Genomic DNA, 44,311 nt, shown 5'->3' on the forward strand with positions numbered 1-44,311 from the left:
ATTGTTCTTTTTGTCGCAACAAATTCTGCATCGCCTTATGCACGCTACCGTTGTACCATCCTGGCTCTTCCTCGCTTTAGGGGGATTAAGCGGGAGTTGGTGGTAGCGTATGGGATATCTATTGATCGCCCTGCTAGGGGCCACGTGTGGGGTGCTATTAAACTGGTATCTGTTGGTTCCGATCGTGACAGCCATAGCGCTAGCCGCTGGAGTGGCTGGCTCCATCAATGGCTACATGTTCGGTGATGTCTTGGCTGACATCGTCCTCCAGGTCTGCGTTCTAGAGGTGAGCTGGTTGGCATCGGTCTGCATCATCACGCGCCTGATTAAGAGAAGGCCGGACCAACCTGGTCGTCAGCCAGAACGAGATCGGGCGCCATCCAAATGGGGCGGCTGATAAAGCGCTCCTGCCAAAATGTGCGACAGAATAACTCAGCCAAGCCGCAACAAAATATAACACTAAACAACAGAATATAACAACGGACATACATCTGGCATTGGCTGGCATGATCGCCGTCGTTGCAGACAGGCCTTCAAGATAGCACTGTAAGAGCCACGCAATTGCAACGCGGTGGCACTTACGATGACTAATCCACTTCGAAGAGATGCATTGCTACGGCTGAAGGTCGAGACAGACCTCGCCCGAGCTGTAGAGGTTACTGCGCGCCAGCGCGGCCAGACCGTTTCGGAATACGTGCGCCAAGGCGTGCGTGCTCACTTGGCCCGTCACGGTGTTCGGCTCAGCACGGACGATTCCCCCCGCACGCCTCCGGCCGCACCTGCGCTTCGCGACGCGGCCTGAACCTCCGATGGCACAGGGCGGATCACAGTATGAAGCGCGACTTGAAGGGTTGGGGCCCGTTCGCCAGTCACCTGCTGCCCGAGGAACGGTCCGCGCGTATCCGCTGCCTGCGCGGGCTGGTCATGGCCTACCGCGGCACGGACGGGAAGCGGGTGAACGCCCTGCTGCGCGCCGCGGAGGACGATCCGGCCTTGCTGGAGTCCGCACGCCTGTCGCTCGCGGCGCTCTCGGAGGCACAGCTCCGGCCGATCTGGAACGCCTACGTCTCGATGGAGATCGAGTGACCGCCGCCACCCATGCGGAATGCCTCAGGCCGGCCGCCGGGCTCGGCGAGGGAGCATTTCTAGGACTTGGGTCCTCCCGGGGCCGTAGAGGCGAATCACGGGCAATAGAGGCGCGGTCTCTCGCTCCCCACAAAATCCCCATGGGGGGTTCAGTTTCAGTTTGGGGGTCTCTGCGATGAGCGAACCCGTCAGCGTTTCGGTAATCGCGGCCGCCTTCGACCTCTCCGAGCGCCGGATCGGGCAGCTCGCCGACAAGGGCATCGTCATCCGGGTCGGCCGGGGCAAGTTCGACCTGCTGGTGTCGACGGCCAACTACTGCCGCCACCTGCGCGAGGTCGCTTCCGGCCGAGGCGAAGACAGCCCCGACCTGACCGCCGAGCGGACCCGGTTGGCCAAAGAGCAGGCCGATCGCATCGCCATTGAGAACGAGCGCACGCGCGGGACGATCCTGCTGGCCGACGAGGCCTTGCACCGCTGGTCGGCCGAGATGGTCAAGCTCCGGGCGCAACTGCTGGCGGTGTCCGGCAAGGTCGCGATGGCCCTCCCGCAGCTGACCCCGCACGAGGTTCGGGAAATCGACCGCGTGGTGCGCAACGCCATGACGGCGATCGCCGGGGGCGAAGCATGACCCCGCATCCCATCACCCATCGCGGCAGCCACCCGTCTTCCGTCGAGGATCTCCGGCCGGCCACCGCGGTCCCGGGCTCCGGCCCGACGCGGGCGGCGGCCAACTCCGCCGCCCGCACCCTCCTGCACACCGGAGACCCCCGCCCGTGAAGACACCCAAGATCGCCCGCGCCCTCGCCGACCTTGTCGGTATCGCCCGCAAGGAAACCTCGCCCGCCCGGATCGAGACGGCGCTCGCCGACGCCCGCGCCCAGGTCGAGGCCGCCACCCGCGACCGCGAGGCCGCCGAGACCGCCTACCGCGACGGACTGCTCGACGCCCCGGAGGCCGAACTGGAGCGGCAGCTCGCCGAGAAGGGCGCGGCGACCGTCCGGCTGGATCGCGCGGAAGCCCTCGTGGCGGCCCTGGTGCAGCGGCTCGCCATGGCGCGCGAGGCCGAAGCCCGCGCTGCCCGACAGGCGATCCACGAGGATGCCACCGCCCAGTGCGATGCGATCCGGGCCCGGCTGGCCACCGAATATCGGCATCATGCTGGTAGCCTCCGCGCCCTTCTGCGCGACCTCGCCGCGGCCGAATGCGCCCGCGAGCGCGCCGGCCGGGAGGCGTCGGACTTCTCAGCCATCCCCTCGCCGGAAGCCGAGCTGCGGGTTCTCCACGGCCTGCCGGAGGATGTCGTATCCGTCGAGACCATCGAGTTGTGGGTGGTCGACGGCCGCACCGACCCGGTGCCGGCCGATCGCCAGGCCGACGTGCGCCGCTACGACGAGCGCCGCGACCGCGGCACGCTCCTGTTGCCGGGCACCGCCCACCACGCCGCGCCGACTTCCGGCGTCAACCTCCACTGCACCCTGCGGAGCTTTACCCGCACCCGGTACCGTGAGGCGGTAGGCGATTTCGGCCGCGACCTGCTGTGCCGGACCGTAGCGCTCCCGGCCTTCGGCCCGGACGACGTGACGATCACCTCGGCCGATCCGCTGCGGGACTACTCTGGTGCCTTGGTCGAGTTGGCCGGTGAGCTGCCGGCCGCCGAGCCGTTCGTCCGTCCGGTGAAGGAACGGCTGGAACTGCTGCCCGCCGTCCCGCGTGCCGAGGCCGAGGTGGTGCAGCTGCGGGGCGCGGCATGACGGTCTCCTCCGCCACCACCCTCATCGACCGACAGACCGCAGCCCGCGAGCGCATGCGCGAGATCGACCAGTCCCCTGAAGCGGCCGGCAAGGAGCGGCTCCCCTTCCTGTTGGCCTGCCGGTTCGACCTGCCGGTGATGCGGGTCCGTCAGCTCCTAGCCGACGCCCCCGATTTCGCCGGCCTTCCCGACCTCGTGGCCTGGGTCGAGGCCATTCCGACCCGTCCGCCGCTGAAGATCGTTCGATGAGCGACGGCGGCGCACAGGCCGAAGCCGCGACTGGGTTTGCGCCCATCATCACGGTCCTACGCCGCGTCGAGGCGCCGCCGTGCGCCGACCGCACCGTGACCCTGGCCCGGTTCTCCTGCCTCGTGGCTGGCCTCCTGCTGATGGAGTTGAAGCTGGTGCGTTGGCCCGACGGTTCGATGCACGTCCCGAACATGACGGGCGGCGGCGGTATCGGTCATCCGATCCGCGGAGTCGTCGTCAAAGACGAAGGCCTGCGCGCCGCGATCCTGGCCGCGGCGATCGTGGTGCTGGACGCGACACCGGAAATTGGCGCCGAGCCGCGCCGGCACAGAGGAAGACGAACATGACCGATCTGGAAAAAGAGGCTCAAGCTCTCAAGGGCTCTGCCGACAAGCTGCATGGCTCTGCTGGCAAGCTGAAGTCTGCATCCCAGGCCTTGGCCGGTGCCGCTCAACCCGATGCACCTACCGAGGCCGCGTCCGAGACCTGGGACAAGCTGTCGGTGGTGGTGCTGGCCGGCGACCACGCCGTCTTCTCGATCGACGAGGCCGGCAACGTCCAGGTCCCCGCCACCTTCGCGATGCGGTCGGAGGTCGGCGTCGCACTGGCGCGTGCGAGCGCCGTGCTGGCCGCGCAGCCCGAACCCAACTCGTCGCAGCAGATCCTGAACATGGTGTTCCGGCAGCTCGGCCAGATCGACACCGACGCCTCGCGCGAGGCCTTCGCCAAGCTCGAAGCCGCGGTGAACGGCCAGACGGAGGCCTTGGCCGCCGCGACCGTCGCCCTGGACATGGTCACCGCTGACATCGGGGCTTCGATCCCGACCGCACCCGGCACCCACTGAGGAGCATCCGCCATGGCGTCCAAGGTCATCGAAGCCAAGCTCCTCATCACCGCCGAGTCGCGGGTCGAGGCCGAGATGGCCAAGGTCGCGAAGGCGGTCCAGCAGGGCCTCGACGTCACCAAATACACGGCCGAGGTCGCGAAGCTGAACAAGGCTTGGGAGAATCAGGCCAAGGCGGCCAAGGCGGCGGCGGACCTGATGGACGCCCGCAAGCCCCTGGAGGCCACGGTGCGCGGCATGCAGCGGGTCGGCACGGAAGCGGCGCGGCTCGCCAAAGAGTACGATGCGGCTAAGAAGGCGGCGGCCGACTACAGCAAGTCCACGGCGTTCGTAAAAGGCAGCGAGCAGGCAACGCGCCTCACGGCCGACGTGCGGCGTCTGGCCGAAGCGCACCGCGCGGCGGTCGGCGAGACCAGGGCCCTCACCGCGGCGTTCAGCGCGGAGACGGCCGCCCTGCGTGCCGCTGAGGGCGCGGCCTCCCGCTTGGGCGTGGATCTGTCCCGGGTCGAGCAGCAGCAGCGCTCGCTGGCCCGCAGCACCGATCAGGCGGCGGCCGCCTTCAAGCGCCAGGTCGCCGTCGAGGATCACGCGGCCAAGCAGAGCGTGGTCCGACAGGAGCGCTATCAGGCCGGCAAGGCCCTCGTGTCCGGCGGCGCGGTCGTGGTCGGCGGCAAGATCGACGCGACGGCGAAGGCGGCCACGCACAGCTACGCCGAGTTCGACATGGAGATCCGCCGGCAGGTGGCCATGGCGGGCCTGACGAAGGAAGAGCGGCAGAGCCGGATCGACCAGGCCGTGCGGCTCGGCGGCTCCTCGACCTTCAACGACATCCAGGTGCTCCACGCGCAGCGCACGCTCGCTGGCCGCGGTGTCCGCAAGGATCTGGTCGAGCCCTTTGTCGAGGAGATCAAAGATTATGCCCAGGCGATGAACGTCGACCTGCCGAGCGCCGCCAAGACCCTGGAAGGCATCGTGTTCTCGACCAACCAGCACATCGAGGATGCGGCCACGGCCAAGAAGGTCATGCGGCGCAACGTCGATCTGGCGGTGAAGACCGCGAAGGTCGGCGGCCTCGAAGACCACGACATCCAGGCCGCGTTCAAGATGGGCGGCGCGACCGGGACCGGGGCCGGGTTCTCGGTCGAAACTATGGATACAATTTTCGCGCTGCTACGGAAGTCCGGCTACTCGGGCGAGGAGGCTGGCACCGCGGCGCGCGGGATCTCCTCGAAGTTCATCGCCCCCTCGAGGCAGGGGCTCACCGCCCTCGACGCCATGGGGGTGAGGTACGGTAACTTCGTGCGCATGCCGGACGCGCTGAACGCTGACCGGCTCGGCAACTCGGTCAAGCGCAGCTTCGGCAAGCAGATGTCGCCGGAGCAGATGCAGCGGTTGCAGACGCTGATGAGCGATCCCGACGCCTTGCTCGACCGGGACAAGTTCACTGCCGATGCCAGCGGAATCATCGGGCAGAGCTTCGACAAGAACAAGAAGGGCGAGCTCAAGGCGGCAGATTCTCACGCCATCGCAAAAGTAGTTGGCGATTTCTACAAAATGGCGGCCGAGTCGGTGGATACCGAAGGCCTGCTACGGGCCGTCATTAACGCCCACCCGACCCAGGCGCAGCTCAACGCCCTGGTCACGCGCGAGCATGGCGGCAAGCTCGGTTCGATCGCCCAAAAGCCGGAGCTGTTCGACGAGTACCGCAAGAAGATCGCGGAGACCCCCGAGGGGTTCGCCAAGTCGATCGGTGATCTGGTCATGGGCGGATTCTACGGCGCGCAGAAGCGCATCGAGAATACCCGGCTCAACGTCGAGACCTCCATGGGTCGGTCGCTCGACAACAACGGCGAAGGCGGTGGTCTACTCACCAAGGCATACACGGCGATCGCCGACTTCCAGCAGCACATCGCCGAGTTGGATCCGAAGATCGTGGCCCTCGGAACGTCGGTGGCCGTGGTCGGGGGCGAGATCGCGCGCGCGGCCGGCACGCTCGGCTTGATGGGCTCGGCTCTGGCGCTCACGAAGTCGGCGGCCTCCCTGGAACTGGCAGCCGCGAAGCTGGCCGTGAACGGCGGCCTGCCGGACGTAGCCAAGAAGGGCGGCAAGCTGGCCGGGCTGGCGAAGGGCGCGCTCGGCATCACGGCGATCGGCGGCCTCGCCGAGTTGGCCCAAAGCTACAACACCCTGCAGATGCCGGAATTTACCAAGGACGGGATCGGCCGCGGTCTCCTTGGTGCCCTCGATCCGAACCTACCTGACATGGTGCTCGGCAAAAAGGCCGAAGATGTTGGCAAGGACGCTGGGACCAAAGTCGGCAAGGGCGTGGCCGACGGCATCAAGGAGAGAGCCCCCGAGGTCGAGGCCGAGGGCAAGACCCTGTTCCAGCGGCTGAACGAGCAGTTCCGGGCTGGCATCTTCGTGCCCATCAACTTCGTCCCGGGCGAGGGCATGGGCGGCGCTGGTGCTGGAGGCGGTTCCGGCGTGCAATCGGCCAGCTTCGGCGGCGGCAGCGGTGGCTTGGGTGGCATGATCCGCAAGGCCAGCCTCGGCGGTGGCGGCGGCCTTGGTGGCGGCGTGTCGTCCGTTGGGGGTGCCGTAGGCCCCGGCGTCCCGGGTTCGGTCAAGATGACCGATACCGAGCGGAACGAGCTTGGGCTCATCACGAAGTACGAGGCCGGCGGCCGGAACGTCCCGAACTACATCAACGACCGGCGGCACACGGCGCAGGGCTACTACCAGATCACCAACTCGAACTGGCGGCACATCGCCCCGCAGCTCGGGATCACGGCCCCCAACGCCATGTCAGCGAGCCTGGAGGATCAGACGCGCGTGGCGCTGCACCTGCGGCGAGCGAGCGGCCTCGGAAACTGGACGCGGTACAACCCGCGGCTCCGCGGTGCCCTGGGGCGTGGCGAGCAAATCCCGGCCGGCCCGGTGGCAACGCGTGTCGCTGACGGTGAGCCTCATCTCGTGCGCGGCCTCGATGGTGTCGAGGGATTGGACCTCGGCAACGGCACGATGAAAATGCCGAATGGCGCCATCCGCTCGATACCTCGGGGCATGCCGGCGATACCGGAGGCGCCGGCCGGGGGGCTTGGCGGTGGCGGGGGACGCGGAATGTCGGAGCTGCGAGAGCACATCGCCGAGCTGGGCCGGCATATTGATCGGTTCGGGGATTCGAGCTTTCACGGCCAGATTGAAGTCACCGGCCTTCACCGGGCGGGGATGCGCGCGACGGCCGTCCGCGTGAAGAACCGGGGCGGTCTCACCGCTGACATGGGGGTCACGCTGCCGGATCTCGAACGTGGTGACGGCTATACCCCGCCGCCCCGGGGCTACACCGACGTTTAGGCGGCATCGCCGACCTGGGCGTGACGGAGCCGGGGGCGAAAGAAGACATGAGCGATTGGAGTTGAGGGACGGCCGCCTGCGACAATTCACACGCCAAGTACAGAAAAGGCTATTGCGACCAGCATTGCGCCAACAACGAAAGCTAGGAGCGCCAGAAAGCCAAATAAATAAATCGCATTCGTTGTAAATTTAGCAACTTTCGAATGTATATCGGGCAAAACATCGCATTCGCCCTTATTAATGAGATCGCTCAGCTGTTTGGGGTTTTGAAAACTTTCCGAGTGTGCCAACCAATTTCGGTAGGTTAAAGCGGAAACTAAACCTGTTGCTACCAAACCGATGGCAAAAGAAGCTATAGCGTACCAGATTTTATGCGCAAACGAGATGGCAACCAATAGAGATTTTTCATCTGATTTTGCGATCAACGCACCAGTAAGACTCAACAGAACAACTATTGACCCCCCGTTGAGGAGCGAGAGGTGCTTGACGGTTTGGAGCCCGTATTCCCTTACGCTATTTAACGCGTTCAAACGTAGGGCATGACTCTGTTCGGCGTAGATTTTTGAAGCCAGAAGGAACTTATCTCCCTCGAAGCCTCGCTTTTGCTCAAGATATTTTAGTTGATCTGCCTCATTGATTGGTTCTTTTATCACAGACAATGTCCTCATGGAGCTCTAAAAACTGCCACGTGCTTCGGACTGACCAGGCAATCGGCGAGGTGGCAAATCCTGAAGCCCGACCCGCGAATCTTCCAGTTCAGCTAAGGCTGCTATGAGGCGACGTCCAAGCCGGTGCGAGACAAAATCGATCACACGATATGGCCCGAGAAACAGCTGCCGCTGTGGAACGACAATGAAGATCTGCATCTCATGATATTGCTCCACTACCCCAGGCGTCCATAAGCCCGGGTCGTCCGAGACCATCATAGACATTGAACGGCCGCTAGACGTGGAAAGCGAATAGCCAAAGGCCGGGTAGAAAGCGCCGACTGCTATCGTCCAGGCACCCTCAATAGCAAGTGGATCTCGAAAATCACTTTGGCCTTCAGACCGCCAGAAGCCCGTGCCCCGCAGTTCAGAGTCGGCATGTTGGCCCGGCGTGGAGTTCCAAAGAAGATTGCGTAGCCGATCAGCATAAGCACTTGAGCTTACACGAGGTCCGAGGATTGTATGCCCTAAACCAATCGCTAATTTTGCCAGAAACCGATCGGCGAAAGCCGTATTGAACGCCATACGGATGCGTCGGGGTTCCAGGCCGTGTTCGAGTAGCCAAGCCACGTCTCGTGCATCGTGCTCGGATATAGAAGGATCGTCGCGCCAGAGGATTGGGACGCTGCGAGCCAGGCCTTCCAGGAGAGTTAAGCAACGCCGATGAGCGAGAGGAAAGTGATCTATGATGGATTTTATTGTCGTTAAAGACCAATATTCCTCAGGCGACGTGAGGAAGAAATAGACTCTTCCTTGGTCCTTTGTGTTTCGCCTTAAGAAATCACCTCCTGGCAATGTCTCCCACCGTGGCTCGTCACGCTTGTGTATGTGAAAGATGATTTCCTGCGACGGACCTCCCCACCTTTCACAAACCTCATCGTCCGCAACAGGCACGGCATCATCGAACCCCTGATACATCAAAGCTGTGCTGCCGGGCATGTCGCGTGGCAGATACCGCAAGCCGGAAATCGCGGCATCGATCTGCATAAACCAATTTTTATAAAATGGTGGTTCTACCCAGGTTCCAGCGAGACTGTTGCAGGTCTGGCAAACCTGATGAGTACGGAATATTTCGGGAGATCTCGTCCCACCCAATCTTCGAGGCCAAATGTGCTCGTGAGACCAGCGAGTGAAGGGGCGACGACCGGCGCAATAGATGCAGGATAAAGCATTGGAATTGGTATTTGCTTTGGCGCTTGTCAATACCACCCCCTGTCAATCTGACTATCTGGAACTGTTGTGCTGTCACTGTGCCATTGAAAGCCGAGTCATCAAAGAAACAATATCATCGGGCCAGAAAGCGCCCTCTAAAAACTTCTGACGCAGTCCGCCCTTATTCAGATTGCCATCAATTGTTCGCAGCGCCGCAATAATGCGCTTGCCGGGACATTTGAGCATAAAACTAGGATACTTTAAAACAATACCGTCATAAATCAATACATCCGCCGCCTCTTCTGGCCAAGACGACATATCGGCGCCTTCTTCTTTCACGACTTTCAGCACTGCGTCCGAGAAATGGCGAACGATTGCCTGGAGTTGGTCGACTGATAGAGCGGTCAGAAGACGATGGCTTCCACCACGTGTTATTGATTCAAAGACAAGATTGGACGGAAGGTGGTCGTATTTTTGATCGAGCAACCACGCGTATACGTTCAAGGGGTCAGCCCAATAATTTTCTATCGAATATCGGCCAATCCGAGATACTCCAGTTGCAATAGGAAGCTGACCGCGGTCATGATCGACTAATCCCAAAAACAGATTGCCAAAGCCATTCCGGTGTAAAACGGACACCACGTCGTTGACAAGAAAATTATTCGACCCACCAGAATTCTCATCAGTTACTGGCGAAACAAATCGCAGCGATCTTTTTGGTTTTATGATCTTATAAACCGTCAGACTACGGAATATCTCATTATAAAACGCGTGATCTTGCCCTTCTACGAAAATTGTTGCAGTGTTTTCTTTGACTACTAACTCTCCATCGGACAAGCGCTCCACTAGCGCAGCTCTTTCGACCGTTTCTGGCCTGGCACCATGCCCGTCCAAAAAGAAACAATGCGAACGATCACAAAGCTGAACTAGCACCGGAGAATGGGTAACCCAAATTGCAACACTATTTTGAGCTTCCAGAGTTCGATCTACAACGCCCAAAAATCTACGCAGCAGAGGAGGATGGAGCAATCCATCAATGTCATCAAACAGATAAACTCTCGCTCCCTCTGCATCGCCCGCGACTAGATCATAGATGCTTAACGCAGCTTGTTCGCCAAAAGAAAGTCTATCGCCCTGAACAAAACTACCGTCCGATATCCGCTTCAATAGATATTGGTTTGGCTCTGGAAGTTCTCTGTTGATGTCCGGAATAGTAAATTCATAAGGTATTCCGAGGTCGTTAATCGACCTTTGTGCTTCAATCCAGGGCGGCGGCCCAAGAAGCTCAAGTAAATCATGTTCAGATTCACCGCGATATTTGCCTTTTGCATATTCCATATGATAGTTTAGAAACGCACCGGACAGTTTTCTGAGCTCTTTCGTGTATAAACGGACAGTCACCGCTCGATATAGATTGTTCACGTTGAGTGGATTGCTACTGGCGTATATTGCCCGATCCTTGTCTGTCAGAACGCTCCGGATCCTAGTTATGCTATATGATGTAGGTCTTCCAACTTCATTTGGCTCAAAGGCAGCGACAAAACTGTCATAGTCGGGAACGGTCGAGATAGTTTCGTTTATAGGATGCTGCTGAGAAGAACGATTGAAAGGTATGTAATTACTCTGGACAGTCTGATGATTGATTAATATGGGCCTAATATAATTACCGTCGATAAAAACTCCTGAATGAGTGTGCTGCATCGGCGGCTGAGTTGCACGATGTGATGGAATTTGTGTAGAAGAAAAACTAAGATTTATTTCATTCATTAACGTTGATTTACCGGCGCCATTTGGACCGGCAAGTATTATAGATCTGTGACTGAGTTCTGTTTCTAAGAACAGATCGTTGTTTGAGGTAATTGCGAGCCGCATTTGTCCGCTCTCGGAATCATCAAGTGGCAGGCGACTGAGGATGTATAAGCCCCTCATAGTGGGCCCGGAACCGGCTTGGGTACTCAGAAATGCGCGCCTCTATACCTGTGGGTGAGAGAAATATGGCGCTATGCAATCCTATCAGGAGGCGGCCGAGCTGGCGGTTCAATCTGCATCGGTTGTCACCTTCCTCAGCCGTACCCCCGGCCCCTCGCCATTCTCCTCGATGAAGATGACGCCGGCGGCTTCTAGGGCGGCCTGTAGGGCTTCGACGGTCCGGCCGTAGAGCGCCTCGCCGCGCTCGAACCTCGACACGGTGTTTGGCGAAACCTCGGCCATCGTCGCCAGTTCGCGGATCCCAATCCCGAGCGCGGCTCGGGCCATCCGGCATTGAACGACGGTTATCGGCACAGGTGGTAGCTCTGCTACTAAGTCGCTTGACGCCTTCTGGCGCAACGTGGTAGCCACACTACCAGCTTGGTGCACGAACACAAGCTGATCGGCCCGACGAGAGGGGTTGGAGCCTCGCGTCGGACCTAACCACCAACGGCATCTGGAGTACCGTCATGGCTATCCACGCCCATAGCACACGCACGCCCTTATTACCCCGGCCCCGCAAACCTCAGCCCTTATTAGGCCAGGGGTCCGGCCGGCAGTCGGGCCCCGTCACCCAGGCCATCCGCGTCATGCGGGCGGCCGAAACTCCAGAGTTTCCGACAACTTGTCGGAAAGTGGCTCAACTTGAGCCAGTTTCTGCGGACCATGCCATCGCCGCCATCCAGGAAGGCTTGGACCGCTTCTTCGCCGAAACGGGAATTCCCGTAACGGCCGCTGAGCTGCGCCGCCGGATCGAGGACAGGATCGAAGCGGACCTCGAGTTATTAGAGGCGCTCGACGGGGATCCCGAGGCCGAGCCAAGCCTCGGCGCTACCGAGGCCCTGGCGCTGTGCGGGCCGGCCGCCGCTGACCTGAAGGCCCGCCAGCGCCACGACTGGGACGACCAGACCTATTGGGGGCGCAGCAGCGCCACGGACGGCGAGCGCGATGCCGGTGAGGAGCCGGAGGAGGAGAACGAGCACGGTGGCGACATCCAGGATGAGCCGCACGACCCGCAGCCGGACGACATCACGCGGTGGATGCACGGCTATGATCCGGCCGTTGCCGCAGGCGCCCGCGCAGCTCGCCGACAGGCCGAGGCAATGCGCGCCCGCAAGAACCGGGAGGCCCGGTTATGAGCGCCGCTCATGTCGACTGGGGCAACATCCTCGAAATGGAGGATGATCTCCGCAACCTGAAGCGGCTTGCCAACGTGCTGACGACGCTCGGCACCCACGATGATACCGTTGATCGCGAGTGCATCTACGTCGTGGGGTGCTTCCTGCATCAGATGGGTGACCGCCTGGAGCAGCGCTTCGACAACATCCATCCCGTGATGTTGGAGGCACGCTGATGGCCTCCACCCGCCGCGCCGCTCTTGGCGCCATCCTCGCGGCCCCGTTGGCATCCGTGCCCGCGGCCACCGCTCCGACCGTCTCCCCAGAGCTGGCCCGGATCATCGCCGAACACGATGCACACCGCGCTGTGATGGAGGACAACCCAGACGACGAACGGCCTACAAAGGAAGATCGGTGCGAGGGCGGCCGCCTGCGTGCGCTCGTCGCCGGCTTTCCCTCGGTGGGCTGGGCCGACACCATGGCCAAGGCGGCCTGCCTCGCGCGCCTGTGGCCTGTGGAGGAAGCCGAAGAGGAGATGCGCTCCCAGGTTGATGCTGGGTACGCCTATCTCGACTGTATGGCGCTCGCCATCGCCTGCGAGGTCATGCGGCTGGGGGAGGCGCAGCGATGCGCCTGATGTTCTCGCTCATGGCCTTCGCCAATCTGCGCTTCGCCCTCGCCGAGTACGGTCGGGCGGAGATGCTGGAGAGGCATGCGGATGAAGCGATCGTCCGGGCCCGCGCTCGCGTCGTCGTGGCTGACAGCTTCGGCCAGCGCGCCGGCTGGCGGGAGCGGCTGATGCCGATGCGGTAGGTCCCGTCTTGGCGGCTGGGTTTTTTCCAAAATTGGGAGAAACCCAGCGAGCGCGTGAGCATCCGGCCTCAAATCGGAGGGCCGGTGCTGTTACCCCAAACGTTACCCCGGTAGGTTAAGCCGGATACCCACAAACCTGCTAAGTGTTGGTGCGGACGGCGGGACTCGAACCCGCACGGCCTTGCGGCCGCAAGATTTTAAGTCTCGTGCGTCTACCGGTTCCGCCACGTCCGCATGGGCCCCTCGGTAGCCGCGCCGGCCCGCGCGATCAAGCGGGGGGCGTCCAGCCGTAGAGCCAAGCGTAGCGCTCGCGCATGCCGTCGGGGCCGAGGCGGGCCATCACGACATTGCGGGCAAAGCTCACGAGACCGCCGGCATGATAGGTCCGGCCGTTGGCGCGGGCGGCCCTCTGCACCCGACGGACCCGGGCCGTCCGTTCCGTCGCGTAGGCCGCGAGCGCGGCGGCCACGTCTGCGTGGTCGGCCAGCGATCGCCGCAACACGGCGGCATCCTCGATCGCCAGGGCGGCCCCCTGCGCGAGGTAGGGCAGGACCGGGTGCGCCGCGTCGCCGAGCAGCGCCACCCGGCCGGCGGCCAGCGGGCGGGCCACGGCCCGGTCGGCCAGCGACCAGACCAGCCAGGAATCGGGCAGGCTCAGCAGGTCGCGCAGCGGCCCGGCGCAGCCGCGCAGATGCGCGCGCAGCACGGCGGGCTCGCCGAGGCGGCCCCAATCCGCGTCGCCCACAGCCTCGGGCACCACCGCCACGACGTTGAGGAAGCGGCCGCCCCGCACCGGGTAATGCACGACGTGCCGGCCCCGGCCGAGCCACAGGCCGGTGGCCGGACCCTGCAGCGCCTCCGGCACCGCCTCGCTCGGGATCAGGGCGCGCCAGGCCGCCGCCCGACCCGGTCGCAGCGGCGCCGCATCGAGATGCCCGCGCAGGCGGGAGCGCAGGCCGTCGGCGCCGATCACGAGGTCGAACGGCAGGGCCTGGGCGCCGCCGCTGCTCTCGGCGGTGAGGACGGCGCCGGAATCGGTCTCGGCCAGGCCGGTGATGTCGCGGCCCATCATCAGGCGGATCGCCGGGCGGCTGCGCAGGGCATCGAGCAGCAGGGTCTGCAGGTCGGCCCGGTGGATCACGTAATAGGGTGCGCCGAAGCGCTGCTGCGCCGGACCGCCCAGCGCCACGCCACCGATCCGGCGGCCGCTGTGGAGGGCGCGCACCTCCACCGAAGGCGGCTCGCTCGCCGCCCGGCGCAGGGCCGCCGAGAGGCCGAGATCTGCCAGCACCCGGCTGGCGTTCGGGGAGATCTGGATCCCGGCCCCGACTTCGCTGAAGCCGGTGCGGCGCTCGATCACCGTGACGGCATGGCCAGCATCCGACAGGGCCAGGGCCGCGGTCAGGCCGCCGATCCCGGCCCCGACGATTCCGATGTCCAGAGAAGGTCGACTGTCCGCGGACAATGTGGGGGGCGCTATTCCGCGGCGACCGCGGCGGCGTCGTGCCAGACGCAAGCCTGCGGATCGGCCTCGTCGGCCTTCAGGCCGGCGCGGTAGCGATAGAGCGTCGAGCAGTACTGGCAGATGATCTCGGTGTCCGCGCCCATGTCGAGGAACACGTGCGGGTGATCGAACGGCGGCAGCGCGCCGATGCACATGAATTCCTTCACCCCGACCGCGATCACCGGCACGCCCGGCTCGTTGTGGAAGTGCGGTACCGCCTTGCCTGCCATACGGCCCTCGCCTGCCCCGCACCGGTTCGCCGGGGCGAATCTGCTTGAACGCTCCCGGGCGTCTCGCGGCCGCTTATGCCGCCAGCCCCGCGGCCCGCGCAAGCCTCCGCCGCCGCGCACCCGTGCCCCGCCCGGCGCAGGCGGCTTGGCCTGCCGCGCCGGGCACCGTACATAGGTTCGAAACCCGATTTACGACGCCGCAAAAAGTCTCGACGATGCAACAGGAACAGGCCACCGCGCAGGCCGCGCGCCGCGCGCCGGAGCCGCCGATCCACGGCCCCGAAGGATTCGAGGGCATGCGCCGGGCCGGGCGCCTGACCGCCGAGGCCCTGGATGTCCTGATGGAGGCGACGCAGCCAGGCGTCACGACGGAGCAGCTGGATAAGCTCGCCTACGAATTCGCCATGGATCACGGCGCCTATCCGGCCTCGCTGCTCTATCGCGGCTACCCGAAATCGATCTGCACCTCGATCAACCACGTGGTCTGCCACGGCATCCCGAACGACAAGCCCCTGCGCGAGGGCGACATCGTCAACCTCGATTGCTGCCTGATCCTCGACGGCTGGCACGGCGATTCGAGCCGGATGGCCTATGTCGGCGAGGTCCCCCGCAAGGCGCAGCGCCTGTGCGAGATCACCTATGAGGCCCTGATGCGCGGCGTCGCGGCGGTGAAGCCCGGCGGATCGACCAACGATATCGGCCGGGCGATCCAGACCTATGCCGAGGGCGAGCGCTGCTCGGTGGTGCGCGACTTCTGCGGCCACGGTCTTGGGCGGATCTATCACGACGCGCCGACCATCCTGCACTACGTCGAGGCGAGCTACGACGTGCCGCTGAAGCCCGGCCAGTTCTTCACCATCGAGCCGATGATCAATCTCGGCCGCCCGGCCGTGAAGGTCCTGGGCGATGGCTGGACCGCGGTCACCCGCGACCGTTCGCTCTCGGCCCAGTTCGAGCACACCGTCGCGGTGACCGAGACCGGCGTCGAGATCTTCACGATCTCGCCCAAGGGGCTGCATCAGCCCGTCAATCCGGCGGCCTGACCGGCCGTGGCGCCGGACGACGGAGCGGCCGGGCTGTTCGCCGACAGCGCCACCCTCATCGTCAAGGAGCCGCCGCATTATCACGGTCATCGCGACCGCCTGCGGGAGAAGTTCGCGACGGCCGGTGGCGAGACCCTGCCGGATTATGAATTGCTGGAACTGATCCTGTTCCGGGCGATCCCCCGGCGGGACGTAAAGCCCCTGGCCAAGGCGCTGGTTGCCCGATTCGGCAGCTTTGCCGAGGTGCTGAGCGCCGAGCCGGCGCGGCTGATGGAGGTCGAGGGCGTGAGCGCCGGGCTCGCCGCCGACCTCAAGGTCATCGAGGCCGCGGGACGGCGGCTCGCCCGCGGCGCGCTGCGCGAGCGCAGCCTGCTCAATTCCTGGAGCGCGCTCCACGATTATCTGCGCACCACCATGGCGTTCGCGCCGCGCGAGGAGTTCCGCATCCTGTTCCTCGACAAGCGCAATCACCTGATCGCCGACGAGGTGCAGGGGCGCGGCACGGTCGACCACACGCCGGTCTATCCCAGGGAGGTCGTCCGCCGGGCGCTCGAACTCTCTGCCACCGCAATCATCCTGGCCCACAATCACCCGTCCGGCGACCCGACTCCGTCGGCTGCCGACGTGACGATGACCCGCGAGATCGTCGCGGTCCTGGCACCCCTGAAAATCGTGGTGCACGACCACGTCATCCTCGGTCGAAACGGACATGCCAGCCTGAAAGGCCTAAAGCTTTTCTGATCTTCCTTCCGTCTTGAGCGTTGTCCACGGCGCGTATAGCGCTCAAGAGGTGGCGCGCCTCTTGCCTGAAGAGCGGGAGCGTGAGGGAGAAGCGGAATGGCGTTGACGGCCTTCGACGAGATGAACGGGATCGGCAACGGCGCCGCCGATCCGGCCGCCGTCCGCGACGCCTACGGCAAGCTGAAGACCTGGCTGGAGACGACCCCGCCCGAGCATTTCAACACCCGCCGCAGCCAGGCCGAACTGCTGTTCCGCCGGATCGGCATCACCTTCGCGGTCTACGGCGACAACGAATCGACCGAGCGGCTGATCCCGTTCGACATCATCCCGCGGGTGATCACCAAGCCGGAATGGGAGTTCCTGGAGCGCGGCCTCAAGCAGCGCGTGACGGCGATCAACCTGTTCCTGAAGGACGTCTACGGCGCCCAGGAATGCATCAAGGCCGGCATTATCCCGGCCGATCTCGTCTACCGGAACGCCCATTACCGGATGGAGATGCGCTCGTTCCGGGTGCCGCACGATCTCTACGTGCACGTGGCCGGCATCGACATCGTCCGCACCGGCGAGAAGGATTTCTTCGTCCTCGAGGACAATGCCCGGATCCCGTCCGGCGTCTCCTACATGCTGGAGAACCGGGAGGTGATGCTGCGGCTGTTCCCGGACCTGTTCTCCAAGCACCGGGTCGCCCCGGTGGAGAACTATCCGGATGCCCTGCTGGCGACCCTGCGCAGCCTCGCCCCGGGCTCGGCCACCCGCGACCCGACGGTGGTCCTGCTGACCCCCGGCCGTTACAACTCGGCCTTCTATGAGCACTCGTTCCTGGCCGACAAGCTCGGCGTCGAGCTGGTGGAGGCGTCCGACCTCTTCACCAAGGACGACGTGGTGTACATGCGCACCACCGAGGGGCCGCGCCGGGTCGACGTGATCTACCGCCGCCTCGACGACGATTTTCTGGATCCCCTCGTTTTCCGTCCCGATTCGGTCCTCGGCGTGCCGGGCCTGATGAATGCCTACGAGCGGGGCTCGGTGACGCTCGCCAACGCGGTCGGCACCGGCATTTCCGACGACAAGGCCGTCTACAGCTACATGCCGGAGATCGTGAAATTCTTCACCGGCGAGGAGCCGATTTTGCACAACGTGCCGACCTATCGCTGCCGCGAGAAGGACTCGTTCGCCTACGTGATGGACAACCTGTCCGAGCTGGTGGTGAAGGAGGTCAACGGTTCGGGCGGCTACGGCATGCTGGTCGGGCCGCACGCGAGCAAGCGCGAGATCGACGATTTCGCCAAGAAGCTCAAGCATGCCCCGGACGGCTTCATCGCCCAGCCGACCCTGTCGCTCTCGACCTGCCCGACCTTCGTGGCCTCCGGGGTCGCCCCGCGCCACGTCGACCTGCGGCCGTTCGTGCTCAATGGCGCCGACCAGATCCGCATCGTCCCCGGGGGGCTGACCCGGGTCGCGCTGAAGGAGGGGTCTTTGGTGGTCAATTCCAGCCAGGGCGGTGGTACGAAGGATACCTGGGTGCTCGACGCGTGACGGTCTAACACCTCGCCCATCCCGACGCGCCGCCGCCGCCGAGCTTATCCGAGTCGCACGAAATGCTCTCTAGGACTGCCGATAACCTCTTCTGGCTCTCGCGCTACGTGGAGCGCGCCGACTTCGTCGCGCGCATCCTCGACGCGGCGCACCGGCTGGCTTCGCTGCCCACGAGCTACGGCGGCGGCGAGACCAACGAGTGGGAATCCGCGCTCGCCTCGGCCGGCGACCCGGAGCTGTTCAAGCCGCATTACAGCGTGGTCAACGCCGACACGGTCTGCGATTTCCTCGCCTTCAGCCCGCACAACCCGTCCTCGATCCGCTCCTGCATCGAGTCGGCCCGCGAGAATGCCCGCTCGGTCCGCACCGCGCTGACCACCGAGATGTGGGACGCGATCAACGGCGCCTGGCTGGAGCTGCGCAACTACGCCGGCAAGGACCTGAGCCGCGACGAGTTCGGCCGGTTCCTCGACTGGGTGAAGACCGTCTCGCTGACCTTCGACGGCTCGGCCTTCCGGACGATGCTGCGCAACGACGCCTTCTGGTTCACCCGGCTCGGCACGGCGATCGAGCGGGCCGACAACACCGCCCGCATCCTCGATGTGAAATACCAGATCCTGCTGCCGCAGAACGAGACGGTCGGCGGCAGCCTCGACTACTTCCAGTGGACCACGATCCTGCGCGAGGTTTCGGCCTTCAACGCCTATCACTGGGTCTATCGCGAGAGCGTCAAGCCGCTGCTGGTGGCCGACCTCCTGATGCTGAACAAGCAGATGCCGCGCTCGTTCGCTAATTGCTACGGCGTGATCGTCGAGTATCTCGACCTAATCGCCGACGCCTATGGCCGCCGCGGTCCGAGCCAGCGCCTGGCCGGGAACATGCTGGCCAAGCTCGACAGCGAGGATATCGACCGCGTGTTCAACTCGGGGCTTCACGAGTTCGTCCAGGCGTTCATCGCCGAGAACAACAGGGTGGGCGAGGCGATCGCGAAGCAGTATCTGGTCGGATAGCGGATCATCCCGGATATCGGATCCGGGACGGTGCGCCGAGAATGTGACGACGCATCATCGTCGCCCGGACGCCGGCAAGAGCCGTTCGGGATGATGCAATCGGAAAAACGGACAGGCCCGGCGCATGCGCATCCGCGTGGTCCACGAGACCATCTACACCTACGAGCAACCGGCCCGCGGGCTCGTGCAGGTCATGCGCCTGACGCCGCGGGACCATGACGGGCAATATGTCCGGACCTGGCGGATCGACACCTCCATCGACGGGCGGCTCACCGCCCGGGAGGACGGGTTCGGCAACATCGTCCACTGGTTCACGCCGGACGCGCCGGCCGACGCGCTGACCATCCGGGTCACCGGCGCGGTCGATACCGAGGACACCCACGGGGTGGTCCGCGGCACGGTCGAGCGCCTGCCGGACGAGTTCTACCTGCGCGACACCGATCTCTGCGCGACCAGTCCGGAGCTGCAGATCTTCGCCGAGCGGGTCGCGACCGACGGCGACGGCACGCCGCTCGCCGTGCTGCACCGCCTGCGCGATGCCGTTCCCGGGGCGGTGACCTACGAGCCGGGGCCCGCCGCCAACGGCGTGCCCGCCGCGAAGGCGTTTGCCGCCGGCAAGGGCATCTGCCAGGACCTGACCCATATCTTCATCGCGGCGGCCCGCCATCTCGGGATCCCGGCTCGCTACGTCGCCGGCTATCGCGCCCGCGACGACGGCGAGGCCGATGTCGAGGCGCCGCATGGCTGGGCCGAGGCCCTGGTGCCGGATCTGGGCTGGGTGGCGTTCGACCCGTGCTACGAGAATGCCCTGTCCGACGGCACCATCCGCGTCGCCACCGGGCTGGACTACCTCGGCGCGGCGCCGATCCGCGGCAGCCGCACCGGCGGCGGCACCGAGACCCTGGACGTCAAGCTGCGCGTCGAGCAAGGCAAGGACGCCGCTCAATCCTGAGTCCCGAATAGATCGACCGCCGGCTGGACGAGAGCCGGGGCCATCCGCGAGAGCCCGAGATCCATGACCTACTGCGTCGGTGTCCTCGTCGAGGAGGGGCTCGTGATGGTCGCCGATACCCGCACCAATGCGGGGCTCGACGACATCTCGACCTATCGCAAGCTGCACCACTTCAACGTGCCGGGCGAGCGGGTGATGATGCTGGCTTCGGCCGGCAACCTGTCGATCACCCAGTCGGTCTTGAGCCTGTTGCAGGAGGGCGTGCCGGGTGACGAGGGCGAACCGGCCCAGAAGCTGATCGAGGCACCGACGATGTTCCAGGCGGCGCAGCTCATCGGGCGCGCCATCCGGCGGGTGCGGGCGATCGAGCGGGACGGGTTCGAGGCGGCCAGCATCCGGTTTTCGATCTCGCTGCTGTTCGGCGGCCAGATCGCCGGCGAGCCCATGCGGCTGTTCCTGATCTACTCGGCCGGCAACTTCATCGAGTGCAGCACCGATGCGCCGTTCCTCCAGATCGGAGAGCACAAATACGGCAAGCCGATCCTCGACCGGGCGGTGAAGTTCGAGAGCGACCTCTACGACGCCCTGAAGGTGAGTCTGGTCTCGATGGATTCGACCATGCGGTCGAATCTCGGCGTCGGCCTGCCGATCGACATCGCGCTGGCCCGCCGGGGCGCCCTCGACCTCGAGGTGAATCACCGGATCGAGGCCGGCGAGGGCTACTTTCACGACCTGCGCGAGCGCTGGTCGGCCGCGCTCCGGGCCGCGCACCGGGCGATCCCGCGTCCGCCCTACGGGCCGGCGGCGAAATAGAATTAGATCGTCACGCGTGGGACCGCCTGTGCCAGCGCAAGCCAAAACACGATCGGTCTGCCCGCAACGCCACCCTTCGGATCGGGCACGGATTGAGGCATGAAGTCTTTGTGCTGACGATCCGGTCTGGGCTGGCCTCACAGACCTGCGCGGTTATCGAGCGCTTGGACCAAGGGAGCGAGCCGGATCCCTGTGCTCCGACCCGGAACCGTGTTGCGTAATCGTTTCTTTGAGCTTGAGCGTCATCCCGAAAGGTGGCTGCCGGCTTTCGGAAAAAATGAAGCGGAATCAGGGACCTACAGCATCGTGCCGGTTCCGATGCCCGGCACGATGCTGTAGGCCGCCGGTCCGGTATGCCCGCCTCACGGATGCTGTGGAAAGCGATCGGCGTCATCGACGTGACGCATGGCTCTGACACCTCAGAGATCCCGTCTCTGGAACGTTCCATGATGCTCCCGATCCGCTATTGCATCTTCTCGGCCGCCCTCTTTCTGGGCCTCGGCACGGCGGCGTCCGCCGAGACGCTCTTCCCAGCGACCCTGGCGGGCCATGTCGTGTTGCCGGCCTTGAGCTTCGTCGCGCCGCCCGCCGATGTGCCGGCGGACCTGAGAGTCACGGGCAAGTTCACCACCGGCCGCCGGGTCGATGAGCCCGGCACCGTCGAGGTTCTGGATGACGGCCGGCCCACCGGGGTGAAGCTGCCCCTGGCGGGCGTCCCGCTCCAGGGCCATTCCGGCATCAAGCGGATGCCGGACGGCACGTTCTGGGTGATCACCGATAACGGCTTCGGCGCGAAGGCGAATTCGCCCGATGCGATGCTGTATCTCAACCATTATCGCATGGACTGGAAGGCCGGCACGGTGGAGCGGCTCGACACCGTGTTCTTGCGTGATCCCGACAAGCGCGTCCCGTTCCGGATCGCCAACGAGGCGACCGCGACCCGCTATCTGACCGGGTCCGATTTCGACACCGAGAGTTTTCAGTTCGTCGGCGAGAAGATCTGGATCGGCGACGAGTTCGGCCCCTACCTGATCCGTGCCGACAAGACCGGTCGGGTCGAGGCGGTGTTCGAGACCCAGCTCGATGGCCGGGTGCTGCGCTCGCCGGACCATTCCGCAGTGACGACACCGGGCGCCCCGGGCGGCACGGTGGCGTTCGACATCCGCCGCTCGAAGGGATTTGAGGGGATGGCCGCTTCGCCGGACGGCAAATACCTCTATCCCCTCCTCGAAGGGCCGGTCTGGGACGCGGACAGGAAGGCGTTCGAGCAGGATGCCGAGGGCCGCGCCTTCCTGCGCATCCTCGAATTCGACGTCGCGGGCGAACGCTGGACCGGGCGCTCGTGGAAATACGTGCTGGAGGCCAACGGCAACGCGATCGGCGACTTCAACCTGATCGACGCGACCCACGGCCTCGTCATCGAGCGTGACGACAACGAGGGCACCGCCGACCGCGCCTGTCCGGCCGGCGAGAAGCGCCCGGATTGCTTCGCCGCGCCGGCCAAGTTCAAGCGGGTGTTCAAGATCGAGATCAGTCCGGCGAATGTCGGCGCCCCCGTGAGCAAGATCGGCTCGGTCGACCTGTTGCGGATCGCGGACCCGCAGCATCTCGCCCGCAAGCCGCTGACCGACGGCGCCCTCGCCTTCCCGTTCTTCACCATCGAGAACGTCGACCGGGTCGATGCCACGCACATCATCGTCGGCAACGACAACAACCTGCCCTACTCGGCGAGCCGCGACCCGGCGAAGGCGGACGACAACGAGTTCGTGCTGCTTGAAGTGGGCGCGCTGCTGGCGGCACAGTAGCCGCCGGTCATTCGGCCCAGGCGGCCAGGAGGGCGCGGGCGGCCGCGGAGGGATCGGCGGCGCGCATCAGCCCGCCCATCACGGCGATGCCGGACGCCCCGGCCTCCCGGCACGCGGGGATACAGTCGGCGGTGATACCGCCGAGCGCCACCACCGGCAGCCCGGCGCATCGGGCCGCCGCGATGCCCGCGGGGCCGAGGGCCGGGCCGTAGCCGGGCTTGCTGGCGGTGGGATAGATCGGGCTCAGCGTGACGTAGTCGGCACCGGCCGTCGCGGCGGCCTCGACCTCGGCGGGCGCGTGGGCCGAAACGCCGATCAGGGCGTCCGGCCCGAGCGTCGCGCGGGCCGCCGCCACCGCCTCCGATCCGGCCCTGCCGCCGAGATGCACCCCGTCGGCACCGAGCGCCTGGGCCAGCGCGACGTCGCCGCCGACCGTGAGGAACGCGCCCCCCGCCCGGGTCCGGGCGGCGATGTCGGTGCCGAGCTCGCGGCGCGCCTCCGGCTCCAGGTCGCGGTCGCGGAACCAGATCCAGCGCGCGCCGCCATCGAGGATCGCCTGCACGGTGTCGCCCAGCGGACGGGACAGCCCGTGCCGATCCGTCACCGCCATGAGCGGCGACGGCAGCCTCCTCACGAGCCGACGAGGCCGAGCTGCGGGCTCGACGGGTCGGCCCGGCCGCGGCGCGGGATCCGGCCGGCGAGATAGGCGTCCCGCCCCGCCTCGACGGCCCGTCCCATGGCGCGGGCCATCCGCACCGGGTCGTCGGCCTTGGCGATGGCGGTGTTGATCAGGCAGGCGGCCGCGCCCAGCTCCATGGCGATGACCGCGTCGGAGGCCGTGCCGATGCCGGCATCGACGATCACCGGCACGCCGGCCCGCCGGCAGATCAGCTCGATATTGGCCGGGTTGGCCACGCCCATGCCGGAGCCGATCAGCGACCCCATCGGCATGATCGCGGCGCAGCCGAGATCCTCCAGGCGCTGGCAGACCACCGGGTCGTCGTTGCAATAGGGCAGGACCACGAAGCCCTCGTCCACCAGGTGTCGGCAGGCCTCGATCAGCTCGGCCACGTCCGGGTAGAGGGTCTCCCGGTCGCCGATCACCTCGACCTTGATCCAGTTGGTGTCGAGCGCCTCGCGGGCGAGCTCGGCCGTCATGATCGCGTCGCGGGCGGTCTCGCAGCCGGCGGTGTTGGGCAGGAACCGCTTGCCCTTGAGGATGCGGACGGTGTCCGAGCCGTGGCCCTGGAGCGAGACCCGGCGGATTGAGGCAGTGACCACCTCGGCCCCGGAGACCGCGACCGCGTCGCGCATGATCGCCTGGGTCGGGTAGCCGGCGGTGCCGATGAACAGCCGTGAGGACAGCTCCACCCCCGCGATGGTGAAGCGATCCGCCTCGGCCTCGGGGCGCAGCGGCGTGACATTCTGGTCCATGGTCAACCTCCCTGCATGGCGCGGACGATCTCAACGCGGTCGCCCTCGGCGACCGGGGTCGTCTCCCAGTCCCGGCGGCGCAGCACGCGGCCGTTCAGCGCGATGGCGACGCCCTGAGGGCTCTCGATGCCGGTCTCCTCGGCTTCCAAGCGGAACAGGGCCTCGACGGTCTCGACCGCGTGCTCCCGCGGCTCGCCGTTCACCAGGAGCTTCATGCCGAGGCCCTCCGGGGCTCGGGGTGATCGAAGCGCGCCCGGGTGAACGGCTTCGCGATCTCAGGCAGCGCGCCGTTTGTCACCAGCGCGGCGACCGCGTCGGCGGTGACGGGGGCGAGCAGGTAGCCGTTGCGGTGATGGCCGGTGGCGGCGACGAGGCCCGGCGCGAGGGTATCGATGATCGGCGCGTCGTCGTCCGAGGTCGGGCGGTAGCCGCTCCAGACGGCCTCGACCTCCATCTCCTCGATGCCGGGCAGCACCCGGCGCGCACCCTCCAGCAGGGCGTAGAGGCCGCCGGCGGTGACGCCCGGACGGAAGCCGCAATCCTCCACGGTGGCGCCGACGATCAGCTGGCCGTCGCTCTTGGGCGCCATGTGGACCTGCTCGGTCCAGATCATCCGGCCGAGGGTGCCGGTGCGGGCATTGGTGCGCAGGGCCAGCGACTGGCCCTTGAGCGGGCGTACCGGCAGGGCCAGGGTTTCGGGCAGCAATCCGCCCTCCCCGCTCCAGGCGCCCGAGGCCAGCACGACGGTGCCGGCCGTCACGCCCTGCTCGCCGACGCGGATGCCGGTGACGGCCCCACCGGCCCAGTCGAGGCCGGTCACCGTACTGTGCTCCACCAGGGTGACGCCGGCGCGCCGGCAGGCTTCGGCCAGCGCCGCCATGACGAGGCGCGGATCGACCTGATGGTCGAGCGGGCAGTGGATCCCGGCGGTGACCGAAGGGCGTAAGCCCGGCTCCAGTCGCCGAACCTCGGTTCCCGGCAGCCATGCGGCATCGAGGCCGGAGCGGCGCTGCAGGTCGTAGCGGAAGCGCAGGCGTTCGACCTCGTCGCGGCCGATGGCGACCACCACGGTGCCATCCGGCCGGTAATCGATCGGCAGGCCGGCCTCGGCTTCGAGCGCGTCGCGGAAGCCCGGCCAGAGCCGGAGCGATTCGAGGGCGAGCGGCAGGAGCGGGTCCGAGCCGGGCTCGTGCTCGGCGGCGGGCGCCAGCATGCCGGTGGCAGCCAAACTCGCGCCGGCCCCGATGGTCTCGCGCTCGACCACGACCACCGAGCGGCCCGCCCGGGCGAGCCGCCACGCGATCGACAGCCCGATCAGGCCGCCGCCGACGATGGCGACATCGGCCCGCGCGGGCAGCGCTTCCTGCGCGGCGAGACCGGCCGGGATCCGGCGGCGTCCGATCGGTGAAACGGGGCGGTCAAAGGCCACAATCATCTCCGCGGGATTCCGTCGCGAAGATCGGGCCGTGTGCTTCGGTGAGAAGCGGTGGCTTGCCCTTAAGGCAGCCGCGGTCCAATCCCTACGCCGGTATGAGCCGGATCAGGTTCGAAGGATTTCCGCGCCGCAGGTCCGGATGGACGTGCCAGCGGTTTCTCAGCCCCTTGCCGGGGATCTCCCTGGAACAGACGCAGATGTGGCGCCCAGGCCCGCGTCGGTCAACCCCGCTGCCGGGCCGTCGGGTCAACCCCAGCGACAATCGGAGATTGCGATCACTGTCTGGAGAAAGGCGACGTGCACGACCCCTTGGAAATCTAACGCGTCGGACTGGATATCGGAGCCGACACGAAGCGCTAGCTTTTGAGCCACCTCGCCTTTTTCGAAAGCCGGATTCCACCGTTTGGGACGATGTTCTGTTTCGGCGTCGCTGGCGAAACGATGGCACTGCGGAGCTGAGCGGTTCGGGAGCTTGTCTGTGGAACCCAATCGATGCTCTCGTTCGGGGGCGCCTAAGCCCTTGAGCCTCGAAGATATTCTCTGGCAGGCCGCACCATTCCTTAAGGCCTCCGCTGCGCTCGAACGCATCACGATGAGGACGGCTGGGTGGGAATGCTGTGGGACGCCGGACGCAAGTCCGTCCTGCAATCGAACGGCCAGATCCGAATCTCACGGCGTTCGAAGAAGCTTAAAACATCATTATACAGTAAATATTTGTTACTAATTTGACAAAAATCACATTAGCGCTCAGGTTAACCGTGTTGACTAAATTATTTTTGACTAATGATGTGAAATTATCCGCTTTTTATGTTTGCTCACTTTGTCAACGATCGAACTAGGAAATGATGATCGATTTGTTGCGCGTTCGAAATTGCGCTATGGTTGGGGTGATTACGTTCTCATGTCGCGAACGCTTGTTCGGATAATCTTCGTATGAAAAGCTTCTCCCCGACCATCTGTCTATCGATGATCGTTAAAGATGAAGCACATGTTATCCGCCGATGCTTGGATTCCGTCAGGCCCATTATCAACCATTGGAAAATCGTCGATACCGGATCGACTGACGGAACCCAGGATATCGTCCGCACCGCAATGGCAGACATACCTGGCTCTCTCGTCGAGCGGCCATGGGTCGATTTCGCCTTCAATCGGAACGAGGCTCTGAGGCTTTCGCGTCCACACGCCCAATACTCGCTCATCATCGATGCAGATGACGAATTGATAATCCCACCGGGCTTCGCGGTGCCGAAATTCGGTGATGCAGGCTATATGCTTGAAATCATCGACGAGCATACGCGATATTGGCGCACGCAGATTGTTAGCAATAAGAAAGATTGGCGCTATCGAGGGGTCCTGCATGAGTTCCTCGATTGTCCCGGATCTCCGGATACGCCGATCCTTCCGCTCGCAATGCGTCGGGGCGATGACGGGGCGCGCCATCACGACAAGACCGCGGATGCCCGCGACATCGCTGTGCTGGAACAGGCCTTAGCGGTCGAAAAAGATCCTTTCATGATCGCGCGATACACATTTTATCTGGCCGGTACTTATGACGCGACCGGACAATATCAGAAGGCTCTCGAATTCTATTTGAAGCGCGCAGATCTTGGTTATTGGGAAGAAGAAGTATATTTCAGTCTGCTTATGGCCGCTGTCAATATGGTACGGTTGGATGGTCCCGAAGACGAGATCCTGACCCTATACGATCGGGCGATCCCGATCCGCCCGGCACGGGCAGAAGCGCGCCACGGGGCAAGCCGATATTGTAGGAGCAGAAAAAATTTCTCGGTCGGATTCCGGTATGCCGAGGCTGGAATATCGCTAACAATGCCGGGTGAAGGAATATCGTTGAACCCATGGGTTTACGATTATGGGATGCTGGAAGAGTATTCCATCAATGCCTACCACTCTGGACAGTATAGCATCTGTTTGAGTGCTTGTCGGGAGATACTAAATCGATCCAATGTCCCGGAAGATATCCGTGCGCGGACCGACGCTTTGGCTCATCGAGCTCGCACCGGATGACGGGTCCGGCTGGTAGGTCTCGGAAATCCTTCGAACGTTCAGAGTTCGTATGGAACATGGTCACACTGAAGGTATAGAGGCTAAGTGACGCCCTCAGTTTGATGTGGAGGCTTCCACGAGCCGCCGGCTGTATTGCCGTGCGCGGCCTTTGCGTGAATAGCGCTCACGTCGGTTTGCGCGGCCGCAAGAATTTCGGTCGGAACACCGCCATGGGTTCGCGGAACCCGTCGAGGACGTGCTCGCCCAGTGGGATCGGATCGCCCCAGAGGAAATCCACGAACGGCTTCGACATCAGCAGCGGCTCACCGAGCTGGCGATTCAAGCGCGCCAGTCGGCTGGCGAGGTTCACGTCGCGGCCGATCACCGTGAAGTCGAGGCGGGAGCCGGAGCCGACATTGCCGTAGGCGGCCTCGCCGTGGTGCAGCGCGATCCCAGCCGCCACCGGGACAGCGAACTGATGCAGGGCGTTGGCCTCGTCGAGGGCCGCCAGCGCGTGCTGGGCGGCCGTGAGCGCGCCCTTGGCGGCGCCGCCCAGATCGTCCCCGGACTCCCGAAAAATCGCCAGCAGACCGTCGCCCAGGTATTTCAGGACCTCGCCGCCCTCGCGCTCGATCGGCGGCACCAAGCAGTCGAAGAACACGTTGAGCAGCCCGACCGCCTCCTCCGGCGTCATGTCGGCGGAGGTGCGGGTGTAGTCGCGCATGTCGGCGAACAGGATCGCCGAACGGATCCGCGTCACCTGCCCACGGCGGATGTCGCCCGCCAGGATCGCCCGATGCGGCTCGTCGCCGACATAGAGGCGCAGCACGTGATCGAGCTGCTTGTTGAGGACGCGCATTTCCACCACGGCGGCCAAGGCCGGCATGACGAAGCGCAGGATCGCGATGTCGTCGTCGCCAAACCCTTCCGGGGCCCGGGTGGCGAAGGTGATGCCGTTCTTGGTGCCGTTGGTGAAGAACAGCGGCGCCACGACGTAGTGGGTGTAGCCGCCGGCCTTCAGGTCCGGGATGATCGCGTAGGCGTCGTCCGGCGTCTCGGCGACGTCGAGGATCAGCCATTCGCCGGTCTCGTGGACCGTGTGGAACGGGCTGCCGAGATAGGCCTCCTGCGAGCGGCTCCCGTGCGGGAACAGGCGCACGCTGGTGCCGCCGTCCCGGGTCCAGACCCGGCCGACCCCGGCATATTCCGAGTGCAGAGTGTCGATCGCCGTGGAGGCCCGGTCCACCGGCACGCCGACCGCGATCAGCCGCTCGGCGAGGCCGGAGAGCATGTCCTCGGCCTTCTCCAGCCGTGCGCCCTCGCCCAGCAGCCAGTCGCGGATGCCCACCGAGGGCTGGAGCGCGCCGAAGGGCACGTCGTCGGCCTCTGAGCCGTCCGCGAAGGCCGTCGGCAATCCGGGCGTTGGCGGGCGGCGTTCGAGCATGGCGCCACACTGAGTGCCGCGCAACGGGGCGGTCGCGCGGTCGAAGGAGGGGCGCCGCGAAGATCCGCGACGGGGGCTCAGTTGTCCAGGAAGCTCCGGAGCTTCCGGCTGCGCGACGGGTGCTTCAGCTTGCGCAGGGCCTTGGCCTCGATCTGCCGGATGCGCTCGCGGGTCACTGAGAACTGCTGGCCGACCTCTTCGAGGGTGTGGTCGGTGTTCATGCCGATGCCGAAGCGCATGCGCAGCACGCGTTCCTCGCGCGGGGTCAACGACGCCAGGACGCGGGTCGTGGTCTCGCGCAGGTTCGACTGGATCGCCGCGTCGATCGGCAGGACGACGTTCTTGTCCTCGATGAAGTCGCCCAGATGGCTGTCCTCCTCGTCGCCGATCGGCGTCTCGAGGGAGATCGGCTCCTTGGCGATCTTCAGGACCTTCCGGACCTTCTCCAGCGGCATCGCCAGCTTCTCGGCCAGCTCCTCCGGGGTCGGCTCGCGGCCGATCTCGTGGAGCATCTGGCGCGAAGTCCGGACGATCTTGTTGATCGTCTCGATCATGTGCACCGGGATGCGGATCGTGCGGGCTTGGTCGGCGATCGAGCGGGTGATCGCCTGCCGGATCCACCACGTGGCGTAGGTCGAGAACTTGTAGCCGCGGCGGTACTCGAACTTGTCCACCGCCTTCATCAGGCCGATGTTGCCCTCCTGGATCAGGTCCAGGAACTGCAGGCCGCGGTTCGTGTACTTCTTGGCGATCGAGATCACGAGGCGCAGGTTCGCCTCGATCATCTCCTTCTTGGCCTGCCGGGCCTCGCGCTCGCCCTTCTGGACCATGTTGACGATGCGGCGGTACTCGCCGATCTCCAGGCCGGTCTCGGAGGCGAGGTCGAGGATCTGGGCGCGCAGATCGGTGACCTGCTTCGAGCCGCGCTCGACCAAGTTCTTCCAGCCCTTCCCGCCCAGCGTGCCGACGCGCTCCATCCAGTTCGGATCGAGCTCGTAGCCCTGGTAGTGACGCAGGAACTCGTCGCGGGCGACGCCGTGGCTCTCGGCGTAGCGCATCAGCCGGCCCTCGTGGCCGATCAGCTGCTTGTTGATCGAGTAGAGCTGGCCGACCAGCGCCTCGATGCGGTTGTTGTTGAGCGACAGCGACTTCACGTCGGCGACGACGCTGTCTTTCAGCTCGATCTGCTTCTGGTTCTGGGCCGGGGTATTCTTGTCCCCCGCCGCCTTGCGCTCGGCGCCCTCGGTCTGGAACTTGCGCAGCTTGCGGTAGTTCGCGGCGATCGCGTCGAAGGTCTCGAGGACACGCGGCTTGATCTCCGCTTCCATCGCGGCGAGCGAGACGTTGTTCTCGAGGTCGTCGTCGTCGTCGCCACCCTCCGGGGGCGCCGGCGGCTCGGCCTCCTCGGCGCCCTCTTCGCTTTCGCCCTCGGGGATCTGCGGAGCGTTCTTGCCGTCCGGGCCGGCATAGGTCGCTTCGAGATCGATGATGTCGCGCAGGAGGACCTTGCCCTCCACGAGCTCGTCCCGCCAGATGATGATCGCCTGGAAGGTCAGCGGGCTCTCGCACAGGCCGGCGATCATCGCCTCGCGGCCGGCCTCGATGCGCTTGGCGATCGCGATCTCGCCCTCGCGGGAGAGCAGCTCCACAGAGCCCATCTCGCGCAGGTACATCCGCACCGGATCGTCGGTGCGGTCGGTCGGCTCCTTGGTGGTCGTGGTGACGGCCACGGCGCGCGTCGGCGCGACCTCGGCCACCTCGCCGCCCTCGGCTTCTTCCTCTTCGCTGTCGGCCCCGTTGGCGGTCTTCTCGGTGGTGGCCGCCTCGTCGGTCTCCTCGGCCTCGACCACGTTGATGCCCATCTCGGACAGCTGCGAGAGCACGTCCTCGAGCTGGTCAGGATCGGACTGGCCCTCGGGCAGGACCTCGTTGACCTCTTCGTAGGTCACGTAGCCGCGCTTCTTGGCGAGCTTGACCATCCGCTTGACCGAAGCATCCGTCAGGTCGAGGAGCGGCCCGTCGGTCTGCTGCTCGGGGGCAGCGTCCGTCTCGTCCCGTTCCGTTGCCTTCGTCGCCATGATCAGCCTATTGTTTCGGATGCGGCGCACTGCGGAGGCCTGAAGAAGGCCGCTCCACGCCGTCGGCGCCGCGATACTTGCGAGTGCCCCCGGATTGCTCCGGACGCATTGGGTCGTCGGGTTCCGTATGCAAGCCCGAGGCTTGACCGATTGTTAACTATGGCGCGGCACTGCCCGCCGCCACCGCCATCGCACAGCCGTCATGCGGCGGTCGAGTCGCTCGACACCGGCTTGTCGGCTTCAGCCTCAGCGGCGATGACGGTCTCCAGCCTCGCCTTGACTTCGCAGAGCCATGCCCACCCGGCATCGGTCGGATCGTCCTCAAACGCCTGCCGTGCTTCGCGAAGTTCGCTATGTAGCGCTCCTGCCTGCCGGTGCAAGATCATCGCCTGTCTGAGAGCGTCCGCGCGCTGCTGCGGATCGGCATGTGGAGACAGGGTGATCCGGTCCCGCGAGCGTGCGAGGGCGAGAATCCGCTCCGCCGCGTCTGCGAGACCGGCCCGTGTGATGCGGCTTTGCAACAGGTCGGCATTCGTTTGCCCGTCCTCTGCGGCACAAGCGACCAGGACCGACAGCAGCGCCCGCGCGTCGGGATCCTCGAAGTCGAGTTCCGACACCGCGTCGCCGAACTCGGCGAGCATTTCCGGGTGGACCAGGAGCGTGCCGGCGATGACCGCCTCGCGCACCGGAGCCGCCCCGGAGAAGCCGGCCGAGGCGGTCATCGAGGCGCTGGGGCTGCCGGTGATGCGCGGCGAGACCGGCTCGCCCGGCCGGACGAACCGCCGGCCTTGCCCTTGTCCCTGCCCCTGCCCCTTCGGCCCGGCCCCCGCGGAACGCGAGGCGCGGGGCGACAGGCTGCGCAGCCGCTCCTCGATGTCGTCGCGGTAGTAACGCTTGACCGTGTCGTCGCGGATCGTGGCGACGGTGGCGCGCAGCGTCTGGGTCAGGCCGGCCCGCCGCTCGGGCGTATCGGCCGGCCCGGATTCGAGGGCGCGGCGCCACAGCAGCTCCGACAGGGGCAGCGCGGCCTGTAGAACCTGGTCGATCGCGCCCGGGCCGCCCGAGCGCAGCAGGTCGTCCGGATCCTGGCCGCCGGGCAGCAGGGCGATCCGCAGGGATCGGCCGGGTTCGAGGGCCGGCAGCGCGACGTCGAGCGCCCGGAACGCGGCTCGCTGGCCGGCCTTGTCGCCGTCGAAGCACAGGATCGGTTCGTCGGCGTGCCGCCATAGCAGGGCCAGCTGCTCCTCGGTCAGCGCGGTGCCCAGCGGCGCCACCGTCTCGGGATGGCCGGCGAGCGTCATGGCGATGACGTCGACATAGCCCTCGACCGCGATGATCGAACCGCGCTCGTGCGCCGCCTTGCGGGCGCCGTGGAGGTTGTAGAGCGTCCGGCCCTTGTGGAAGAGCGGCGTCTCCGGCGAATTCAGGTACTTGGCGCGCACCTCCTTGGAGAGCGCCCGGCCTCCGAAGGCGACGACCCGGCCGCGGGTGTCGGTGATCGGGAACATCACCCGATCGCGAAAATAATCGTACGGGACCGAGATATCCTCGCCGCCGGCGAGCAGGCCCAGCTCGACCATCAGATCCTTGTCGACCCCCTGCCCGGCGAGGTGGTCGCGCAGGGCATAACGTTCGTTCGGCGCGTAGCCGAGCCGAAAGGCGCGCTGCGTCTCCTCCCTGAGGGCCCGGCGCTCGAGATAGGCCCTGGCCTCGCTCCCCTGCCCCGCGCGCAGCCGCTCTTCGAACCACCGGGCGGCCATCTCCATGACCTCGATGGCCCCGGCGCGCTGCTTCTCGGCGACGCGGGTGTCTTCCGTGGGCGCCGGCAGGCTGACGCCGGCCTCGCTCGCGAGCCGTTCCACCGCCTCGGGGAAGCTCAGGCCCTCCGTCTCCATCAGGAAGGTGAAGATGTCGCCGTGCTTGGATGAGGAGAAGCAATGGTAGAACTGCTTCTGGTCGTTCACGTAGAAGGACGGCGTCTTCTCGGCGTTGAACGGCGACAGGCCGCGCCATTCACGGCCGGCTTTCTTGAGCTGCACCCGCCGCCCGACCACGGAAGAGGCCGGCAGCCGGGCGCGGATCTCTTCCAGGATGTGGGGCGGATAGCGCACGGAGCCTGCGGGTCGATTGCCTGACCGCTGAATATAGCGCGCCGGGGGTGCCTGAGTCCCGCCCAGTCGATCGAAGGCTCGATCAGGCGGGGGATTGCGGGGAGAGCTGGAAGTCCGTGCCTCAGCCCTTCGCCGCCAGCGCGGCCTTCACCAGCCCGCTGGCCTTGGCGAAATCCATGCGGCCGGCGTAGCTGCCCTTCAGGGCGGCGATGACCCGGCCCATGTCCTTCTGGCCAGCGGCGCCGGTCTCCTGGATTGCGGCCTCGACCGCGGCCTGGGTCTCCGCCTCGTCCATCTGCTTGGGCAGGAACGCCTCGATGATCGCGATCTCGGCGCGCTCGTTGGCGGCCAGTTCCGGGCGGCCGCCCTGCTCGTAGACCGAGGCAGATTCGGTGCGCTGCTTGATCATCTTCTGGAGCAGCGACAGGATCTCCTCGTCGGAGGCCGGCTCCTTGCCGAGGCCGCGGGCCTCGATATCCTTGTCCTTGAGGGCGGCCTGGATCATCCGCACGGTGGCGAGCTTGTCCTTCTCGCCGGCCTTCATGGCCTCCTTCATCTCGGTGGTGAGGCGGGCGCGCAGCATCTCGATAAACCTTCCGACGGGTGAAACGGGGGGCTGGCCTGCACTTTGCGGGTGTTGAGCCTCATCGGCCGCAGGGCCACATTGACCCGATCGCGGGCTGCTCGCTAAGAGCGGCGCACACGATCATGCCGCCAGCCGTGGGCGCCGCAATGCGGTGCCTGCCTTCGGCCGGACATAAGCGAGACCGACCCGATGCTGCAAGACGCCGCCGCTCAGGCCTCCAAACCCGCCGCCCCCGAACCCTGGGCTGAGCCCGTCGCGACGGCCCTGCTGGTGCTGGCGGACGGGACCATCCTGGAAGGGTTCGGCATCGGCAAAACCGGGATCGCCGACGGCGAAGTCTGCTTCAACACCTCGATGACCGGATATCAGGAGATCCTGACCGACCCGTCCTATGCCGGGCAGATCGTCACCTTCACGTTCCCGCATATCGGCAATGTCGGCACCAACGACGAGGATCTGGAGAGCCTGGAAGCGGCCCCGGCCTCGGGCGTGCGCGGCACCGTGATCGCCTCGGCGGTGACGAAGCCGTCGAGTTGGCGGTCCTCGTCGCATCTCGACGGCTGGCTCGATGCCCGCGGCATCGTCGGCATCACTGGGATCGACACGCGGGCGCTGACCGCCCGGATCCGCGATCACGGCATGCCGAACGCCGTGATCGCCAACGATCCCGAAGGCCGGTTCGACCGCGAGGCGCTGAAGGCCCGGGCCGCCGCTCTGGCGCCCATGGAAGGCCTCGACCTGGTGCCGCCGGTGACCAGCCAAGCGACCTCGGAATGGTCGGAGACCGTCTGGGCCTTGGGCGACGGCTACGGCAAGCGTGCGCCCGGCGACGGCCTGAAGGTCGTGGCGATCGATTACGGCGTGAAGCGCAATATCCTGCGGCTGCTCGCCCAGGCCGGCTGCGACGTGACCGTGGTGCCGGCCACCACCAGCGCGGAGGAGATTTTGGCGCTGAAGCCCGACGGCGTTTTCCTGTCCAACGGCCCCGGCGATCCCGCGGCCACCGGCACCTATGCCGTGCCGGTGATCCGCAAGCTGCTGGACGAGAAGATGCCGACCTTCGGCATCTGCCTCGGGCACCAGCTCATGGGCCTCGCGCTCGGCGGCCGCACCGTGAAGATGGGCCAGGGCCATCACGGCGCGAATCACCCGGTCAAGGACAAGACCACCGGCAAGGTCGAGATCGTCTCGATGAACCACGGCTTCGCGGTCGATCCCGCGAGCCTGCCGGCGAGTGCGGTCGAGACTCATGTCTCCCTGTTCGACGGCTCGAATTGCGGCCTCACCCTCACCGACCGGCCGGCCTTCTCGGTGCAGCACCATCCGGAGGCCTCACCCGGCCCGCGCGACAGCCACTACCTGTTCGAACGCTTCGTCACGCTGATGCGCTCCGGCGAGCCGGAGAAGGCCACCGACGCCTGACCGGCGAGGGGCGGCTGAGGCTCGGCGCGGTCCCATTCAGGCCGCGCCGGCGTCACAAAATCCGCGAATTCCGGCGGCTTAATCATCCCATCGACGGACCGCGCATGGCGGTTTCGTCCGAAGGGGATTGCCGGATGACCATCGACGAGGCACGCGACGATTTCTCCCGCTTGCACCGCACCTTCATGGTCCATCTCGGCATCGCGGCCGGCCTCGCCTGGGTGACCGCGCTCTACGCCGCCCTCTACGCCCCCTGGGTGCGCAACATCCGTGCCCTGATCGATCCGGCGGCTGGCCTCGACCGGGTCGAGAGCACGGTCTCCTACCTGTTCGCCATGCCGGCCGTGCTCGCGCTCGCCTGGGTCTCCCTGTATTTCGGCCGCGAGATGCTGCGCCGGGCGCAGACGCTCTCGAATGTCGCGCTGGAATTCGCCGCCGCCGCGCTGGTCGCCTTCGGGATCTTTTATCTGTCCATCGACCGGGCGCTCGCCGCCCTTTACGCCGGGTTCTGAGCGGGGGCGGCTGGCCGCCCCCGTCGACCCTTACTGCACCTTCTCGAACAGCGGCTCGAAGCGCTTGGCGGCCAGCTTGCCGTGCTGGACCGCCTTGGCGGCCTCCAGGTTCTCCGGCTTGTCGCCGACCTCGATCAGGCCGACCATGCCCATGATGTAATGCGGCGCGCACTTGAAGCCGTAGAGGCCGGGCTTGTCGAAGGTGACGGTCTCCTCCTTGCCGACAACGGTCTTGAAGGTCGGCGCCCCCTCGGGCGCCATGCCCTTGATGAGTTCGGCGTTGTGGCCCTCGTCGGCCGGCACGAACCGCACCGTGTCCCCGGGCTGGATTTTCACGAAGGCCGGATCGAAGACCATCATCCCGCCCGGACCGCTGTTGAGCGTCTTGATGGAGACTTCCGCGGCCTACGCCCCTGAGATCGCGCCGAGCAGAAGCATCGCCGCGCTGAACGTTTCCCTGGTCATCTTCATTCTCGAATTGATATCGTTTTAATCGACGGATCCGCCGATCGATGGAGCTTTATGGCTCGCGAAAAGACTCGGCAATGCCGCGGTTGATCGATCAGATACTTCAGAATTGTTTGAAGCTCATCCGGCGCGCGCGAATCCCTGTGCGGGGCCATGCAAATCCCCCGGTCGGCCCCGGCCTTCCAATGCGCCGGTCGCCCGTGTAAACGCGGCGTTCAACGACAATCCCGCCACGCGCGTCTGGGAGCAGGGCCGATCCGAGCCGTGCCCGACCGGGCGCGCTTGGCCTGAAAAGGCCGCAGATGCCCAAGCGCACCGACATCTCCTCGATCCTCATCGTCGGTGCGGGGCCGATCATCATCGGGCAGGCCTGCGAGTTCGATTATTCCGGGACCCAGGCCTGCAAGGCGCTCCGCGAGGAGGGCTACCGGATCGTCCTGGTGAATTCGAACCCGGCGACGATCATGACCGATCCGGACATGGCGGACGCGACCTATGTCGAGCCGATCACCCCGGAGATCGTCGCCAAGATCATCGAGAAGGAGCGCCCGGACGCGATCCTGCCGACCATGGGCGGCCAGACGGCGCTGAACTGCGCCCTGTCGCTGCAGAAGATGGGCGTGCTCGCCAAGTACGGCGTGCAGATGATCGGCGCCACCGCCGAGGCCATCGACAAGGCCGAGGACCGGAGCCTGTTCCGGGACGCCATGACCAAGATCGGGCTCGACACCCCGAAATCGGCGCTGGCCAACGCCTCCGCTGCCAAGAAGGCCGACCGCGAGAAGTTCCTGACCGAGATCGCCAAGATCGAGGCCGCCAACCCCGACCAACAGGCGCGCGCCGCGGCGGTCGCGGCTTTCGAGCGCAAGTGGCAGTCCGGAGAATCCGAGCGGCGCAAGCGCTACGGCGAGCACGCCCTCGGGCAGGCCCTGATCGCGCTCGCCGAGGTCGGCCTGCCGGCGATCATCCGCCCGTCCTTCACCATGGGCGGCACCGGCGGCGGCATCGCCTACAACCGGGAAGAGTTCCTGGACATCGTCGAGCGCGGCATCGACGCCTCGCCGACCAACGAGGTCCTGATCGAGGAGAGCGTGCTCGGCTGGAAGGAATACGAGATGGAGGTCGTCCGCGATAAGGCGGATAACTGCATCATCGTCTGCTCCATTGAGAACATCGACCCGATGGGCGTGCATACCGGCGACTCGATCACCGTCGCCCCGGCCCTGACGCTCACCGACAAGGAATACCAGGTGATGCGCGACGCATCGCTGGCGGTGCTGCGCGAGATCGGCGTCGAGACCGGCGGCTCGAACGTGCAGTTCGCGATCAACCCCGAGAACGGGCGGATGATCGTGATCGAGATGAACCCGCGCGTCTCGCGCTCCTCGGCGCTCGCCTCGAAGGCCACGGGCTTCCCGATCGCCAAGGTCGCGGCCAAGCTCGCGGTCGGCTACACGCTCGACGAGATCGCCAACGACATCACCGGCGGCGCGACCCCGGCCTCGTTCGAGCCGACGATCGACTACGTCGTCACCAAGATCCCGCGCTTCGCCTTCGAGAAATTCCCGGGCGCCGAGCCGACCCTGACCACCGCCATGAAGTCGGTGGGCGAGGCGATGGCGATCGGCCGCTGCTTCGCGGAATCGCTGCAGAAGGCCCTGCGCTCGCTGGAGACCGGGCTGACCGGCCTCGACGAGATCGAGATCGAGGGGCTGGGCCGCGGCGACGACCACAACGCCATCAAGGCGGCGCTCGGCGTGCCGACGCCGGACCGGCTGCTGAAGATCGCCCAGGCCCTCCGGCTCGGCGTCAGCCACGCGGAGGTCCACGCCTCCTGCAAGGTCGATCCGTGGTTCCTGGAGCAGATCCAGGCGATCGTGGACCTGGAGAACCGGGTGAAGGCGCACGGCCTGCCGCGCACCCCCGGGGCGTTCCGCCAGCTCAAGGCCGCGGGTTTCTCCGATGCGCGTCTGGCCGTGCTGGCGAAGACCGAGGAGGCGGACGTGCGCGCCCTGCGCCGCTCGCTCGACGTGCGTCCGGTGTTCAAGCGCATCGACACCTGCGCGGCCGAGTTCAAGGCGCCGACCGCCTACATGTACTCGACCTACGTGGCACCCTTCGCCGGCACGGTCGTCGATGAGGCGCGGCCGACGGACGCTAAGAAGATCATCATCCTCGGCGGTGGCCCCAACCGGATCGGCCAGGGCATCGAGTTCGACTATTGCTGCTGCCACGCCTGCTACGCGCTGTCGGAGGCCGGCTACGAGACCATCATGGTCAATTGCAACCCGGAAACGGTCTCGACCGACTACGACACCTCGGACCGGCTCTATTTCGAGCCGCTGACTGCCGAGGACGTGCTGGAGATCATCGAGACCGAGCGGCAGGCCGGCACCCTGCACGGCGTCATCGTCCAGTTCGGCGGCCAGACGCCGCTTAAGCTCGCCCGCGCCCTGGAAGCGGCCGGCGTGCCGATCCTCGGCACTTCACCGGACGCGATCGACCTCGCCGAGGACCGGGACCAGTTCAAGCGGCTCCTCGACAAGCTCGGCATGAAGCAGCCGAAGAACGGCATCGCCTACTCGGTGGAGCAGAGCCGGCTGATCGCCTCCGAGCTCGGCCTGCCCTTCGTGGTGCGCCCGAGCTACGTGCTGGGCGGCCGCGCCATGGCGATCATCCGCGACGAGAGCCAGTTCGCCGACTACCTGCTCGGCACGCTCCCGAGCCTGATCCCGTCCGACGTCGTCGCCCGCTACCCCAACGACAAGACCGGGCAGATCAACACGGTGCTGGGCAAGAACCCGCTGCTGTTCGACCGCTACCTGTCGGATGCCGTCGAGATCGACGTGGACGCGGTCTGCGACGGGAAGGACGTGTTCATCGCCGGCATCATGGAGCACATCGAGGAGGCCGGCATCCACTCGGGCGATTCCGCCTGCTCCCTGCCGTCGCGCTCGCTCTCCCCGGAGACCATCGCCGAGCTGGAGCGGCAGACCACCGCGATGGCGCTGGCGCTGCAGGTCGGCGGCCTGATGAACGTCCAGTACGCGATCAAGGACGGCGACATCTACGTGCTGGAGGTGAACCCGCGCGCCTCCCGCACCGTGCCGTTCGTGGCCAAGGTGATCGGCGAGCCGATCGCCAAGATCGCCGCCCGGGTCATGGCCGGCGAGAGGCTCGCGAGCTTCGGCCTGAAGCGCAAGGAGCTGGCCCATATCGCCGTCAAGGAGGCGGTGTTCCCGTTCGCCCGCTTCCCGGGCGTCGACGTCCTGCTCGGACCGGAGATGCGCTCCACCGGCGAGGTGATCGGGCTCGATGCCAGCTTCGGCGTGGCCTTCGCCAAGAGCCAGCTCGGCTCGGGTACGCAGGTGCCGCGCTCCGGCACGGTGTTCGTTTCGGTGCGCGACGCCGACAAGGCCCGGATCCTGCCGAGCGTGAAGCTCCTGTCCGACCTCGGGTTCTCGATCCTGGCGACCGGCGGGACGCAGAAATTCCTGGTCGAGAGCGGCGTGCCGGCCGAGCGGGTGAACAAGGTTCTGGAGGGCCGGCCGCACGTGGTCGACTCGATCAAGAACGGCGACATCCAGCTGGTGCTCAACACCACCGAGGGTGCCGGCGCGCTCTCGGACTCGCGCTCGCTCCGGCGCGCGGCCCTCTTGCATAAGGTGCCGTATTACACCACTCTAGCCGGCGCGATGGCGGCGGCCGAAGGGATCAAGGCCTATCTAGAAGGCGATCTCCAAGTCCGCGCCCTGCAAGAATACTTCGCGGCCTGAGCCTCAGGGTCCCGCTGACTTAACTTCGTGGCCCGGGGAGAGTGCTTCACTCTCGGCCGGGCCTCTTCATTGTGGCGCGAGACGATGACGATAGACAAGGTTCCGATCACGGTGCGCGGATTCGCAGCCCTCGAAGAGGAGCTGAAGCATCGCCAGCAGGTAGAGCGCCAGCGCATCGTGGCGGCCATCGCCGAGGCCCGCGCGCACGGCGACCTGTCCGAGAACGCCGAGTATCACGCCGCCAAAGAGGCGCAGTCCCACAACGAGGGGCGCGTGATGGAGCTCGAGAGCATGATCGCGCGCGCCGAGATCATCGACGTGGCGAAGCTGTCGGGCAACAAGATCAAGTTCGGCGCCACCGTGAAGCTCGTGGACGAGGACACGGAGGAGGAGAAGACCTACCAGATCGTCGGCGAGCCCGAGGCCGACGTGCATGCCGGGCGCGTCTCGATCACGTCGCCAATCGCCCGCGCCCTGATCGGCAAGGGTGTCGGCGACACCGTCGAGGTCACGACGCCGGGCGGCGGCAAGTCCTACGAGGTCGTCGGCGTCCAGTTCGGCGGCTGAGCCGATGATCACGCGTCTCTGGGGCCGGCTCGCCGGCCTCCTGCTCTGCGGCGTCGCGGGGGCCGCGGCGGCCGGCGACTTCCCGCCGACCGCCCTGTTCTCGGATGTCCGTGTCGACGTGCGGCCCCTGCGGGCTGCCGGCGCCGGCCTCCAGGCCGAGGCGCTGGCCGCCGACCTGACCGAATCCCTGCGCAAGACCTTCGCCGAGCGGATCGGCGGTCGCGGGCCGCGCCTGGTGGTCGTGGTGAAGGCCCTGTCGCTGCGGCCCTATGTCGGCGGCGGCGCGTTCCGCGGCCGGGGCGGCAACTTCGAGACCGACTATCTCGAGGGCGAGGCGCTTCTCGTCGGTCGCGACGGACAGGTGCTCGGCCGGCATCCCCAGATGACCGCGACGCCGTCGAGCTATGGCGGTGCGTGGTATGCCCCGGACTTCGAGGCACGACGTCTGGCGGTCATCGCCGATATCTACGCCCAGTGGCTCGCCCGCGATCTGCCGCGGAATTAGCCCGCTGCCGGCCAGCGGTGTAAGGCGTTTCCGATGAGAAGCATCGACGTGCCGGAGGCGAAGCCCGCCCCGACGGCTCAGCCCTCTGCGCGGCGTGAGCCCCTTCGCGAACTGTCCCAAGCCTGGGCCTGGATCATCACCGACGGCAAAGCCGGCGACGAGAACCAGTGCGTCGGCATCGCCGAGACCCTCGGGATCCCATTCGAGATCCGCCAGGTCCCGGCCGCCGGGCCGTTCGGCTGGATCGCCCCCTGGGGTCCGATCGATCCGCGCGAGAGCCCGCGCCGCCGCAACGGCGCGCTGTCGGGACCCTACCCCGACCTGCTGATCGCCTCGGGTCGCCGGGCCGTGCCGTATCTCCGGGCGCTGCGCAGTGCGACCGAGGGGCGGACCTTCACGGCCTTCCTCAAGGATCCGCGGACCGGCGCGGACAGCGCGGACTTCATCTGGGTGCCGGATTACGACGACCTGCGCGGCCCCAACGTCTTCACCACCCTGACCGCGCCCCACCTCGTCACCGCCGCCCGGCTGGCCGCGGCCCGGGCCAACCCGGATCCGCGGCTCGCCAGCCTCGACGGTCCCCGGGTGGCGGTGCTGGTCGGCGGCGACAGCCGGCACTTGAGCTATCGCAAGACCGACATGCAGCGCCTCGTGGCCGAGCTGCGCGGGTTGATCGATCAGGGGTGTCGCCTGATGGTGACGATCTCCCGCCGGACGCCCAACCCGCTGCGCGACGCGGTCAAGACATTGACCGCCGAGACCGGCGGCTTCCTCTGGGACGGCACCGGCGACAACCCTTACGTCGCCATGCTGGCGCTCGCCGAGGCGATCGTGGTCACTTCGGATTCGGCCAACATGGTCAGCGAGGCGGTGGCGACCGGCGCGCCGGTCCTGCTGTTCGACCTACCGCGCACCTATATCCGGCACCGGCGGATGTTCGCCGGATTAGCGATCGCGGGTGCGCTGCGGCCGTTCACCGGTCGCTTAGTCGACCTGCCGTACAAGCCGATCGACGCGACGCCGGTGATAGCCGAGGCGCTCGCCAAGGCTTACGATGCGCATCGCGTTGCGGGACTGACCTGAAGGAAGCGAGAGAGATGGCCCACACCCACGCCAAGCTCGTGATCGTCGGCTCCGGTCCCGCCGGCTACACGGCGGCGATCTATGCCGCCCGCGCCATGGTCGAGCCGCTGCTGATCTCCGGCTTCCAGCCCGGCGGCCAGCTGATGATCACCACCGATGTCGAGAATTACCCGGGCTTTGCCGAGGCGATCCAGGGGCCGTGGCTCATGGAGCAGATGCGGCTGCAGGCCGAGCATGTCGGCACGACAATCGTGTCGGAATACATCACGGCGGTCGATCTCAAGCAGCGGCCGTTCCGGCTGGAAGCCGATTCGGGCGAGACCTATTCCTGCGATGCCCTGATCATCGCCACCGGCGCTCAGGCGAAGTGGCTTGGCCTGCCCTCCGAGGCGGCGTTCCAGGGCGGCGGCGTCTCGGCTTGCGCGACCTGCGACGGTTTCTTCTTCCGCGGCAAGGAGGTCGTGGTGGTCGGCGGCGGCAATACCGCCGTCGAGGAGGCCCTGTACCTCGCCAACATCGCCAAGAAAGTCACGGTCGTGCACCGCCGCGACAGCTTCCGCGCCGAGCGGATCCTTCAGGAGCGGCTGTTCAAACACCCGAACGTCGAGGTGCTGTGGCACCGGGAGGTCGCGGAGATCTGCGGCGTCCAGAAGCCGGCCCCCGGGGTTACCCATATCCGGCTCAAGGACCCGCGCTCGGGGGAGATCAGCGAAGTGCCGGCCGACGGCATTTTCGTGGCGATCGGCCACCAGCCCGCCACCTCGATCTTCGAGGGCCAGCTGCCGATGCGCCACGGCGGCTACCTGTCGGTGAAGCCCGGGACCACCGAGACCGAGATCCCCGGCGTGTTCGCCGCGGGCGACGTCACCGACGACGTCTACCGGCAGGCGATCACGGCCGCCGGCATGGGCTGCATGGCGGCCCTGGAAGCCGAAAAATTCCTCGCCAATCTCGAGATCGGCGAGACGCCGCTCCAGGCCGCCGCCGCGGAGTGAGACCACGCAGCGCGGACCGCTCCGCGCTGTTGGACCAAAGTCCTGTCAACAAGTTCGCGATCTGAACGCTTGCGTCCGACCATGCGCCCGGCGCATAGGGGTTCTGACCGGGCAGGGCTGCACCGATTGCATGCCCCTGGAGCGCCGGCCGCGTCCTCTTGGCGTCGGCCGCGCACGTATCGCCCGGTGAATCGCCGGATGCAGCAGGGGCTCGCTTCGAGCCGGGCATCGGGTGCGGATTCGCAGTGGTGGGGGTTCTCGCCTTGGATTGGGACAAGATCCGGATCTTTCTGAACGTCGCAGAGGCGGGCAGCTTCACCAAGGCGGGCGACGATATCGGCCTCAGCCAGTCGGCGGTGAGCCGCCAGATCAGCGCCCTGGAGCGCGAGCTGAAGGCGCCGCTGTTCCACCGCCACGCCCGAGGCCTGATCCTCACCGAGCAGGGCGACCTGCTGTTCCGCGCCGCCCGGGACATGAAGCTGCGGCTGGAGAACACCCGGGCTCGCCTAGTGGAGACCTCTGAGCGGCCAACCGGCGATCTCAAGGTAACCACCACCGTGGGCCTCGGCACATCGTGGCTGTCGCAGCGGGTCGGCGAGTTCCTCGACCTCTACCCGGATGTCCGGATCGAGCTGATCCTGACCAACGAGGAACTCGATCTCGCCATGCGGGAGGCCGACGTGGCGATCCGCATGCGCCGCCCGGCCCAGCCGGACCTGATCCAGCGCCGGCTATTCACCGTGCATTACCATGCCTACGCGAGCGTCGATTACGTCAAGCGCTTCGGCGAGCCCAAGAGCATCGAGGAACTCGACGATCACCGCCTGATCTCGTTCGGCGGCAACGAGCCGTCCTACCTGCTGGCGGCCCACTGGCTGGCCGATGCCGGACGGGAGGGCCGCGACCGACGCAGCGTCCACCTGACGGTGAACAACATCGGCGCGCTCCAGAAGGCTATGGAGGCCGGCGCCGGCATCGGCATCCTGCCCGACTATGCGGTGGACGGCGACCAGCAGCTCACCCAGGTCCTGCGCGATACCGAGATGCCGAGCCTGGAGAGCTACCTGGTCTATGCCGAGGAGATGCGCTCGGTCGCCCGGGTGCAGGCGTTCCGCGACTTCCTGGTCTCCAAGGCCCAGCGCTGGACCTACTGACCGACCGCTGTCCGCGAAAGGTCCGGTTTCAAAAGGTCTTCGACCTTTTGCGGGTGCAGGGC

The 44,311-nt window shown here is 66.0% G+C and carries 43 protein-coding genes, 1 tRNA gene, 1 pseudogene and 1 riboswitch; of the genes and pseudogenes, 28 read left to right on the forward strand and 17 right to left on the reverse strand.

The features are described from left to right. Window positions 1-831: 831 nt before the first annotated feature. From MKL09_RS08805 to MKL09_RS08840, 8 genes are all read left to right on the forward strand, one after another. Window positions 832-1,086 (forward strand): hypothetical protein, encoded by a 255-nt coding sequence (locus tag MKL09_RS08805; RefSeq protein ID WP_244019571.1) that lies wholly within the window; start codon window positions 832-834, stop codon window positions 1,084-1,086. A gap of 175 nt (window positions 1,087-1,261) precedes the next feature. Next, window positions 1,262-1,714, forward strand: coding sequence for a hypothetical protein (locus MKL09_RS08810; RefSeq protein ID WP_244019573.1), 453 nt, complete (start codon window positions 1,262-1,264; stop codon window positions 1,712-1,714). After that, window positions 1,711-1,863: a hypothetical protein gene (locus tag MKL09_RS08815; RefSeq protein ID WP_244019575.1), complete on the forward strand. Its 153-nt coding sequence runs from the start codon at window positions 1,711-1,713 to the stop codon at window positions 1,861-1,863. Before MKL09_RS08810 ends, MKL09_RS08815 begins: the two co-directional genes overlap by 4 nt. After that, the gene (locus MKL09_RS08820) at window positions 1,860-2,837 is read left to right on the forward strand and encodes a hypothetical protein (RefSeq protein WP_244019577.1); all 978 of its coding nucleotides are present in this window, start codon (window positions 1,860-1,862) and stop codon (window positions 2,835-2,837) included. The genes MKL09_RS08815 and MKL09_RS08820 overlap by 4 nt, the downstream gene beginning before the upstream one ends. After that, window positions 2,834-3,085 carry a hypothetical protein gene (locus MKL09_RS08825; protein WP_244019579.1) on the forward strand — a complete coding sequence of 84 codons (252 nt, stop codon included), beginning with the start codon at window positions 2,834-2,836 and terminating at the stop codon, window positions 3,083-3,085. Before MKL09_RS08820 ends, MKL09_RS08825 begins: the two co-directional genes overlap by 4 nt. Beyond that, the gene (locus tag MKL09_RS08830; RefSeq protein WP_244019581.1) at window positions 3,082-3,432 is read left to right on the forward strand and encodes a hypothetical protein; all 351 of its coding nucleotides are present in this window, start codon (window positions 3,082-3,084) and stop codon (window positions 3,430-3,432) included. The genes MKL09_RS08825 and MKL09_RS08830 overlap by 4 nt, the downstream gene beginning before the upstream one ends. After that, on the forward strand, window positions 3,429-3,929 hold the full coding sequence (locus tag MKL09_RS08835) for a hypothetical protein (protein ID WP_244019583.1): 501 nt from the start codon (window positions 3,429-3,431) through the stop codon (window positions 3,927-3,929). Before MKL09_RS08830 ends, MKL09_RS08835 begins: the two co-directional genes overlap by 4 nt. Before the next feature lie 12 nt (window positions 3,930-3,941). Further along, entirely contained in the window at window positions 3,942-7,283 is a 3,342-nt protein-coding gene (locus MKL09_RS08840) for a phage tail tape measure protein (RefSeq protein ID WP_244019585.1), read from the forward strand. Window positions 7,284-7,369: 86 nt separating this feature from the next. Here the strand turns inward: MKL09_RS08840 and MKL09_RS08845 are convergent, their stop codons facing one another. From MKL09_RS08845 to MKL09_RS08860, 5 genes and pseudogenes are all read right to left on the reverse strand, one after another. Then, window positions 7,370-7,936 (reverse strand): hypothetical protein, encoded by a 567-nt coding sequence (locus tag MKL09_RS08845; RefSeq protein ID WP_244019587.1) that lies wholly within the window; start codon window positions 7,934-7,936, stop codon window positions 7,370-7,372. A 21-nt stretch (window positions 7,937-7,957) separates the two neighbouring features. Next, entirely contained in the window at window positions 7,958-8,977 is a 1,020-nt protein-coding gene (locus tag MKL09_RS08850) for a hypothetical protein (RefSeq protein ID WP_244019588.1), read from the reverse strand. A 15-nt stretch (window positions 8,978-8,992) separates the two neighbouring features. Beyond that, window positions 8,993-9,199: pseudogene (locus tag MKL09_RS32310) on the reverse strand (HNH endonuclease); the annotation flags it as partial. 36 nt (window positions 9,200-9,235) lie between these two features. Then, entirely contained in the window at window positions 9,236-11,014 is a 1,779-nt protein-coding gene (locus MKL09_RS08855; protein WP_244019589.1) for an AAA family ATPase, read from the reverse strand. Between the two features lie 165 nt (window positions 11,015-11,179). After that, window positions 11,180-11,398: a multiprotein-bridging factor 1 family protein gene (locus tag MKL09_RS08860; protein WP_244019628.1), complete on the reverse strand. Its 219-nt coding sequence runs from the start codon at window positions 11,396-11,398 to the stop codon at window positions 11,180-11,182. Window positions 11,399-11,802: 404 nt separating this feature from the next. Here MKL09_RS08860 and MKL09_RS08865 point away from each other — a divergent pair, with 404 nt between their 5' ends. The 4 genes from MKL09_RS08865 to MKL09_RS08880 are packed head-to-tail and all read left to right on the forward strand — an operon-like array spanning window position 11,803 to window position 13,041. Continuing rightward, on the forward strand, window positions 11,803-12,249 hold the full coding sequence (locus MKL09_RS08865) for a hypothetical protein (RefSeq protein WP_244019590.1): 447 nt from the start codon (window positions 11,803-11,805) through the stop codon (window positions 12,247-12,249). After that, entirely contained in the window at window positions 12,246-12,464 is a 219-nt protein-coding gene (locus MKL09_RS08870; protein WP_244019591.1) for a hypothetical protein, read from the forward strand. Before MKL09_RS08865 ends, MKL09_RS08870 begins: the two co-directional genes overlap by 4 nt. After that, a complete protein-coding gene (locus tag MKL09_RS08875) occupies window positions 12,464-12,865 on the forward strand; it encodes a hypothetical protein (RefSeq protein WP_244019592.1) in 402 nt (133 codons plus the stop codon). Before MKL09_RS08870 ends, MKL09_RS08875 begins: the two co-directional genes overlap by 1 nt. Beyond that, a complete protein-coding gene (locus MKL09_RS08880) occupies window positions 12,856-13,041 on the forward strand; it encodes a hypothetical protein (protein WP_244019594.1) in 186 nt (61 codons plus the stop codon). The genes MKL09_RS08875 and MKL09_RS08880 overlap by 10 nt, the downstream gene beginning before the upstream one ends. A gap of 147 nt (window positions 13,042-13,188) precedes the next feature. On the opposite strand, the gene MKL09_RS08885 is transcribed toward MKL09_RS08880, so the two are convergent. The 3 genes from MKL09_RS08885 to MKL09_RS08895 form a co-directional block, all read right to left on the reverse strand. Further along, a tRNA-Leu gene (locus MKL09_RS08885) sits at window positions 13,189-13,275 on the reverse strand. A gap of 34 nt (window positions 13,276-13,309) precedes the next feature. Further along, window positions 13,310-14,506: an FAD-dependent monooxygenase gene (locus tag MKL09_RS08890; RefSeq protein WP_244019595.1), complete on the reverse strand. Its 1,197-nt coding sequence runs from the start codon at window positions 14,504-14,506 to the stop codon at window positions 13,310-13,312. An 11-nt stretch (window positions 14,507-14,517) separates the two neighbouring features. Beyond that, window positions 14,518-14,775 carry a zinc-finger domain-containing protein gene (locus tag MKL09_RS08895; protein ID WP_050732645.1) on the reverse strand — a complete coding sequence of 86 codons (258 nt, stop codon included), beginning with the start codon at window positions 14,773-14,775 and terminating at the stop codon, window positions 14,518-14,520. Window positions 14,776-14,990: 215 nt separating this feature from the next. Between MKL09_RS08895 and map the strand changes: the two genes are divergently transcribed. The 7 genes from map to MKL09_RS08930 all read left to right on the forward strand — a co-directional run bounded on the left by map (window position 14,991) and on the right by MKL09_RS08930 (window position 22,675). Next, a complete protein-coding gene (map, locus tag MKL09_RS08900; protein ID WP_244019597.1) occupies window positions 14,991-15,818 on the forward strand; it encodes a type I methionyl aminopeptidase in 828 nt (275 codons plus the stop codon). Between the two features lie 6 nt (window positions 15,819-15,824). Next, entirely contained in the window at window positions 15,825-16,559 is a 735-nt protein-coding gene (gene radC, locus MKL09_RS08905) for a RadC family protein (RefSeq protein WP_244019598.1), read from the forward strand. A gap of 96 nt (window positions 16,560-16,655) precedes the next feature. Continuing rightward, window positions 16,656-18,095, forward strand: coding sequence for a circularly permuted type 2 ATP-grasp protein (locus MKL09_RS08910; protein ID WP_244019599.1), 1,440 nt, complete (start codon window positions 16,656-16,658; stop codon window positions 18,093-18,095). 62 nt (window positions 18,096-18,157) lie between these two features. After that, window positions 18,158-19,105 carry an alpha-E domain-containing protein gene (locus MKL09_RS08915; RefSeq protein ID WP_244019600.1) on the forward strand — a complete coding sequence of 316 codons (948 nt, stop codon included), beginning with the start codon at window positions 18,158-18,160 and terminating at the stop codon, window positions 19,103-19,105. A gap of 124 nt (window positions 19,106-19,229) precedes the next feature. Continuing rightward, window positions 19,230-20,057 (forward strand): transglutaminase family protein, encoded by an 828-nt coding sequence (locus tag MKL09_RS08920; protein ID WP_244019601.1) that lies wholly within the window; start codon window positions 19,230-19,232, stop codon window positions 20,055-20,057. 63 nt (window positions 20,058-20,120) lie between these two features. Further along, window positions 20,121-20,870, forward strand: a complete 750-nt coding sequence (locus MKL09_RS08925; protein ID WP_244019603.1) for a peptidase — start codon at window positions 20,121-20,123, stop codon at window positions 20,868-20,870. A 446-nt stretch (window positions 20,871-21,316) separates the two neighbouring features. Further along, window positions 21,317-22,675 carry an esterase-like activity of phytase family protein gene (locus MKL09_RS08930; protein WP_244019605.1) on the forward strand — a complete coding sequence of 453 codons (1,359 nt, stop codon included), beginning with the start codon at window positions 21,317-21,319 and terminating at the stop codon, window positions 22,673-22,675. 7 nt (window positions 22,676-22,682) lie between these two features. Here MKL09_RS08930 and MKL09_RS08935 read toward each other — a convergent pair whose 3' ends face one another. The 4 genes from MKL09_RS08935 to thiO are packed head-to-tail and all read right to left on the reverse strand — an operon-like array spanning window position 22,683 to window position 25,544. After that, complete coding sequence (locus MKL09_RS08935) at window positions 22,683-23,285, reverse strand: thiamine phosphate synthase (RefSeq protein WP_244019606.1); 603 nt, start codon at window positions 23,283-23,285, stop codon at window positions 22,683-22,685. Window positions 23,286-23,305: 20 nt separating this feature from the next. Next, window positions 23,306-24,109: a thiazole synthase gene (locus MKL09_RS08940; protein ID WP_244019607.1), complete on the reverse strand. Its 804-nt coding sequence runs from the start codon at window positions 24,107-24,109 to the stop codon at window positions 23,306-23,308. 2 nt (window positions 24,110-24,111) lie between these two features. Further along, window positions 24,112-24,324: a sulfur carrier protein ThiS gene (thiS, locus tag MKL09_RS08945; protein ID WP_244019608.1), complete on the reverse strand. Its 213-nt coding sequence runs from the start codon at window positions 24,322-24,324 to the stop codon at window positions 24,112-24,114. Next, window positions 24,321-25,544 (reverse strand): glycine oxidase ThiO, encoded by a 1,224-nt coding sequence (gene thiO, locus MKL09_RS08950; protein WP_244019609.1) that lies wholly within the window; start codon window positions 25,542-25,544, stop codon window positions 24,321-24,323. Before thiO ends, thiS begins: the two co-directional genes overlap by 4 nt. Window positions 25,545-25,608: 64 nt before the next feature. Then, window positions 25,609-25,737: riboswitch (TPP riboswitch) on the reverse strand. 740 nt (window positions 25,738-26,477) lie between these two features. Here thiO and MKL09_RS08955 point away from each other — a divergent pair. Further along, on the forward strand, window positions 26,478-27,569 hold the full coding sequence (locus MKL09_RS08955) for a glycosyltransferase (RefSeq protein ID WP_244019611.1): 1,092 nt from the start codon (window positions 26,478-26,480) through the stop codon (window positions 27,567-27,569). 163 nt (window positions 27,570-27,732) lie between these two features. Here MKL09_RS08955 and MKL09_RS08960 read toward each other — a convergent pair whose 3' ends face one another. The 4 genes from MKL09_RS08960 to MKL09_RS08975 all read right to left on the reverse strand — a co-directional run bounded on the left by MKL09_RS08960 (window position 27,733) and on the right by MKL09_RS08975 (window position 33,764). Then, a complete protein-coding gene (locus MKL09_RS08960) occupies window positions 27,733-28,992 on the reverse strand; it encodes an adenylate/guanylate cyclase domain-containing protein (protein WP_244019613.1) in 1,260 nt (419 codons plus the stop codon). A gap of 77 nt (window positions 28,993-29,069) precedes the next feature. Further along, window positions 29,070-31,070 carry an RNA polymerase sigma factor RpoD gene (gene rpoD, locus MKL09_RS08965; protein ID WP_244019615.1) on the reverse strand — a complete coding sequence of 667 codons (2,001 nt, stop codon included), beginning with the start codon at window positions 31,068-31,070 and terminating at the stop codon, window positions 29,070-29,072. Between the two features lie 200 nt (window positions 31,071-31,270). After that, a complete protein-coding gene (dnaG, locus tag MKL09_RS08970; RefSeq protein WP_244019617.1) occupies window positions 31,271-33,181 on the reverse strand; it encodes a DNA primase in 1,911 nt (636 codons plus the stop codon). Window positions 33,182-33,302: 121 nt separating this feature from the next. Continuing rightward, window positions 33,303-33,764: a GatB/YqeY domain-containing protein gene (locus MKL09_RS08975; RefSeq protein ID WP_244019618.1), complete on the reverse strand. Its 462-nt coding sequence runs from the start codon at window positions 33,762-33,764 to the stop codon at window positions 33,303-33,305. A gap of 192 nt (window positions 33,765-33,956) precedes the next feature. On the opposite strand from MKL09_RS08975, the gene carA reads away from it, so the two are divergent. Then, a complete protein-coding gene (gene carA, locus MKL09_RS08980; RefSeq protein WP_244019619.1) occupies window positions 33,957-35,189 on the forward strand; it encodes a glutamine-hydrolyzing carbamoyl-phosphate synthase small subunit in 1,233 nt (410 codons plus the stop codon). Window positions 35,190-35,323: 134 nt separating this feature from the next. Then, complete coding sequence (locus tag MKL09_RS08985) at window positions 35,324-35,701, forward strand: hypothetical protein (RefSeq protein WP_244019620.1); 378 nt, start codon at window positions 35,324-35,326, stop codon at window positions 35,699-35,701. A 30-nt stretch (window positions 35,702-35,731) separates the two neighbouring features. Here MKL09_RS08985 and MKL09_RS08990 read toward each other — a convergent pair whose 3' ends face one another. Further along, window positions 35,732-36,091, reverse strand: coding sequence for a pseudoazurin (locus MKL09_RS08990; RefSeq protein ID WP_244019629.1), 360 nt, complete (start codon window positions 36,089-36,091; stop codon window positions 35,732-35,734). Window positions 36,092-36,471: 380 nt separating this feature from the next. Here MKL09_RS08990 and carB point away from each other — a divergent pair, with 380 nt between their 5' ends. The 6 genes from carB to MKL09_RS09020 all read left to right on the forward strand — a co-directional run bounded on the left by carB (window position 36,472) and on the right by MKL09_RS09020 (window position 44,249). Continuing rightward, window positions 36,472-39,945: a carbamoyl-phosphate synthase large subunit gene (gene carB / locus MKL09_RS08995; RefSeq protein ID WP_244019621.1), complete on the forward strand. Its 3,474-nt coding sequence runs from the start codon at window positions 36,472-36,474 to the stop codon at window positions 39,943-39,945. A 90-nt stretch (window positions 39,946-40,035) separates the two neighbouring features. After that, window positions 40,036-40,512, forward strand: coding sequence for a transcription elongation factor GreA (gene greA / locus MKL09_RS09000; RefSeq protein WP_244019630.1), 477 nt, complete (start codon window positions 40,036-40,038; stop codon window positions 40,510-40,512). Between the two features lie 4 nt (window positions 40,513-40,516). Further along, window positions 40,517-41,017, forward strand: a complete 501-nt coding sequence (locus MKL09_RS09005; RefSeq protein ID WP_244019622.1) for a hypothetical protein — start codon at window positions 40,517-40,519, stop codon at window positions 41,015-41,017. A gap of 33 nt (window positions 41,018-41,050) precedes the next feature. Further along, on the forward strand, window positions 41,051-42,100 hold the full coding sequence (locus tag MKL09_RS09010; protein ID WP_244019624.1) for a mitochondrial fission ELM1 family protein: 1,050 nt from the start codon (window positions 41,051-41,053) through the stop codon (window positions 42,098-42,100). 14 nt (window positions 42,101-42,114) lie between these two features. Next, window positions 42,115-43,095: a thioredoxin-disulfide reductase gene (gene trxB / locus MKL09_RS09015; protein ID WP_244019626.1), complete on the forward strand. Its 981-nt coding sequence runs from the start codon at window positions 42,115-42,117 to the stop codon at window positions 43,093-43,095. Between the two features lie 263 nt (window positions 43,096-43,358). Then, a complete protein-coding gene (locus MKL09_RS09020) occupies window positions 43,359-44,249 on the forward strand; it encodes a LysR family transcriptional regulator (RefSeq protein ID WP_244019631.1) in 891 nt (296 codons plus the stop codon). The last annotated feature ends 62 nt before the right edge of the window (window positions 44,250-44,311 follow it).

The organism is Methylobacterium sp. J-048 (assembly GCF_022829515.1).
In the GTDB taxonomy this organism is placed as follows: domain Bacteria; phylum Pseudomonadota; class Alphaproteobacteria; order Rhizobiales; family Beijerinckiaceae; genus Methylobacterium.

Excerpts from the sequence above, each read along its gene's own strand:
- MKL09_RS08880 (WP_244019594.1), top strand. The coding sequence starts at position 12,856 with ATGCGCCTGATGTTCTCGCTCATGGCCTTCGCCAATCTGCGCTTCGCC.
- rpoD (WP_244019615.1), bottom strand. The coding sequence starts at position 31,070 with ATGGCGACGAAGGCAACGGAACGGGACGAGACGGACGCTGCCCCCGAG.
- MKL09_RS08810 (WP_244019573.1), top strand. The coding sequence starts at position 1,262 with ATGAGCGAACCCGTCAGCGTTTCGGTAATCGCGGCCGCCTTCGACCTC.
- MKL09_RS08960 (WP_244019613.1), bottom strand. The coding sequence starts at position 28,992 with ATGCTCGAACGCCGCCCGCCAACGCCCGGATTGCCGACGGCCTTCGCG.
- MKL09_RS08925 (WP_244019603.1), top strand. The coding sequence starts at position 20,121 with ATGACCTACTGCGTCGGTGTCCTCGTCGAGGAGGGGCTCGTGATGGTC.
- MKL09_RS08940 (WP_244019607.1), bottom strand. The coding sequence starts at position 24,109 with ATGGACCAGAATGTCACGCCGCTGCGCCCCGAGGCCGAGGCGGATCGC.
- MKL09_RS08870 (WP_244019591.1), top strand. The coding sequence starts at position 12,246 with ATGAGCGCCGCTCATGTCGACTGGGGCAACATCCTCGAAATGGAGGAT.
- MKL09_RS08935 (WP_244019606.1), bottom strand. The coding sequence starts at position 23,285 with ATGGCGGTGACGGATCGGCACGGGCTGTCCCGTCCGCTGGGCGACACC.
- MKL09_RS08815 (WP_244019575.1), top strand. The coding sequence starts at position 1,711 with ATGACCCCGCATCCCATCACCCATCGCGGCAGCCACCCGTCTTCCGTC.
- MKL09_RS09005 (WP_244019622.1), top strand. The coding sequence starts at position 40,517 with ATGATCACGCGTCTCTGGGGCCGGCTCGCCGGCCTCCTGCTCTGCGGC.
- MKL09_RS08805 (WP_244019571.1), top strand. The coding sequence starts at position 832 with ATGAAGCGCGACTTGAAGGGTTGGGGCCCGTTCGCCAGTCACCTGCTG.
- MKL09_RS08860 (WP_244019628.1), bottom strand. The coding sequence starts at position 11,398 with ATGGCCCGAGCCGCGCTCGGGATTGGGATCCGCGAACTGGCGACGATG.
- MKL09_RS08910 (WP_244019599.1), top strand. The coding sequence starts at position 16,656 with ATGGCGTTGACGGCCTTCGACGAGATGAACGGGATCGGCAACGGCGCC.
- MKL09_RS09010 (WP_244019624.1), top strand. The coding sequence starts at position 41,051 with ATGAGAAGCATCGACGTGCCGGAGGCGAAGCCCGCCCCGACGGCTCAG.
- MKL09_RS08840 (WP_244019585.1), top strand. The coding sequence starts at position 3,942 with ATGGCGTCCAAGGTCATCGAAGCCAAGCTCCTCATCACCGCCGAGTCG.
- MKL09_RS08955 (WP_244019611.1), top strand. The coding sequence starts at position 26,478 with ATGAAAAGCTTCTCCCCGACCATCTGTCTATCGATGATCGTTAAAGAT.
- MKL09_RS08975 (WP_244019618.1), bottom strand. The coding sequence starts at position 33,764 with ATGCTGCGCGCCCGCCTCACCACCGAGATGAAGGAGGCCATGAAGGCC.
- MKL09_RS08855 (WP_244019589.1), bottom strand. The coding sequence starts at position 11,014 with ATGCGGCTCGCAATTACCTCAAACAACGATCTGTTCTTAGAAACAGAA.
- MKL09_RS08915 (WP_244019600.1), top strand. The coding sequence starts at position 18,158 with ATGCTCTCTAGGACTGCCGATAACCTCTTCTGGCTCTCGCGCTACGTG.
- carA (WP_244019619.1), top strand. The coding sequence starts at position 33,957 with ATGCTGCAAGACGCCGCCGCTCAGGCCTCCAAACCCGCCGCCCCCGAA.
- thiS (WP_244019608.1), bottom strand. The coding sequence starts at position 24,324 with ATGAAGCTCCTGGTGAACGGCGAGCCGCGGGAGCACGCGGTCGAGACC.
- MKL09_RS08895 (WP_050732645.1), bottom strand. The coding sequence starts at position 14,775 with ATGGCAGGCAAGGCGGTACCGCACTTCCACAACGAGCCGGGCGTGCCG.
- MKL09_RS08850 (WP_244019588.1), bottom strand. The coding sequence starts at position 8,977 with ATGCAGATCGATGCCGCGATTTCCGGCTTGCGGTATCTGCCACGCGAC.
- MKL09_RS08920 (WP_244019601.1), top strand. The coding sequence starts at position 19,230 with ATGCGCATCCGCGTGGTCCACGAGACCATCTACACCTACGAGCAACCG.
- thiO (WP_244019609.1), bottom strand. The coding sequence starts at position 25,544 with ATGATTGTGGCCTTTGACCGCCCCGTTTCACCGATCGGACGCCGCCGG.
- MKL09_RS08985 (WP_244019620.1), top strand. The coding sequence starts at position 35,324 with ATGACCATCGACGAGGCACGCGACGATTTCTCCCGCTTGCACCGCACC.
- MKL09_RS08875 (WP_244019592.1), top strand. The coding sequence starts at position 12,464 with ATGGCCTCCACCCGCCGCGCCGCTCTTGGCGCCATCCTCGCGGCCCCG.
- MKL09_RS08835 (WP_244019583.1), top strand. The coding sequence starts at position 3,429 with ATGACCGATCTGGAAAAAGAGGCTCAAGCTCTCAAGGGCTCTGCCGAC.
- map (WP_244019597.1), top strand. The coding sequence starts at position 14,991 with ATGCAACAGGAACAGGCCACCGCGCAGGCCGCGCGCCGCGCGCCGGAG.
- trxB (WP_244019626.1), top strand. The coding sequence starts at position 42,115 with ATGGCCCACACCCACGCCAAGCTCGTGATCGTCGGCTCCGGTCCCGCC.
- MKL09_RS08825 (WP_244019579.1), top strand. The coding sequence starts at position 2,834 with ATGACGGTCTCCTCCGCCACCACCCTCATCGACCGACAGACCGCAGCC.
- carB (WP_244019621.1), top strand. The coding sequence starts at position 36,472 with ATGCCCAAGCGCACCGACATCTCCTCGATCCTCATCGTCGGTGCGGGG.
- MKL09_RS08930 (WP_244019605.1), top strand. The coding sequence starts at position 21,317 with ATGATGCTCCCGATCCGCTATTGCATCTTCTCGGCCGCCCTCTTTCTG.
- MKL09_RS08830 (WP_244019581.1), top strand. The coding sequence starts at position 3,082 with ATGAGCGACGGCGGCGCACAGGCCGAAGCCGCGACTGGGTTTGCGCCC.